Raw genomic sequence first — 49,451 nt, forward strand, 5'->3', positions numbered from 1 at the left:
AAGATGAAATCCCAGATCAAAGGTCTGGACACCGCTTCGCTCAACGCGCAGGACGGTATCTCGCTGGTACAGACCGCTGAAGGCGCGCTGACCGAGGTTCACAACATGCTCAACCGTATGACCGAGCTGGCAACCCGTTCGGCGAACGGTATCAACGCCGACCTCAACCGCGAAGCGCTTCAGAAAGAGGTTGATAAGCTCCAGAGCGAAATCGACCGTATCTCCGAGTCCACCAACTTCAACGGCATCAAACTTCTGGATGGTTCGCTGGGCGGCGGCAGCTCTTCGGCAGTTAAGAACGCAAAAATTGATGGCATCACCCTGACCGATGTGGATGCGACCAAACACAGTGCCGATGTTGCAGCTCCTGCTAAAAAGAACTTTACTGCAAGTGCAGTAGTTGGAGATTTTATCGACCTGACTATCACCTATACTGAAAATGGACAGGAAAAAGCTACCACGCTAAAAGTTTCGGTTGCGAAAAATGACGAGGGGAAATTTGTCCTTCGCGGCGATTCTGGCAAAGAGTATGCGGTTGCCGGACTGAATGCCACGACAGCAGCAGCTCCGACCACTCAGGAGATCAATGACGCATTCGCAGGAGAGCTGAAGGAATCCGGCCTGCAGGATAAATTCAAAGTAACCGGTGACATTACGAATGGGTTTACGTTCGAAGCGAAAGAAGCAGGGGCGAATGGTGCAGCTCTTGTGGGTGTATCTTCGGAAAACCAGATCGATGGAACAGCTTCCACTGCTCCTGCGTCATCTGCTATCAGCAACGTCACAAAGGGCGAGGACGCTTATGTTAAGGGCATGCCTACTGCATACGATGGTACGAACGCGGATAAAGCGGTTTTCAGCGTCAATGGTAAAAAGTACGTGGTAGCAGTAGATGGCACAGACGTCAGCGGCCTGGATAAGGATGTAAAGGTCATCTTCGGTGCAGACGCAGATGCAGCAGGCGAAAATGCCGCTGCGGTTATCACCGAAGAAGTCGGCCTGAACGTCACCTATGATACAACGGATGGGCTTATTTTCAAGGCTGGAGAAGCGAGCATCTCTGGCAATGGCCTGGTTCTTCAGATCGGTGATACCGCCGATAGCTTTAACCAGATCACAGTCAATATCAATGATATGAGCTCGAAAGGCATCGGTGTTGGTAACGTGGACATTTCCTCCCGTGAAGGTGCAGCAAGTGCAATCGACACGATCCGCAACGCGATTGATGCGGTTTCGGATCAGCGCGCAGAGCTTGGTGCGACCCAGAACCGTCTGGAATATACCATCAATAACCTCGACACCGCGTCGGAGAACCTCCAGTCGGCAAACAGCCGTATCCGTGATACCGATATGGCCAAGATGATGATGGAGTACACCAAAGTCAACGTGCTGACCCAGTCCGCACAGGCAATGCTCGCGCAGGCCAACCAGCAGCCTCAGAGCGTGCTCCAGCTCCTCCAGTAAGGATTGTTATACGCGTTTTCCGCAGCTTCTTTCGCTGCAAAAACAGCCGGACGGTAAAAACCGTCCGGCTGTTGGCGTTTCCTCTTTCTGTCGTTTCTGTCGCCAAAGGGTGCTTTTTCACTTGCAAAAAGCACCCTCTTGCCGCCCTTTGGGCGGCAATTCACCCGAAAAATGCGCTTCACAGGATAAGGCGTTCCGCGCTCATCTCGCGCCAAGAGCCCGCCTTCGGCGGGTTGCGCTCGAAACACTTCGCTGCGGCTCGCAGTGCGGAGCGCGTCGGGGGCTCTGCCCCTCGACCCCGCAATTTTTTGAAAAAAATCGAGTAAAACTTTAAGTTTTAGAGGGGAGGGGACGGCGGATCTCTTTATCCGAGCGTATATGCGTCTGAACCGTCGCAGGAAATGACAGTCTGATAAAAGGCGGTCAATGCGCGCAGGAGATACCAGGTATCCTTCACACCGCCAGTCTCATACGGGGAATGCATAGCGAGCTGTGCCAGGCCGATGTCCACCGTGTTCAGCGAAACATGTTTGTTCGAGAGATTCCCCAATGTGGACCCTCCCGCTACATCCGACCGGTTGGTGAACACTTGAACCGGAACCTCCGCCTTCTGGCAGATCGTCTGGAACAGGCCGGAGGAGATGCTGTCGGTGGTATATTTCTGGTTGGCGCTGTGTTTGATGACCACCCCGCCGTTGAGATGGGGATGATTGGTTTTGTCCGCCTTTTCCGGGTGGTTCGGGTGGATGGCGTGGCCGTTGTCCGCCGAAGCCATCATGCTGGATGCCAGCGCGATCTGGTGCGCTTCTGCCGTACGCCCGATTCCTGTACTGATCCGCAGCAGCGTATCCTGCAGCAGGCTCGAATCTGCACCCTGTTTGGTCGCACTGCCCACCTCCTCATTGTCAAACACCGCACATACCGGGATCGACCGGGACTCTCTGCAGTCCAGCAGCCCTCTGGCGCACGCCCATGCGCATTGAAGGTCGTCCAGGCGGGGGCTGGAAAGGAACTCGCGCTCCGCACCCCAGATGCGGCTGGCCTCCCGGAGATAAAGGAACAGGTCCGCCGACAGAATCTGTTCGGGGGATGCCCCGGCAGCCTGCGCGACCAGCGGCCAAAACAGGTCGCGCGCGTTCTCCTGACCGAACAGCGGGAGCATATCCACCTGCGGATTCAGCGCCACCCCTTCATTGATCTTCCGGTTCATGTGGATTGCCAGATTTGGGATCAGGAGCAGGTCGCGGTCTAGATTGACCAGACGGGAAACCACCCGGTCTCCCTCCAGCAGGGTGACCCTTCCTGCCGTCGAAAGCGGGCGGTCAAGCCATGCCGAGCAGATCGCCCCGCCGTATTGCTCCACATTCAGCTGGACGTAATGTTCTCCCGCTAGTTCGGGAATCGGTTTGACCTTGAATGCAGGTGCGTCGCTGTGTGCGGCTGCAATCATGAAGCCTGCCGGATCACCCTCTGGAATCCGAAAGGCGATCAGGGCAGAACCGCTGCGGGTGAAAAAGTACCCGTTTCCGGGCCGCAGTTCCCACGGGCGGCTCTCATGCAGACGGGTGAACCCCGCTGATTCAAACTGCCCCGCCAGATTGGAAACTGCGTGGTAACAGCTGGGCGAGCGTTGGATGAAATCAGCCATTTCGAGTGAGGTGGTCTCAAACATGGGAAACACCTTCCTCCCCAAAACTGCACACGAGTTTGGTCAGCACATCCACCATGCATTCCATCGACTCCACAGGGATACATTCGAACCGGCTGTGGAAGTTATACCCCCCGGTGGAAAGGTTGGGGCAGGGGAGCCCGGCAAGGCTCAGGCGTGCGCCGTCTGTGCCGCCCCGCACCGGCTGGATATGCGGCTCGATCCCGCAGGCGCGGAATGCAGACACCGCCTGATCCACCACCTCCATGTGTTTTTCGATCACCGGGCGCATGTTATAATACTGGTCCCGGATGGTCATGGAGACAGTCCCTTCCCCCCAGCGGCCGTTGAGTGTCTGTGCGATTCCGTTCAGGCGGTCCTTCTGGGCCTGGAATTTTTCCCCGTCATGCTCCCGCAGCGCAATCTTCATGGTGCAGTGCTCCACCTCACCATGGACCGACAGCAGATGATAGAACCCCTGGTGCCCCTCGGTGAAAACCGGCTGTTCCTCTGGCGGCAGTATGGATTGCAGTTCGCAGGCCACCGCGGCGGCGTTGACCATCTTCCCTTTGGCGGCTCCGGGGTGGATGCTGCGTCCGGAAATCTCAATGGTGGCGGTGGCAGCATTGAAGGTCTCGTATTCCAGCTCCCCGATCGGCCCGCCGTCCACCGTGTAGGCGAAATCCGCCCCAAAACCCGGGATGTCAAAATAGCGGGTGCCGCCGCTGATCTCCTCGTCAGGGGTAAACGCGATGCGGACTTCTCCATGCGGCGGGGCATCGGGCGCCATCAGACGTTCGGCCAGTGTCACGACCTCCGCTACACCCGCTTTGTCATCTGCGCCAAGCAGGGTGGTCCCATCGGTCACGACCAGCGTTTTCCCGATGCAGTCGGCGAGGAAGGGGAAATCCTCGCTGCGCATCACAATCTGTTTGGTCTCGTTGAGCAGGATGCTCCCACCCATATATTCTACCAGTCTGGCCTGGATCTGTTCCCCGGAAACCGCGCTGCTGGTGTCCATATGGGTCAGCAGCCCCAACACCGGGCCGCCTTCCCGGGTCGCGGGGATGATGGCGGTCACATAGCCGTGTTCGTCCTGCCGGACCTGGTTCAGCCCCAGCCCTTGCAGCTCCTGAACCAGCCGCCGGCCAAATTCCAGTTGGTTGGGGCTGGAGGGATAGGTTTCGCTCTCCTCCCTTGAGGTGGTGTCCAGTTGAATATAGTCCAGAAAACGGTCCAATACAGCACTCATCGTCAGTCCCTCATTTCATGATGATTCTTTTCTCGTTGAAACCGGCGGCCCGGAGGCACATCCCCGAAAGGTGTACCCCCGGGCCACAAAAGGTGCGTTCCGGTTATGAATTGACAGCGCTTGGCTGTGCAGATTTTGGTGTTCGGTACAGAACCCGCCCAATCGCAACCACGATGTAACAGCCTACCGCATACAGGATGCCGAAAATCAGCATCTGGAACGAGGTGCCCCGCACCAGCAGCCCGTACATGATAGGGGTTGTAATCAGCTCGATGGCCTGCCGGATGGCGTAGGACAGCGAGTAATCGCTCATGACAGGGGTTTCAAATTTGGGGTCGCAGATCTTCAGCAGGGTAACGCCGGTCATCATAACGCCGGTATTGATACCGAAGCTGAGGATGCCGCGCTCGAAAGGATAGCTGTCCGGCAGCAGAAGCTGGAACATCTTGACGGTGGTGAAGTAGACCACCACAAACCCGACAGCGCTGATGAGTACGATCGGCAGCATATAGAGCATGACAGCGCGGATGGGCATACTCGCGATCGCAGCAGTGATTGAAAGGTCCGCCAGAACGCCGCTGATGTGGCTTTTTACCTTGGCGTCGATCATCCACTGAAGCCCCAGGATATCGATGATATAGTTGACGCCGTACATCAGGATCAGTGCATAGGGCCAGACCGGGATGTCCTGCAAACCGATCACATGGTATTTGACTGCAAGGCCATGCAGCCAGTAGGCGAGGCCGCAGTCCACCAGAATGACCGCCAGATGGACGGTGATCGTCTCGATCGAAGAACTGGTTGTGGTTTCCCGTCCCAGGCTGTTCTGGCTGGAAATATCAGGGGTAAATCCATAGGTGCTCTCGGCCGGCAGGGTTGCGGAATCCTTCAGAATCGCGGTCTGCCCTTTGCGGGAAGCGCGGTTGATGATCCACACACCCAGCAGAATGCCGCCCAACAGGCCGATCGTGGCGAAGGTGGTTACAACGCCCTGTGCCAGCTCCCAATGGGATACGCCGCCTTCCATCAGGATGTTTCCGATCGCACCGGCCATGCTGTGCCCGCCGTTGAAGCCCTGGCAGATCTCATAGCCGAAGTTGTTATAGAAATTCAGGTTGGGCAGGAACTGGAGCAGGAGCAGAGGGATGCCGACGCCGATGATGACCTGGAATCCGAACGCCCCGCTGGCGATGCCGCTGATGATGGTGATTTTACCAACCTCCCGGCGGCCGCTTGCACGTTTTTTATTGCGGTCGCGGAAGTTGCCGAGGGGGGTGCCTGCGAACATGGGGACCACCAGGATGCTGGCCAGCAGGGACCAGGTGGCTGACCAGTCCTCCGAGATAACCTCTACACCAGTCTGCCCCAGAATCTCGGGACCGAGCATCAGCCCCAGAAACCCGCCGATGACCGAGGCGGGAACCAGGAATTTGCGGAACAGAGGCACCTTGGCTCGCAGGAACATGCCCGCCAGCAGCAGGGCGCTCAGGCCAGCTGTGCTTTTCAGCAGGGATTGCAGTAATGCGCTTGTCACGGAACTCTACCTCCATCTTTTTGTTCATTTGGAACGGCCTGCACAGTGCGTTCGCAGCGGACGGGCCCACCCCGCAGGAACGCTGTGCATTTTGTCTAAAATTATTTTAACGTCAAAGCTGGCTATTGTCTAATACCAATACGCAAATAATAGTTATAACCTTTTGGTGATGTAGTCCGCCCAAATGGCTTGTCCGCAGTCCTTTTGGCTGAAAATCCAGCCCGAATCTGTTGTGCAGCGGAAGTTATAATACATATCATGATTTTGAAATTGGATTTTTCCGCAAAAGACCTCTATAATAGGGTGGAAACGCAACAGGAGGTTTTTGATATGGCTGTTTCTTCCAACCGCAATGTATTGTTGGATTATATCCTGATTACCTTGTGCTGTGTCGGCACAGCGGTGGTGATCCATCTGTTCCAGCTTCCCAACCATTTTGTCTTTGGCGGCGTCACCGGTATGGCGGTCCTGTTGTCCACTGCCACCGGTATCTCGTTTTCCACACTGAATATCGCCATCAACCTGCTCCTGCTGGTTGCGGCGTTCCTCTGCCTGGGCAGGTCGTTTGGGGTTCGTACGGTATACGTGACTATCTGCACCGCGCTCTGTTATAAGGTGCTGGAGCAGACCCTTCCGATCTCAGGCCCGCTGACTTCCGAACCTGCACTGGAGGCACTGGTGGTCACGGTGGCAGTCGCCGCCATGGCCGCAGAATTGTTCCAGCTGGGGGCGTGCAGCGGCGGTACCGACATCGCTGCCATGATCCTGCGCAAATACATCCGGATGGACATTGGACGGGCGCTTCTGATCGTGGATTTCACCACGGTTGTCTTTTCCTTCCTGCTCTATGACCTGACCATCGGGCTGTTTTCGCTGGTGGGCCTGCTCGCCAAGGCGTTCGTGATCGACAATGTGCTCGACAGCATCAACCTCTGCAAATATTTCACCATCGTCTCCTCCGACCCGGCGCCAATCTGCCAGTTCATCCACAAAAGCCTCAACCGGGGCGCGACCGTCTGTCAGGCACAGGGCAACTACACAGGGGAAACCAGAACGGTCATTTTGACTGCGGTGCGTCGGGGACAGGCAATCCAGCTGCGCGATTTTATCCATGCCAACAGTCCGGATGCCTTTATGGTGATCACCAACAGCAGTGAAATCGTTGGGCGTGGATTCCTGCTGGAATGAGAAAGGATATTCCAAGTTGGCAAACAAGCTGTCAATGGGCATTTTAACCCTTCCTTTGAATGATGGGTATTCGTTTAATGTCTATCTGATGAAGAAAAAACACACAAATCCGAACCCATTTCTGAGTTCGGATTTGTGTGTTTTGGTGGAGTACCGGGGGCGTTGCACGAACACCCCGGCCCCGCAAAAGACTCGGCCTCAGTTTCCATTATTATATCCATGTCAACGGCGGAACCCTTGCCGGAATAGTTGAACGCAATCCGAATGTGATCGTCCCAGAGATAGACGGCATTCACAAAGGAATCAATGACCTTTCGCCGGAACTCGGCACTTTCCACATTTCCGCCTCTAAACTGCTCCATCCAGTAAACAATGAAATCCCGTTCAATATGGGTAAGGGAGGCTTCTTCCAAACAGATGGCGTCCCGTATTCGGCTGGCCTCGGCCTCCAATTCCATCAGCCGCCCCTTTGTGGTGACGGTGATGATTCCGGCCTCGATGGCCTTCATAACATTCTCGGTGGCCTTTTGGTTTTCGGAGAGATCGTCCCGCAAACCAGCAAGCACCGAGGAATTCCCAGCCCTCTCCTGGTAGGCCATGACCGAGTCCGCAACCCACTGGATCACCTCCGGCTGGAGTATGTGATCCAGCGCAGCCTGAACCACCAGGCGCTCAATCCAGTCCCGCCGCACATGGCGCTTTTTACACGCCCGCTCCACCCGGCGCTTATTGCAGGAGTAGTAGAAATAAAGCTCCCCGCTCCGGCTCGTTCCGGCCACCCCAATCATTGGGCTGCCGCAAAGGCCACAGAACAGCTTCCCGGTCAGCATATAGTCCCCGTTTTCCCGGTGCCGCCCCTGGGGATTTTTCTTTGTTTTCAAGCGCTGCTCCACCTCCAAGAAAAGGGCTTTGTCGATGATGGCTGGCATTCCACCCTCCACCCGCACATCCGAATAATGATAGACCCCGATATAAGCCTCATTGTGTAGGATGGCATGGAAGCTGTTTTTCCCCCAAAGACCGCCCCTCTTTGTATGGATGCCCCGGCCATTTAAGCTGTTGGCGATGTCCACAAACGGGGTACCCTTGCTCACCTTTCGGAAAATCTCCCGGACAACCTCGGCCTCCGGCTCATAGATGGCAAACCGGCCATCCGGCCCCTTGCAGTACCCAAAGGGCATGGAACCGTTATTCACCTTGCACGCCAGCGCATTGTAGCGCATTCCCCGCTTGATATTTTGGGAGAGGTTCGCAGAGTAATACTCGGCAGAACCCTCCAGCACGGATTCCAGCAGGATGCCCTCCGGGCCGTCCGGTATGGATTCCTTTGCATAGATCACGCGAATTCCGTGCTTTTTCAGCCTATATTTATAGGTGGCACTGTCGTACCGGTTCCGGGCAAAGCGGTCAAGTTTCCAGCATAGCACATAGGACCAATGACCATGGGCCGCGTCCTTCAGCATCTGCTGGAATTGGGGGCGCTTGTCATTTTTTCCTGTTAGATGCCGATCAGCGTAAATTTTCACCACACGGAGGCCGTTCCTCTGGGCGTATTCCTCACAGTCGGCCACCTGCTGTTCGATAGATGCGTCCCGCTGTGCATGAGAGGAATACCGGGCATAGATCACGCAAGGCTGGGCCTGGGATTCATCAAAAGGCCCTTGTTTTTTTACCCCCATCATACACCTCCTTCGCCGCTCCGGTCAACACCGGGGCGGCTTTTTTATTTTAGCCGGTAGCCCTGCCGGATTTTCCATGTCCAAAGCCCGATGCATTTTCCGCCGCTTCTTTTTCCTCATCCAGTTGGCGATCCAACTCGGCGTGGATTTCCTCCCGCGACATTTCTCGTGGAGATTGAAGAACAGGTGTTGGCGCCGTGCTGTGTTTTTCGAGGCCTAATGCATCGGCTGTGTTTCGGAAAAGCCGCTCCAAATAGGCACTAAATTCAATTCGATCATGTTCTGGTAGGAATAGGTACTCCCTGAGAAACGCCCGCTCAAATTCAGAGCAATTGAAACGATGAAATATTTCTTCCAAAACATCGCCGTCATCTGGTTCAAACGGCTCACCGTTTCCTTCCACGAGCCAGCCCTCATCAACTCGAAATTCACGGGCGATATGCTTTAACACGCTATCTGTAGGAATCCTTCTTCCTGTTTCATAACCAGAGATAGCTGATTTAGTCATTCCCAGTCTTTTTGCAAATTCCTCTTGGCTTAGATCGCCGCAGTTTTCGCGAACAAAGAGAATACGCTCCCCCATGTTCATACCAGCGTAAACGGACACGATGAATCACCTCCACGACATATTCTAACAGAGCAAGTACGCATTGTCAACATTCTTTTCAAAATTTTCACGAAAATCCATTGACAAAGTACGCTAAGCGCACTATAATAGACGCATAGCGTACATAAGGGTACGCACAGCACATGAAAGGAGGCAATGAAATGGCAGTGGCAAAGCGCACACACGGGAGTGTACAGGACACCAAAACAGAGGGGGCGAAAATGCTTCAGTTTTTGCGAGCGCTCGGAACTGAAGATCAGAGAATCGCATATGCGGTTCTTGAGGGGATGCAACTTCAGAGGAAGCTGGATCAGCAGCGAGAGCTGAATCTCCCTGCGAAAGCCCGATCCCAAGTTACCATATGAGGGCGGCGGTGCCGCCCTCACCCCGCACCTTGAAAACGGCAAAAGAGAGGGTGATAGCAGAATGAGCGAACCCCGCACGGTGCGAGTCGGCACCTGCACCCCCATCAACCCGGCAGAAATTCCGGCAACGGTGGGGATGATCCTCGCCCAAACGCTGCTGCCCGACCTGCAACGGGCCTATGCAGACCCCATCATCCAGGCCGACTACCAGCGCTGGAAAGCAGAGCGGGCAGCGAAGGGAGGTGAGAAAAATGCAAAACGGTAAGCGCAAAAGCGCCGCTATCGCTTCCGCCGCCATTATCATGGGCGTGGCTATTTTGATAAGTGGCCATGCAGAGGTGAAGGGAGAAAGCCCGAATGTACCCCCGGCGGATGCTCCGGCCCTGACGATTATCCAAACGCCCCCTGCTCCGCCACCCACAGCTGACCCGCTGCCGATGGACAACGCAAGGGAGCTTTGGAGCGTAGAACGGGATAAGCAGGACACGCCGCTTCTCAGCGCCGACCTTGATGCCACAACACAATGGGCCATTTACGATGTCTGCGACCGGGATAACCAGCTTTTCTGCACGGTGATGGCCATCGCCTGGAAAGAAAGCCTCTACCAGACCGACATCATCGGTGACGGCGGTGACAGCATCGGCATGATGCAGATCAATACTCGCTGGAACACAGACCGAATGGAGCGCCTCGGCGTGACCGACCTGACTGACCCGGTGCAAAGCGCCATGGTGGCCGTTGACCTTCTGCGGGAACTGGCAGAAACCTTTGATTCCGGTATCTCCGACACGACAACGCTGATGGCCTATAACATGGGGCCGACCGGCGCAAAGAGGGCGATGGACGCAGGTACATACGAAACAACCTACACCCAGGAAGTGATTGCCATGCTCCAGACCTACCTGCAGGAGATGGAGGGCAGCCATGATTAAAAAAGCCACCCCCGGTGACGCAACCACCGAGGATGGCAAAGCGGTGCCACAGCACCAATGATAACACCCTCATTATAGAGGGAGAAAGAGAGGATGTCAAGCCATGAAAATGGCCCTTCAGGGCAACACCTTAATCATCGCAGATGCGGACAATGTCCAATTCGGAACCATCAAGAGCTGGGGCAAAATGCGGTGGGACAAAAAGACGCAGCGCCTCATCGGCACGGCGGACATCGAACTGCTGGACAAGCTGGCCAGCATCGTCCGGCTCCCACCCGCTCCGGCGCAGCGGCGGCAATCCCTCCATGCTGTGCAGGATGCGGTAGACCGTGAGAGAACCAACGACACCCCCGTGCCTCTTGCAAACTACCCGGTAAAAATGCCGCTCTACTCCCATCAAACCAGGGGGGCGAACATGGCCCTGCTGACCTTCGGATGGGTGCGGCCAACAGGAGGTGCGGCACAGTGAAAAAGAAGAAAGCAGAGCGACAGCCTAAAGGCTATGGAGCAGCCTCCCCCGATTCAATGGGCGCACGGTTCATGCCTGTGGATGCCATTCTGGCCCAGCTTTCCAGTCTGAAGGACAACTCCAAATCCTTCATAGACGGTTCGGACGCAGAAGCCGATGAAATCTGGGCGGCGGATGTGGCCGCTTGTGAGGCCGCAACGGCCATCATTATCGCCCTGCAGGATGAGGGGATCAGCGGCCCTGAACAGGTGCGGGATCTGGTGCAGGACTACAACGCCCAGGCGAAGCAGTACCAGGCCATGCACCAAAAATACGAGGTGCCGGTCAGGCCGAAAAACCTCGGCGGTGTTTGGCTTTGCCCTGACTGCAACCGCCAAATGCGCCCCGGAAACAACTACTGCTGGAACTGCGGCAAAAGGTTGGGATGGTGATCGGGATGGAACTGGCAGAGGTCAAACGAGCCATGAACCGGAAGGTTTTATACTGGCCAGCCGGCAGCGAAAGCGGCACACCGTACATCTTGACCGGATGCATTCTGCGCCGCCGGAAAGACGGATCGTTTTTCTACCAAGCTGAAATTCTGGACATCGCCTCAAGGAACTCGGTGATTATTTGCAGCCTGGACGATGTCCAAAAGATACCCATAACGGATGAAAGAAGGGATAAAGAATGCTGGAATTTTTGAACAGCCTGAACTGGACAGCCATCATCATCGCAGCCATGGCTTGCCTTAGCGCAATGGCCATCGCAAACAATCTGAACCAGAGCGCCAAAAAGTGGCGGGACATCGAGTGGGCGCGTAACGAGCGGACGAAAAAGAAAGCCTCCGCCGCTGTCAGCCTTATTCTGCAGGAAGGGGCGAAGGTGCATGAAACAGGCGAAAACCAGTGAAAGCGCTCCGTGTGGAAAGGGCTTCGGCTTTCTTTTCGAGATGGGCTGTGGCAAAACTCTCACCGCAATAGCGGTGACCGGGGCCGGGTACCAGATGGGCAAGATCAAGCGGGTGCTGATTGTGGCCCCCACAAGCGTCTGCGCCGTATGGCCGAAAGAGTTTCAGGACTATGCCGCTTTTCCGTACACCATCCGCACGATGCTGGGGACAAAGGCGCAGCGCCTGAAGGAACTGCATGATCTGGTGCGCTTCCCCTACCCCCACCTGAAGGTGGCCGTGATCAACTACGAATCCACATGGCGGGAGGGAATCTTCGAGGCCCTGCTGGACTACGATGCCGACCTCATCATAGCTGATGAGAGCCAGCGCATCAAGACACACAACGCCTCCCAAAGCAAGGCCATGCACGAGCTGGGGGACAAAGCCCGGTACAAGCTCATCCTTTCGGGAACGCCGGTGCAAAATGAGGCCATCGACATCTTCAGTCAGTACCGATTCCTCGACCCCTCGGTTTTTGGCCTGAACTTCTACTCCTTCAAAAACCGGTACTGCGTGATGGGCGGCTTTGAACAGCGGCAGATCATCCGGTATCGGGACCTGGACCAGCTGATCAAGAAAGAACACAGCATCGCCTACAGGGTGACCAAAGAGGAAGCCCTCGACCTGCCGGAACAGACCTTCGAGAGCCGCTATGTTTCCCTGAGCGCAAAAGAGCGCAGCCTGTACGACCGGCTCCGGCGGGACAGCTATGCAGAGCTGGACAGCGGCGGCACTATCACGGCCACAACCGTCCTGACCCGGCTCCTGCGCCTCCAGCAATTCACCGGCGGCTTTCTGGTGGAGGATGAAGCCACCAAGCCCCAGTTGGTGAGCCGGGGGAAGCTGGATGCACTGGCGGACATCCTGCAGGATTATGTGGTCGAGGGTGGCAAGAAGCTGGTGATCTTCGCTCGGTTCCTCCCGGAAATCCATGAGATCGAGGCGCTGTGCGAAAAGGTGTTCAAAGCCTCGACGCACAAAGGGCAGCCGCCCAAAAGGGCGGTGGCGATTTACGGGGAAATCAAAAAAGAGGAACGCGGCGGCATCGTCCAGCAATTCCAGACCGACCCCGGCACGATGGTATTCATCGGGCAGATCGATACCGCCGGGACCGGCATCACCCTGACCGCCGCCGACACCTGCGTTTATTACAGCGTGAATTTCAACTACGCCACCTATGAGCAAAGCCTTTCCCGGATTCACCGAATCGGACAGTGGCACCCCTGCACCTACATACACCTGCAGGTGGAAAACAGCATAGACGGCATGGTGCTGGCGGCTCTTTCCAAAAAGGAGGACCTGGCAAAAACGGTGGTGGACAGCTGGAAGCAATTCTTCTGAGGGGAGGCAGGCCATGGAAAGCCTGACGCACCTATCACTGTTCACGGGGATCGGCGGATTGGATCTCGCCGCGGAAACCGCCGGTTTTCAGACGGTGGGCCAGTGCGAATGGGCCGACTACCCCACAAAGATTCTGGAACGCCACTGGCCGGAGGTTCCCCGCTGGCGGGACATCCGGACACTGACAAGGGAGAGCTTCTATGAGCGAACAGGTCTACGAACAGTTGACATTATTTCCGGTGGATTCCCGTGCCAGCCCTTCAGCACTGCCGGGAAGCGCCGAGGCCGTGAGGATGACCGTTACCTCTGGCCAGAGATGCTCCGAGTTATTACGGAAATCAAGCCCACTTGGATTATTGGCGAAAATGTTGCTGGAATCATCAACATGGCACTCGACACTGTGCTGGCTGACTTGGAACTTCAAGGCTACGAAGCAAGGGCGATTGTACTTCCAGCTTGCGGCGTCAATGCCCCGCATAAGAGATACCGATGCGCCATTGTGGCCCACACCGGCGGCAAGGGACTGCAAGGGGGCCAACAGCATGGAGTATCTGCAGAGGGAGGGCAAGCGCAACCACGCCGATCAACTGGCCAATGCGGTGAGGCTGTGGCCCACGGTGACAGCCTCGGATTACAGGGCCAGAGGGCCGAACAGCCATCAGCAGGGACTGCCAGAGGCAGTGCGGATGTGGCCCACACCTACCAGCCGCAGCGGGACAGGCCCCTCGCAGACGGAAACCCGTCAGGGCGGCATGGATCTGCAGACAGCGGCGGCGCTTTGGCCTACCCCCACGGTGACTGGGAACTACAACCATCCGGGGAGCGGCCCAAAGGCAGGGATGGGGCTGGCCACAGCGGCAAAACTCTACCCGACCCCAACCCAATTCGATGCGACCTGTGGGGACATCAAGGGCAAGGAATACAATGGCCAGACCCAACACGCTATGAAGCTGATCCAGGCGGCAAAGCTGTATCCGACACCTACGACCGGGGCGGGCCTCTGCGGCGGGACGGGCAATTACCAACAGCTCAAGGCGCTGGAGGCAGACGGCACGATCTCGACAGAGGAACGCCGCAGCATGGCGGCGGGGAACGGTGGACAACTGAATCCAGAGTGGGTGGAGGCCATGATGGGCTTCCCCATTGGATGGACAGCGTCCGGGCCGGATGGGCAGATGGAAGCTGGGAACTCGGAATCCCCCGCGTGACTGGCAAGATTCCAGACCGGGCGAACCGGCTGAAATGCCTCGGCAATGCGGTAGTCCCTGCTCAGTTTTACCCTATCTTCAAGGCGATTTTTGACATAGAGAAAGGAGTGATCCAAGAATGATGGAACACAAGCAGAAACCCCTCTGCCCGTTCAAAAAGGTGGTCGAAAAAGACTACAGTCACACCACCGGCAAGACCACCATCATGGAGCGCTTCGATGTTTGCGCCGGGGAGCGGTGCATGGCATACCGGGGCAGCCGCTGCCTCCGGGTGGAATCGGAAAAGCAGAAAAAGTGAAGGGAGAGATAACCACATGGGGATCATGGATGTTTTCAACCCGGAGGATCGGGTAAGCGTTAAGTTTTCGGATTTCTACGCTTTGATGCGTGACAGCACAAAGGTGGAATTCATGGAGAACGCCATCAACTGCAATGTCCCTCACCGCTATATTCGGGAAACCGTGACCGGAAAGGCAGAGGTGGAACCCGAAACGGAGGAAAGCCAGAATGGGGACTGAAGAACAAGCGCCGGTCAATTTTGAGATTTGGATGGGCGATGAGCGGGTGGCTGTGTGCCGTAAAAACCTGGATGCACTGGAAATCACACCGGAACACGAGGCGGATGAACCACTGCTTATAGGCACTGTCGCTCCAATGGCTGTGTCCATGAACATCGCCCTTCCGAAAGCATGGCGCTGCACCAACAGGAAGCGGTTTATCAGGCTTCTCATGAGCTATGGATGTGATCGCAACATCGCCGCCGAAATGGCAAAGGTCGTACCGATGATGCGGGGAAGGAAATCCTACCAAGGGCTTTGGTTTGAGGTGATGTTCCTTTTCAGCATGGAGCAAATACAAAGGAAAGGATGAACAGCATGACACTGACAGAGATGGGCCAGCGGCTTCTGGAACTCCGGGCTATCAAGGATGCGCTCGAAGCCCAGACCAAAGAGAACAACGCCGCCATCGAGGCCCTGAAGAAAGAGATGGCTCAGCAGATGGTGGACGATGACACCCCGAAATTCGTCCATGCCGGCCACAGCTTCAGCCTGCTCCCCAAGACCTCCTACACTAAAAAGGGGGATGCGGAACTGGCCGAATCCGGCCTCGATTACGATGACTACCTCAGCGCCCTCCGGGGCGAGGGGCTGGGCGGCATCATCAAGGAAACGGTGAACGCCAAAACCCTCCAGTCCGCCATAACCGCCTATGTGGAGGAACACGGCGAACTGTCCGAGGAACTGGCGGCGGTGATCCGCACCTATGAGTTTAACGACATCGGCTGCCGGAGGGCGGCGGTGAAGAAACCGAAAGGAGCCTGACCCATGCGAGAAGAATACGAACAGATGGAACTCGATACCCGCACGGCGCTGGATGCCGCCATCGAGGCGGTGGCGAAGGATTCCATCCAGACCGTCCTGGAGATGATCCAGAAACACCACCAGCAGGTCGCACGGGAAGCCCAGACCGCCCCGCCTTTTGTCCGCAACCGGCACGAAGCCTATGGCATCGCCGCCGAACAGCTGGTGAAGATCAATGCCGCGGTCAAGGCCATCAAGAGCGACACCGACAGGCTTCTCGGTACCCTTGCTGATCCCAATTTCAATGCGGTGGATGCCACAAGCTCCATCGTGAACAGCGCCACCGCGGCAGCCCAAATCCTGATCAATGCCGCCGCCGAAATGCGGCGTACCCTCGACAACCTCTACACTGCGGAATTAACTGCAGAGGACATCATCACACCGCTGGAAGCCGCTCTGGCAGAGGCGGAATTTCAGGAAGCCGAACCCGCTGATGCGGATTCCATAGAAGAAACAGAAACGGAGGATAACTGACTATGGCCACCACAAAAAAGACCACCGCCCTCGCTGTCATTGACAGCTTCCAGATCGTCAACCGCTATGAGGGGATCGACCCGGAACTGATGGCAGAGCTTCAGGATGAGCTGTCCGACCTCGACCCGGAAAGCGGGATTACCTGCCGCCAGATCAAGGTCCCCAGCGGCGGGGGCCTCGCCTTCGAGGTGCAGGGGGAGGATGAGAACGATGCCGAACCCATGAAGCAGATCGATACCGTGATCGTGTTCACCCACCGGGTGAGCGCCTACTGGCCCGGCACCTATGGGAGCGGGGACGATGCCGCCAAGATTCCGGCCTGCTCCAGCATGGACGGAAAGACAGGATTCAACCCCAGCACCGGGGAAATCACTCAGTGCGAAAGCTGCCCCTTCAATCAGTATGGGAGTGGCGTGGACGAAAACGGCAATCCCAAAAAGGGAAAGGCTTGCAAGAATATGCGCCGGATTTACATGATGATGGACGGTGATCCGAACCTTTACCTGCTGACGGTTCCGCCCACTTCCATCAAGGACATCAATAAGCAGTTGGCGAAGATCCTGGCCAGCGGCACCCCCTACACCGGCATGATCGTGTCCTTCACACTGGAAAAGACCAAAAACAGCACCGGTACCCCGTACAGCAAGGTGCTGGTGAAAAAGAGCGGCCTTCTTCCCCCTGCCGTTGCCGCCCAGGTGGTGCAGCTTCGGGGCCAGATCAAGCAGCAGTACCAGAGTCTGGCCATCACCCTGGACGATTACACCGCCGCCCCGGATCGTGGCAAAGCGCCGGACATCTATCCGGATGCAGATGAGGCCGCATTCGAGGAAGCGCCCCCTCCCAGTGATGATGATCTCCCCTTTGCGTAAAATTTCAGGAATCCCCAGCGAGGCGGGTGCTGCTTTCGGGCGGCATCCGCCCAAATATACAGAATGGAATGGCGGTGGTGAAACATGGCGGCATGGGACAGTGTGGACCTCGACAGGATCGTAGATTACAGGGCGGAGTACACCGCTGCCGTTGCAAAATACAAAATCACAGGTGACAACCTGATCGGCCTCTGCCCCTTCCACGATGACAGGAACAACAGCTTTTCGGTGGATCTGAAAACAGGAAAATGGCATTGCTTCTCGGAGGATGAGGGAGGAAACTTCATATCCTTCTGGGCAAAGATTCATGGATACGGCGATGATACCACCAGGGCCTACAAAGAAATTCTGGAGAAGTATGGCGTAAGCCGTGAAAAGCCGAAACCCGCCAAAAAGGAAAGCCCTGCCGCCAGCCGGGATGTCCTATCGTACACCTTGGAGCAGTACAGCGAAGATAAAAGGCTCCCTGCGGCCTTCCTAAAAGAAACCTGCGGCCTGTCAACAGGGCGGGATCGTGACGGCACGACCTACCTCAAGATTCCCTATTTCGGAGCAGATGGACAAGAGGTGCTGTGCCGGAAACGGTATGCAAAAAAGGACTTCCGCTGGGGCTACGGCTCCAAGGGAAAGATTTTCCCCTATGGCGTGTGGCGGCTCCCGGAATTCCAAAAGCCCGGTTACTGCGTTCTGGTTGAGGGCGAGAGCGACACCCAAAGCCTCTGGCACATGGGCATCCCGGCCATAGGCATAGCGGGCGCTACCCTGTTCAAAACGGACCAGACCGAATATTTCAAGGGGCTGAGGCTTTACATCCATCAAGAACCGGATACCGGGGGCCAGACCTTCACGGACAAGCTGTTCCGCTGCCTTCACGATGGAGGATTCACCGGGGAGGTCTACCGCTGGGACTGCAAGGCGCTGGGCGAAAAAGACCCATCGGACATCTACATCAAAAATGGGCGGGACAACGGCGCAAAGCTGATCCATCAGGCACTGGGCGGGGCGGAAAAAATCAGCCTCGATGAGTATGTGATCCCGGAGGCCATAGCCGGAGCGCCCATCACCCTGCGGCAGCCGGAGGGCTTCATCTACTCGGACAAAGGCATCAGCATCATCGACCAAAAGACCCTGCGCCCCGTTTCCGTCTGCCGGACACCCATCATCCTGACCAAGCGCCTCAAGAGCCTCGAAACCGGCGATGAGAAGATGGAGATTGCCTTCAAGCGGGATGATAAATGGCACACGGCCATCTTTCCCCGCTCCACCATTTTCTCCAGCAGGAAGATCACCGACCTGTCAGACCTTGGCTGCACGATTACCAGCGAAAACGCCAAGCAGGTGGTGAAGTTTCTCGGAGCCTTGGAGGCGGAAAACATAGACCTGATACCCATGAACGATGCAACCTCCACCTTCGGCTGGCAGCCGGGGCGGCGGTTCCTTCCCGGCCATGACAAGGGGATCACGCTGGACATCGACCCGTCCCAAAGAAGCATGGCGGCGGCATACTGCCAAAACGGCAGCTTCGAGCGCTGGATCGAGCGGATGGCCCCGCACCGGGCAAGGAACAAATTCCGGTTCATTCTGGCCGCTTCCTTTGCCGCCCCGCTTTTGCGAATTCTGAAGCAAAGGATATTCTTCGTGTACAACTGGGGCGGTTCCAAGGGCGGCAAAACCGCCGCCCTCAAAGCGGCGCTCTCGGCCTGGGGCGATCCTGAGCGGCTCATGGCCAGCTTCAACGCCACCCAGGTCGGCCTCGAACGGATGGCCTCGTTTTACTGCGATCTGCCCCTTGGCATTGATGAGCGGCAGCTGGCAGGGACACAGCAGGGGGCGCTGGAGAAGATCGTCTACATGATTTCCAGCGGCACCGGCAAAATCAGAGGCAGCAAGACCGGGGGCCTTCAGACCTTGTACCAATGGCGGACAGTGGCGCTGGCCACCGGCGAGGAACCCCTCAGCACCGAAACCACGCAGACCGGCGTCAGCACCCGTGTCCTCGAAATTTACGGCGGACCGTTTGACAACGAAACCGATGCCTCACTCATGCACCAACAGGCCGTGCTGGACTGTGGCTGGGCGGGACCGGCCTTCATTGAACAGATACTGGCTATGGATGAGCGCCAGATCGTGAAGGATTACGAGCGGATGCTGGCCTATGTCCGGGACATAAGCGAGGGGAAAAACGGCTCCCACATCGCCGGGATCTCGGCGGTGGCACTGGCCGATTCCATGATTGACAAGTGGTTTTTCGGGGGCGGCGAGGCCACCTCGTGGGCCATGGCCCAGCAGATGGCGGCTGACATTCTGCTCAACCAGGTGGAGAGCAACACCATGGATGTCAATGAGAACGCCACCCAATTCATCGTGGACTGGGTGCTGTCAAACAAGGCATATTTCGGCCCCAATGCGGTCGGCACCTGCCTCGGCTTTACCAGCGACACTGGAAACACCGCCTACATCTTCCCGTCAATGCTGAATCAAGCCCTGAGCAAAGCGGGATACAGCCCCCGGAAAACCATGAAGTATTTGGCAGAGCGGGGCCTCATCGCCGTGGATGTGGACAAGCGCACAGGGAAAAAGCAATATTCTGTTTTGAAGTGGTTTGACAATCGGAATGCCCGATTTGTTGAATTTAGAATCGGACAAATCTCTGAGCAAAAAGACCCCATAGATGATGCAGATGAGATGGAGGATACTGGCCAATACCCGCCAGCAGCCAAAGGCTATGAATACCAGCAAGAGCAATTTCGTGAGATGAGCGATGACGAATGCGGAGATTTGCCATTTTAATGAACAGTGCCGCACTACTGAAAACAGGAGTGCAGTTAGTAGTTAGGTTAGGAGTGCGGCGAAAAATCAAGCAGCCATGCGGATTTGTAGGCTTTCCTAACTCCTATTACTCCTAAAAACACCTATTACATCGGTTTATTGCAATTTTGCATTTCAACATTCAGATCGTGCAGAATTGCGAAAAACTCAAAAACGAGGTTAGTTTTTCAGAATTAGGAGTGCGGTGACAAAGCAGCCGGTAAACCCCGATAAATCAAGGATTTTCCCCCGCACTACTATTTTTGAAAACAGTAGTGCGGACAGGTAAAAAACACCTGCAGAAAGGAATGATGCACCATGGCGAAATGCAGAGGATGCGGCAAGGAAATCATCTGGATCAAGACGGCCACCGGGAAAGCGATGCCCTGCGATCCAGAGCCGGTGACCTACTGGCAGACAGCTGGCGGCAAGCGCCGGATCGTCACCCCCAATGGGGAGGTGATTGCCTGTGAGCTGGACGGCAGCCCAGACAGGGCCACCGGCATCGGGTACATACCGCACTGGGCCACCTGCCCGGCGGCGGGGCGGTTTCACAAAGGAGGTTCACATGGAATGCGTCCTTAGCCTTTCATACGGAAAAGACAGTCTCGCTTGCCTCGGAGCCATCGAGCAGCTCGGATGGCCGCTTGACAGGATTATCCATGCAGAGGTATGGGCCACCGACACCATCCCAGCAGACCTTCCTCCCATGGTTGAATTCAAGAAAAAAGCCGATGCCATCATTGAGAAGCGCTGGGGAATCAGGGTGGAACATATCACTTCAGGAAGCACTTACCATGAGCTGTTCTACAAGAAAATCACCAAGCGAAAAAGTGGAAATGGCGACTGGACAGGAAAAAACAGAGGCTTCCCCTTTATCAAAGGCCCTTGGTGCAATCGAGATTTAAAAGTAGCAGCATTACGAAAAGCCCAAAAAGGTGCAGATTGTATCTACATAGGGATAGCGGCGGATGAACCATCAAGGTTTCATAACTTGATAGGAAACAAGAAAAGCCCTCTGGTAGAAGCGGGATGGACGGAGCGGCAATGTTGGGAGTGGTGCGAAGCTAACGGGCTTCTCTCTCCGATATACACCTATAGCGCCAGAGGTGGATGCTGGTTTTGTCATAATCAAGGAATTCAGCAACTCCGCCTTTTGCGCCAACATTATCCTGAATACTGGGCGCTCATGCTCAAGTGGGACAATGACAGCCCCGTCACTTTCACATCAAGCGGACATACGGTCCATGATTATGACAAGCGGTTTCAGATGGAAGATGAGCATTTCATCATCCCAGATGATCCCAAGTTTCGATGGGATATGTTGGATCAGAGCTTAAACCTGCGCCTTTTTTAGAAACTGGAAAGAATGGAGGTACACCATGCAGAGAATGACAATCCGAACCCCAACCGGGGCAGCACTGGAAATGGCTGACGCATACCAGAGCGAAGATGCAGCACGGTCAGATTTGATGAAGCGGTTCCGCCTTGCCATTGACCGCCTCGCCGCCTACGAAGATACCGGCCTGAGCGTCAGCGATGTAGCAGCACTGGCCGGGAAACACACCCCCAAAAAGCCCATAAAGGCCAGCGGTGGCGGAATCCGATATACCAGCGATTACAGATGCCCCTCCTGCGGCGGCACATTTACTGGAACAGGGATAGCTGATTATTGCTACCACTGCGGCCAAAGGCTGGATTGGAAAAATCATTGATGATGGAGGTAGCGAACTCATGAACAACGAAAAGAATATCTCTCGCTTTGAAGCGGAACTGGCAAAGATTCAGCGCCCCGGTATGGACAAGCTCATGGAGTACATCAAAAAGAGCGACTTCTACACGGCCCCGGCCAGCACCAAGTATCACCTCTCCACCCCCGGCGGCTTGCTTCAGCACAGCCTCAATGTTCTGGATGCCCTGCGGGGCCTCCTGCTTTGGAACCAGAATGAAAGCCGCTGGGAATACCTCGCCGCCGGGAAAGTAGTGGACACCATCCCGGATGAGAGCGTGACTATCATGGCCCTGCTCCACGACATCTGCAAGACCTACTTCTACGGAACCAGTACCCGGAATGTGAAGAACGAACAGACCGGCAGATGGGAGAAGATGCCCTTCTATACCGTGAACGACCGAATGCCGCTGGGCCACGGCCCCAAGAGCGCCATGATCATCAAACAGTACACCTCCCTCACCAATCAGGAAATGTACGCCATCTGGCACCATATGGGCTTCAACGGGGACAGGGACAACGATGCGGCGGTCGGCCAAAGCATAGAGCAGTATCCCGCCGTCCTTGCCCTTCAGACAGCGGATATGATGGCCAGCCGGTTCATGGAGAGCGAACAGGAAAACCGGGAGCTGTTCACCGACCACCCTGCACCGGATACCGCCGGGGAGTGGGCCGATGCACCGGTCACCGGGGAGCCGGATTTTCAGGAAGCCCCCTCGCTGATGGAGGGCGCATGATGAGAAAGGCCATAGCAATCGACTTTGACGGGTGCATCTGCACCGATGCCTTCCCGTTCATCGGGAAGCCAAACTGGCCAGTCATTGAACTGGCAAAGCGGGAACAGGAAAGCGGCGCTGGCCTTATTCTTTGGACCTGCCGGGAAGGGCCGCTCCTTCAGATAGCTGTGGAGGCTTGCCGGAAATGGGGCCTCGAATTCGATGCCATCAACGAAAGCCTCCCGGACTGGATCGAGGAATTCGGGAACCGGCCCAGAAAGGTCGGAGCCTCGGAGTATTGGGATGATAAAGCGATTCGGATACCAGTCTTCACAGCTTTCAAGATAGGAGTACAGGCTCTGGATTGCACCATGAGGGGCCTCTTGGAAATTGTGAGCCATATCCGGGAATTCGTCCATGCGTCTATTAAAAAGAGCGGAGGCGAGAAAGTGACACCTGCTACATCCCACAAAGAGAGCTTCTATCAGGCCAAAATCATTAAATGGCTGAAGGATACCTACCCCAGCGCTTTCGTCTGGAAAGCCGCTGCCGGTCCATACAGCCGGGGCGGCATCCCGGATATCTGCGCCATCATTGACGGTCGCTTTTTCGGATTCGAGGTCAAGCGGCCCGGAATCGGGAAGCTGACCAAGCTGCAGGAACAGACCATCAAGCAGATCAACGCCGCCGGGGGCTTTGCCGCTGTGGTTTCTTTTCCAGAAGATGCACGAATGATCATCATAAAGCAAAAAATATCCGAACATACCAAAACCGCGATTCATGTAGGACAGGTTCACAGAGATCTGCTACAGCGATTGAACTCTGCGGAAGAAACACTCTTGATATTAGAAAAAGTGACTGGCCTCACAGGTCAGGAACTCATAGAAAAGTTTCTGGCAGGATTTGAACTTACACGAGAGGTGCAGCGATGAAAAAACAAAAACCGGGCGGCTTCAGGCAGCGGATGGATGAAGCGGCGGCAATGGCAAACGCGGCGATGGCCAAGCTGCCCACTACCGCCATTGTGGCCACCATTGACACGATGATCGGCGTCTTGAACAGCCAGGGGATTAAAATCCGGGACTGGGATGACAAGGACAAGGTCGTGCAGAAAATCAGGTGCATCGGCGGCAAGGTCTACATTCTGGCCCCAAGCGAAAAAACCCGGCAATAGCAGCCGGGGAATGCCCAAGGAGGATGCCATGACACTGAAAGAACTATCCCAGCTTTACTACCTCCAGCGTGAAATCGCTATGGATGAGTGCCGCCTGGAGGAACTGGAGGCAAAACTCCAGCCCGGAGGGATGAACCTTTCCGGGATGCCGCACGGCACCGGCGTGGCGGACAAGGTGAGCCTTTACGCAGCGGAAATCGTTGATCTCAAGGACATCATAGCGGAAAAGCGAAAGCGGTGCATCTTCGAGCGAATCCGCCTGGAACGGTACATCAGCGAAATCAGCGACAGCCTTATGCGGCAGATTTTCACCTATCGCTTTGTCAATGGCCTTTCTTGGGATCAAGTAGCGGCAAAAATCGGAGGCAACACAGGAGGCAGCGTAAAAAAGATGTGCTACCGTTACCTGAAAAAATCATGAAACCGGAAAAGTTGTCCCCAATGTCCCGCGCATCTGTGCTATTCTATATCCTGAAAGATTCAGGGAAAGCGATAGACGAAAATCAGAATTGACACCGGGGGCCAGTTTTTGGGAACTGGCTCCCGAATCTTATGCCCCGTTTCCACCAAGGATTCAACGCCGAATTTTTTCGGAGATAAAATCCCCCGGCATAGCCACAGCTGGCGAAGCCCCGGAAATCTCGGCTCCCATGGATACACCATATCAGCAAGGCTGATTTTCAGTCCCGCTTTTTTCAGAAATCCATGCGCCTGAAAAAAGAGGCCACAGAAAGCACCCCCATATAAGCGCCCCGGTAAAGGCCCTGTTTTGCAAGGGCTGGATTTATAGGGAGTTTATACGGCCCGCCTTCGCATAGCGTCTCATTTTTCCTGTGGAAAAAACAGCCCACAGCAGAGGCATAGCCGGGAAAGTGTACCCCCTTAGAACAGGGGGCCACCGTGCAGGCTGTGTGCGGCGCACAGAGGGGGCCGTGTACAGAGAGGCCATGCAGCATAGCACATAGGACAAAGACCAGAGCCTGTGTTCAATAGGCTTTGGCCTTTGCTTTATAAGAGCATAAGCACAAGGCAAACATTCACAGCGACAAGCAGCGACAGCGCTCCCTCATGCACAGAGGGCAGCAGACAGAGCGCGAAAGGAAAGGGGCCTCACCCCGCATGGCCATAGGTACTACTGACCCCCAGGACGGGCTGCGGGGCGAGGAAGGCCCGACGGTTTTTCCCCTGAAATCAAAAAATTTCCCGGCGTTTCGTTACGCAGGCCCCATACCGGGGCCAAAAAAGGAGGGCTGGCCGTGAAATTTGAACGGCGGAAGCTGGCTGATTTGCGGCCGGCAGAGTACAATCCCCGCAAGAAACTGACCCCGGATGACCCGGAATATATCCAAATTCGCAACAGCCTGAACGAATTCGGGTACGCCGATCCCATCGTGATCAACAGCGATGGCACCATCATCAAGGGCCACCAGCGCCGCAATGTGATGATGGACCTGGGCTATACCGAGGCAGAGGTTATCATTCTCGACATTCAGGACAAGGCAAAGGAAAAAGCCCTGAACATTGCCCTGAACAAAATCACCGGCAAGTGGGACAACGCCATCCTGAAAGACCTGCTGGTGGAGCTTGACCTCGAAGGGTATGACTTCTCGGTGACTGGCTTTCAGCGCCCCGACCTGGAAGATTTGATTCAGGAACTGGACATTCCGCCAGAGGCCACAGAGGATGACTTCGACCCGGAAGAAGCCGCAAAGAACATTGATGTCCCTACCACCCGCAAGGGGGACATCTGGCAGTTAGGCCGGCACCGCCTCATGTGTGGCGATTCCACCGATGCCGCCGATGTGGAGCGGCTGATGGGCGGCGCAAAGCTCGACCTCATCATCACCGACCCGCCCTACAATGTGGACTACGGCGCAAAGACGGAATTTCTGGAAAGCTATCTCGGTCAAGAGGGCAGCAGGGCGAACAGCACCATCGAAAACGACCACATGGATGCCTTGAGCTTTTACAAATTCCTGCTGGCATCTTTCCAGAATATGAACCAAGCCATGCGGCCCGGTGCCGCGATCTATGTTTTTCACGCCGAAAGCACCGGCCTCCAATTCCGGCAAGCCTATGCCGATGCAGGGCTGAAAATGGCACAATGCCTGATCTGGGAGAAAAACGCCTTCGTTCTGGGCCGTCAGGATTACCAATGGCGGCATGAGCCGATTCTCTACGGCTGGAAAGAGGGGGCGGCGCATTATTTCATCAATGACCGCACCCAGGACACCGTACTGCTGGAAGATGAGCTGGACTTCAAAGCTATGAAGAAGCAGGAACTTCTGGCTTTCATCGAAAATTACATCCGGCAGTACAAAGACCTGACCACCGTCCACTTTGAAAACAAACCGGCCCGGAATGCCCTGCACCCCACCATGAAGCCCATCCCGCTGGTCGGGCGGCTGATGAACAACTCCAGCAAACCGGGATGGATGGTCGGTGACTTCTTCGGAGGGAGCGGCACCACCCTCATGGCGGCGGAACAGCTGGGCCGGACAGCCTATCTCATGGAGTACGATGAGCGCAATGTGGATGTGATCGTCCAGCGCTGGGAAGCCTACACCGGAAAAAAGGCGGTGCTGCTGAATGAATGAGCTGGACAACCTGACGCTTGACGGTTTCGACCTCGGCGCAGCGCTCGGAATTCCCGAACAGGAAAAAGCGGCCCCGGCCACCCTGCCCGATCAGGGCGGGATCAAGGTTTCCCACCGGATGGGCGCTCGGCAGCTTTGGAGAAAGGCCGCATCCGAAAAGGCGCTGGAGGATGCCATCGACTGGCATTTCAGGGAGGGCGATTGCTACCACTGCTTCAGCTCCGGGGATGTGGACAGCTTCTCCTTTTTCAAGATGGTTCTCCGGCAGCAGCACATCAAATATGCCGCCATTTCCACCTGGTGCATGGCCGGTGAGGATGTGAAGGATCTCCGCAAGTGGCATGAGCGGGGAATGATTGACCGGGTGGACTTTTTCGTGGGTGAGATTTTCAAAGGGAGCTATCCGGATGTTTACGCCGCCGTTCTGGATTTCATAGCAGCCTGCGGCGGTCGGCTGGTGATCTTCCGCAACCACTCCAAAGTGATGGCTATCGAGGGGGAACGGTTCGACTGCCTCATCGAATCCAGCGCCAATGTGAACACCAATCCACGGAGTGAAAACACGGTAGTCACGGTAGACCGGGAACTGGTCGGACAGTACATACAGCTCTTTTCCGAGATTATCCCGTTCAACAAAAAACCCGGCGCAGAGCCATACAGGAAAGCCGCCCTTCAGGGAGAGGGGCGGTGAGCCATGACCATAGAACAGCTTCAGCGTGAAATTCTACGAGGGGAGGTCCTTTATTTGGACAACAACAGAAATGTGGCCGGGGGCGGACTTTACAGGGTGGAGATCATCGCCCAGCTTTTCGGCGTCACCGTCCGCCGCATCCAGCAGCTGACGCAGGAGGGTGTCCTGCCCACAACCGAAACGGTGGACGGACGGCGCTATGACCTCGTGCCGACCATTCAGCAGTATGTCAAATACCTGTCGGACAAGGCATACGGCAAAGACCGCTCCGAAAAAGAGCTTGAACTTCGGGAGCAAAAGATGAAAGCGGACATCGCCCTGAAGGAATCCCAGGGTGAACTGCACCGCCTGAAAACCGACATCGCCGCCGGGAAGTACATAGCGGTGGAGGAAGTCACGATGGACTATGAGCGGTTCTTCGTGACCTTCAAGAATTTTGCCATGAGCCTCCCGGCCCGGCTGACGGATGAAATCAGCGGATACATCGACCCGCTGGAAGCCCGGCGGATCGAAAAAGAACTGCACCAAAAAATCCGCAACCTGCTGGTCGCTTTCGTAGTGGCGGGAGTATCGAAGCAGGATGGCGGCAAGAAGTAGAAGCCCCCGGTTCCGCAAATACCCGGTAGCGCCCTATCAAAAAGCGGCCCTCGAATCCCTGAAGCCCCCGGAGAACATCACGGTCTCGGAATGGGCCGAAAAATACCGGGTGCTGGATTCCAAATCATCGGCCATGCCGGGGCCATGGCGGAATGACAAGACCCCATACCTCGCCGGGATCATGGATGAACTCTGCAACTACGAAACAGAGGAAATCATCTTCGTCAAACCCTCGCAGGTCGGCGGCACGGAGGCCCTGCTCAATATGCTGGGCTGGGCCATTCAGCAGGACCCATCGCCCACCATGTGCGTGTACCCTTCGGATGTTCTGGCAGAGAGCTTGGTGGTCAACCGGTTCCGCCCCATGATCTACGCAGCGCCCACACTCCGGCGGCGGTACCGGGAAAGCGAATCCTCAAAATCAGAGCTTCAATTCGATGGGATGTACCTGAGCATGGTCGGCTCCAACAGCCCCTCCCAGCTGGCCAGCAAGGCGATCCGATTTCTCTTTCTGGATGAGGTGGACAAATACCCCGGCGCATCCAAAAAAGAGGCAGACCCAATCTCGCTGGCCAAAGAGCGGACAAAGACCTTCCACAACCGGAAAATATTCATGACCTCCACCCCTACCCTGAAAACCGGCCACATCTGGAAAGCTATGGAAGGGGCGGATGTCGTAAAGCACTACTTTGTCCCCTGTCCCCACTGCGGGAAATTTATAGAGCTGAAGTGGAAGCAGGTGAAATTTCCCGATGAAGGGATGGGCTACTCGGAGCGGGCAGAGCTGGCCGCATACATCTGCCAGGAATGCGGGGCCATCATTACAGACCAGCACAAGCCGCAGATGCTCCGCTATGGGGAATGGCGGGTAGTGGAGGAACGAGCGAAACCGGCACGGAGGGTGGCCTATTGGATCAATACCCTTTATTCCCCCTTCGTTCGGTTTTCCGAGATGGCAAAGGCATTCCTTACCAGCAAGGATGACCCAGATGCCTTCCAGAACTTCACCAACAGCTGGTTTGCAGAACCGTGGGAGGACACCAAATTGAAAACCAATGCAGACCTTGTGCTGGAGCGCCAAACAGCGCTGCCGGAACTCACGGTCCCGAAGTGGGCAAAGCTCCTGACCGCCGGCGTGGATGTGCAGGAATCCAGCGTCTACTGGTCTATCCGGGCATGGGGAAACCACCTGACCAGCCAGAATATCGCCCACGGCCAAGCGGACAGCTTCGCAGAGGTGGAACACATCATGAACCTGCAGTACCCCCGTGAGGATGGCGGCGATTCGATGGTGGTAGCGCTGGCCCTCATCGACAGCGGTGACAACACCGACCTGGTCTATGATTTCTGTTCAGTGAATGCGGACTGGGCGCTCCCCAGCAAGGGATCGTCCCACCCTATGGATACCCACTTCCGGCTCTCCAAGGTGAACCGCACCGATAGCAAAGCCTACGGCATGAATCTGGTGATGATCGACACCGGGAAGTACAAGGACATGATCGCCGGGCGAATGCGGAAAGAAAACGGGACCGGCAGCTGGATGGTTTACCTCGGATGCGACCGGGAATATGCGGAACAGGTGACAGCGGAACACAAGGTCAGCGTCAAAAGCGGCGAGCGCACCATCCAGAAATGGGTGCTGAAATCGTCCCATGCGGATAACCACTACCTCGATACAGAGGTCTATGCCATGTGCGCCGCCGATGTGCTGGGCGCTCGGTATTTCCATCTGGACGATGCAGAGGTTCAGCCTCGCAAAGAGGCGGAGAAAAAGCCTGATCCAGTCTACGCCCCGGAAGAAAGCTGGATTGGGCAGCATGAATCGTGGATTTAGGAGGCGAGTAATTGTGAACGACTATACAGCGGAACAGCGGCTGGCAGAGGTAAACAAGGCCATTCAGGCCGTCCTGCTCGGCGGTCAGAGCTACAAGCTCGGCAGCCGGAGCGTGACAAGGGCAGATCTCGCCCTTTTGAGGGCCATGCGGAATGAACTGGAAGCAGAGCTGGCAAGCGGCGAATCTTCCATGCTGCTCTCGGATACCTTTGTCGCTGTTTTCGATTCGAGGTGAGCGCATGAACATCATCGACAAAATCATCGGCTGGTTCAATCCGGAGGCCGGGGCAACACGGGAAGCATGGCGGCAGATTATGGAGGAACAGCGCCGCAACTATGATGCCGGGAACGGGAGCCGGCTGAACGCCAACTGGCGGGTATTTAACCAGAGCGCCGAATACACCGACCGGTACAGCCGGGACACCGTCAGGGCCAGAGCCAGGGATCTGGAAAGAAACAGCGATATAGCGAATTCGCTAATTGGCCCATTCGTCCGCAATGTAGTGGGCAAGGGCCTCATCCTTCAGGCCGATACGCCAAGTGAAAAACTGAACGGCGAAATCGAAAAGCTCTGGAAAACATGGTGCAAGAAGCGCAACTGCGATGTGACCGGCACCCAGAGCCTGAATCAGATGCTCCGCATGGCCGTCCGCCGGAAAAAAGTGGACGGCGGTGTCCTTTTTGCGAAGCGCTACACCAAGGGCGGCGTTCTCCCCTTCAAGCTGCAGCTTTTCGAGGTGGATGAACTGGATGCATCGCAGATGGCCCCAAAGCACAAGGGCAACCGGGTGATTGGCGGCATTGAGTACGACCAATACAATGCCCCGGCAGGATATTGGATTCGGCAGTATTCCCTGGACGGGATGAGCATCACGGAGCCGGTATTCCTCCCGGCGGCAGATGTCATTTTTTATTTCAGCAAGCGCCGACCCTCCCAGCTTCGGGAAATGTCGGACATGGCCCAGACCATCACCCGCATCCGGGATGCCAACGAATTCATGACAGCCTTCTCGGTCAAGCAGCGGATAGAGGCGTGCTTCGGCATCGCCATCAAACGCGCTCTGCCGACCGCCGGAATCGGCAGGCCCGGTACCACAACCGTGGGCGGAAAGCAGACCTATGACGGGAAAACCCTTTCCCCCGGCATGATGCTGGAAATGAACCCCGGCGATGAAATCCAAAACATCAACCCGCAAGGGCAATCCACCGATGCATCCGCTTATGTCAAGCTCATGCTCCGCATGATTGGAGCCGGGCAGGGCCTCAGCTATGAGGCCACATCCAGGGATATGAGCCAATGCACCTACTCCAGCGCCAGGCAGGGGCTGATCGAGGACGGGATGACCTACGCAGAGGAAGATGAACTGCTGGCGGAAATTCTGGATGAGATCTATGAAACCTTCATCATTTCGGCGGTTTTGGCCGGGGCGGTTTCCATCCCGGACTTCTGGAATCGAAAGGATGAGTATTTCCGTCATTCCTTCGAGAAACCGCCAAAGGACTGGATCGACCCCAGCAAAGAGGCCACCGCCACCAAGATCGCGCTGATGACCGGCCAAAAGACATTCAAACAGATCGCCGCAGAAAATGGTGCGGATTGGAGAAAGCAGATTGATGACATCTGCGAAGTTTTAGACTACGCCAGAGAGGAACACGGCGTGGATTTAGGAGGTGTAATCCTTGGACAAAAGAAATCGGACGGTCTCTACGAGGACGAACCCGCCGAATCCGCCCCGCCCCCCGGTGGTGGGCAGATTCCCGCCGTTCCCCCAGATGGAGGCCAGAACCCGGAGCCTGACGGCGATGGGGACACGGACGGAGAAGCCGGGGAGGAATGACCGGCGGACGCTGATGGCCGCAACCCTCCAGCGCATGGAGGGAGAAGGAAACGAGCGGAAATTCACCCTTTCCTTCTCTTCGGAGGAACCCTACGAGCGGTGGTTCGGCGTGGAAATCCTGGACCACGGCCCCGGCGCTGTTGATCTGGCGCGGCTGAATGAAATCGGCTGTCTGCTGTTCAATCACAACCGGGATGCCGTGATCGGGAAGGTCAACCGGGCATGGGTAGATGGGAACCGGGGATATGCAGAGGTGGAATTCGACACCGATGAGCAATCCGAAATCATCTACCAGAAGGTACGCAGCGGGACGCTGAAAGGCGTGTCGGTCGGGTACCGGATCGATTCACTTGAGGAAGTAATGGCCGGAAAGACAAGCGCCGATGGCCGCTTTACCGGGCCGTGTGAAATCGCAAGGAAATGGTGGCCCTTTGAGATTTCCATCGTGTCGGTGCCAGCGGATGCCACGGTCGGCGTGGGCCGCGAGGCGGAACAGCCCAGAGCAACCCCTCTGAGTGTCTACGAGAGCCAACTTCAAATCAACAAAAACATCATAGGAGGTTAGAAACTATGGACAAAAAGCAGAAACGCGCAGCGGCCCTGAAGCGCCAGCAGGAACTTGTCAATGCTGCAAAGGCCGCAAGCAGGGAGATGACCGCCGAGGAAACGGCGGAATTCAATACCCTGCAAGGCCAGATCGACCAGCTGAATCGGGAAATCGCTGATGAGGAACGCCAGCAGGGCGGGAATCCTCCCGCACCTCCGGCCCCTTCGGCCGGTGCGCCCACCACGCCCCCGGATCAGCAGCGGGAAATCGAGGAACGCGCCCGGACAGCCGAACGCAACCGGGTGAAGGAAATCTCTGCCATCTGCCGGGATTTCGGGTACGACCCCGGTAAGTACATTGATGACGGCCTCAGCGTGGAGCAGGTCAGGGCCGCAGTGCTGGACGAACTCCGGCGGGACAAAGCCCCTATCGGCACCGGCATTCATGTCACCGACAGCGGCGAGGATGAATTCAGGCGGGATGCCGTGGACGGCCTCCTGCTTCGCGGCGGCGTCCAGGTGGAGAAGCCCAGCAATGGCTCGGCGCAGTTTGCCGCCATGTCCCTGCGGGATCTGGCAATTACCTGCCTGGAGCGCTCCGGCGTTTCCGGCGCTCGTTACATGAGCAGCGATGAGATTCTGCGGGAGATTTGCACCCGGCAGTATTACAACCCCACCGCCGCATTCCCCACCATCCTCGACAACGCCATCAACAAGGCGTATGTGGAGGGCCACCGCACCGCCGCCGTGACCTTTGACCTTTGGACCCGCAAGGGCAGCCTGAAGGACTTCAAGATTCATGACAACAACTATCTGGCCGGTCCTATCGGGGATTTTCTGGAAGTGCCGGAGGGCGGCGAACTGAAAGGCGATAAGCCCACCGATGCCAAACTGCCCACCCGTCAGATCAGGACCTACGGGAAACAGTTTACTTTGAGCCGCCAGGCATTCATCAATGATGACATTGATCTGGTAACCCGCATCCCGGCCAGACACGCCGCCGCTGCCCGGAGAACCATCAACACCCAGTGCTATCGGATTCTCCTGAACAATCCCAACATCTACGATGGCACCCCGCTCTTCAGCGCAGCCCACAAGAACCTGTTGAAAACCGGGACCGGCATCACCCAAGAGGCGGTGCAGGCCATGATCATGGCGCTGTCCACCCAAAAGGATGAATTCGATCAGCCCATCATCGTGCGCCCCGGCAAGATCATTGTTCCCGCCGGTCTGACCTTTGACATCTACACCCTGTTCAACAGCCCCACCATCCACACCGAGGGCAACACCCAAGCGGTGAATCCCCTCTACGCCTACAAGGATATGCAGATCGTGGAGGACCCCACCATCAACGCCCTGTGCGGCGGCTTCGGGAATGTGATGCCTTGGTTCATGACCGCAAACAGCGCCGACACCGCCTTCATTGAGGTGGACTACCTCAACGGGCAGGAGGTGCCGACCATCCGCCGGATGGAAACCCCCAGCCAGCTGGGCTTTGTCTGGGACATCTACCTCGACTGGGGCATCAATGTGATGGACTTCCGCGGGGCCATCAAGAATCCCGGCAAAATCATCAACAGCCCTCTGGGGCAGTGAGAAAGGAGTAAAGAGCAATGGCTGAATATCTGCAGAGAGGGGAAGCGCTGGACTACACCAACGCAACCGACAATCTCATCCCGCACGACACGGTCGTAGCCCTGAAGGATCGCATCGGCGTGACCGGCTGCCCCATCCCTCCCGGCAAAACCGGCAGCCTTCATATGATCGGCGTTTTCGAGATCAAAAAGACTGGCACCGCCGCCATTGCCATGGGCCAGACCGTCTACTTTGACGGGACCGGCATCACCGATGTGGTTGGGGAAGGCTCGATCAAGGCCGGGTATGCTGCCGCCCCCGCCGATGCCGCCGGGGCCTCGGTGCTGGTAAGCATCAATGGCTGATCTGGTCGCTCTCGATTTCATCCAGGTCGGATTCCACCGCTTCGGGCCGGGGGACATTCTCCCCTCGGACAACCCGATGCTGGTATCTGCCTGGGTGGAGAGCGGCTCGGCCATATGGCGTGACGGCGATCCCCCCGCATGGGTACCGGCCAAAAGAGCAGCGGCGGAACCCGGACTTCCCGGTATTGCCGTAGGCGGTGAGCTGACCGGGGACGATCTGGCCGGTAAAATTCCGATGACAGAGCAAAGGAGGCGGCCGCTTTGGAAACCCCAACCTTCAAAGAACTCCTGAAAGCGGATGTCCACAACATCTTCCTCAACCCGGCGGAATTCGGGGAGAGGCACCGGGTAAACGGCAAGATCATGGTGATTGTGCTGGATGACATGGAGAACATCGAGCGGGAAAAGAAGATGAAATCCAACATGGACGGCATCTACACCCGCCAGCTGCTCTTTTATGTCGCAGCGGATGATTTCGGAGAGCCGCTCCCCGGACAGGATACCTACCTGCAACTGGACGGCGGCACTTATAAGGTGGTGGATGCCACCGATGAGTGCGGCATTTATGCCATTACACTGGAGGCGAACCGCAGCCGATGATTGCCATCACAGCAGACCCCCAAGACCTGGAACTCGTTCTCTCAAAACTGGAGGGCGCAAAGAAGCAGGCTCCCAAAGCCATACGCACTGCCCTAAACGATACGGCGGTCACGGCCCGGAAACTGCTGGCCCAGCACGCGCAAAAGAGATATACCGTCAAGGATGCCGGTTTCAATAAGCATACCAGAGTCAGGAAAGCAACCCTTTCTAAACTTGAGGCGGCAATCAGTGTGCAGGGCGCACCAATGACACAGCCCCGGTATCACACAACCGCTCCCAAGAGCGGCGTGAAAACAGAGGTGCTGAAAGGATCTGGCCTTCAGGAATTGGTGAACCAAGCCGGAAACAAAGCATTCCTTCAGACCGGGAACAACGGGAACCGGCTCGTGCTTCAGCGAACCGGGAAAGGAAGAACGCCGCTTCACTCGGCGCATGGCCCGTCTGTTTCCAAAATGCTGGAAAAGGTCTATCAGGGCGGCAAGATCACCGATGAAGGGCTGAGGGAGGATATCCTCAAAATTTACCAGGACAACCTGAGAAAACAAATTGAACGGATGGTGACGGCATGAACGCGAGAGAACTCCAAACCGTTGTCAAGGATGACCTGCAGGCGCTTTTTGAGGGGCGCACCTACAAAGCGCCGCCCCCTAAAATCCAGGGAACCCCGGAATTCAATCTGGAGGAATACGACCCGGAAAAGCCCCCGGAGGAACCGGCAGCCGACCCCATCATGGAAAAGCTGGGTGTTTATGAGCAAGACCTTCCCATCCGGGAAAAGGGGGCGGATGATCCGTTCCCGTACATCATCGTCCGGCTTTCCAAGGGCGGCATCGCTACCCCGGTAGCCCCGCACAAGGTAGATATTTTTCTCCTGATCGGCATCTATGACAACGACAAGCGCAACATCGGCCACAAAACCGTCCTGGAAATCATCGAGGACATCCAAAAGCACTACGAGAAACACCCCACCCTCTGCGGCGGGGCGTTTCAGTTTACGGACCCGTTCACATGGGTGCTGCAGGATGAGCCAAGCTACCCGTACTTTTACGGCGGGTGTAATCTCTCCTTTAACCTTGCCGCACCCCGGACAGAAAGCAGGTTCACATGAAAACCATGTATGTCGGCCCCACGATTCCGAGTGTGGCCACCCGCAACACCGTCTACGAGGAAATGCCGGAACCGCTGAAAAAGGCCGCAAAGGCATTCCCGTATTTGGCCGGCCTGTGCGTCCCCATTTCAGAGCTTAGGAAAGCGCTGGATGGAATCCGCAAACGGGACGGCCATATTTACCGACTTTATACCAAAGCGCTGGCAGACAGCGCAGAAATTCAGAAAGGAGCGAATGAGTAATGCCTTACCAGCACGGCGTAAGGGTGCTTGAACAGGCCACAAGCATCGTGGCCCCTATCTTGGGGACCGCAGGGCTTCAGGTAGTTTTCGGCACCGCACCCATCAATCTGGCGGATGATCCCTACAAGGTCACCAACACCCCCCTCATTGCCTACTCGTGGGCAGAGGCGGTCAAGCAGCTGGGATACTCGGCGGACTACAAAAACTATACGCTTTGCGAGGCCATGTACGCCAGTTTTCAGCTGATCGGCGTGGCCCCTGTTATTTTCATCAATGTCCTCGACCCCAAAAAGCACAAGAAGAAAAACGAGGCCGCAACCGTCCCGGTAGAGGAAATGGAGGCCGTGGTTCCCATCACCGGCATTCTGAAGGATACCGTGACCGTCAAGATGAAAGGTGCGGACGAAGAATCCGAGGATACCCCGCTGGGCTTTGAAACCGACTATCTCCTGAGCTTTGACGATGACGGCAATCTGCTGGTTACCCTGATCGCCGGGGGCGCAGGGGCAGCCGCCAAAGCACTGGTGGTGGAATCCACCTCCATCGACCCGACCGCGGTAAAGCCCAGCGACATCATCGGCGCAAGTGCGACCGGCGGCGCAAAGGGCTTCGAGGTTCTCCAGCAGATCTATCCCAAATTCGGCATGACCCCCGGCCTTCTGCTGGCCCCCGGCTGGAGCCATATCCCGGATGTGGGCATCGTCCTCGCTGCGAAATGCGAGGAAATCAACGGCTACTTCACCTGCGAATGCCTCATCGACATTGACAGCACCGCCGATGGATGCACCGCATACAGCGACATCAAGGTGGCCAAAGAGGCGGCTGGGTGCGTTTCCGCCCATGCCATGGCCCTCTGGCCCTGCATCGCCGTAGGCTCCCATTGGTTCTGGTACAGCGCCATCATGGGGGCGCTGATCGCAAAGGTCGATGCGGAAAACGATGATGTGCCGAACCTTTCCCCCTCCAACAAGCTCATCGGAGCGACCGGCACCGTGCTGGCCACCGGAGAGGAAGTGCTGCTGGATCAGGTGCAGGGCAACGCCGTGAACAGCTTCGGCGTAACCACTGCCATCAATGTCAACGGCTGGCGGACCTGGGGCAACAACAGCGCCGTCTACCCGGCCAGCACTGACCCCAAGGATCGCTGGTTCTGCTGCCGCCGGTTCTTCAGCTGGTGGGGGAACAGCTTCATCCTGACCTACTTCCAGAAGGTCGATAACCCGATGAACCCCCGCCTCATCGAAACCATCGTGGATTCCGAGAATATCCGTGGTGCGTCCTATGTTTCCCAGGGGAAATGCGCCAGAGCGGAAATCGTCTACAACGCAGACGAAAATCCGGTGACGGATCTGCTGAACGGAAAAATCACTTTCCATCAGTACCTGACCCCCTATCCCCCGGCGGAGGACATCCTGAACATTCTGGAATTCGACCCGAACGCCCTGAGCGATGCATTAGGAGGTTGATGAGAAATGGCAATCGCAGGAATTCCCGAAGTAATTCGGGACTTTAACCTGTACCTGACCGGCAACAGGCTGGGCGGTACCACCGGGGAAGTGGCGATCCCTGACTTTGAATCCACCACGGCCACCACCTCCGGGAACGGAATCCTCGGTGAGTACGAGGCCATCGTGGTCGGCCATTACGGCAGCATGGAACTGGAAATCCCCTTCCGGTGTATCTGCGAGGATTACTTCGCCGGAATCAATCCCTCCAGCGCCGTGGAGCTTATGCTCCGGGGCAGCATCCAGTACACGGTCAAAGCCACTCAGGACGCAGACGAAATGGGGATGCGTGTGGTGGTTCGAGGCCGGTGCAAGAAAATCGCCATCGGCACGGTGAAGCAGCGTGAGGGCATGGACAGCGCCATCACCCTCGAACTGACCTACATCATGATCGAGATGGACGGGCAAAAGCGCCTGGAGCTTGACAAGCTCAACGGCGTTTTCAAGGTCAACAATGTGGATATGCTGGCGAAAACCCGCCAGCTCACCTGATAGGAGGAAAGCACTATGAGCAACGCAACAGAAAAAACCACCGTCACAGCAACCCCGGAAACCCCCGCCGCCGAGAGCGACACGCTGATCAAATTCAGCAAGCCCTATGTTTTCGAGGGCCAGACCTACACAGAAATCGATCTGGCCGGTTTGGAAAATCTGACCGCAAGGGACATGATCGATGCCGAAAAGTACCTGTTCAAAAGCGGCATCATCTCCCCGCTGCCGGACCAGACCTCGGAGTATATCTGCTTCATCGCCGGTCGGGTGGCCGGTCAGCCGGTGGAGTTTTTCAAGGGGCTTCCCCCGAAAGACATCACACGGGTGAAAAACAAAGTGTCCAGTTTTTTCTACGGCGAGGATTAAGGCCGGGTGACGGGGAGGCGCTCCGGGACATCTGTATGCATCTGGCCATTTCCCTCCATTCGGATTACATCCAGTTTCAGCGGATGCCAATCCATGAACTTCTGGAAACGGTCAATGCATTCAAAAGGGCGGTGACAGCAGCGAATGGCAAGCGCAAAAAGTAAAGAATACCAGCTCGCAATCAAAATCGCCGGTCAGGTGTCCTCCTCGTTCAACAGCGCCATCGGAGAAGCAGAGGGCAAGCTGACAAACCTCGGCACTGTAGCGAAACAGGCGGCGGCGGTAGCAGCCGCCGCCTGGGGCGCTCTGCAGGTCGGACAGTTTATCTCGGACGCGGTCGGTACATACGGAGAGTTTGAACAGGCAATGGCCAATACCTCCGCCATCGCCGGCGCCACGGGGGAACAGTACGATGCCCTCCGGGCGGCGGCTTTGGAGATGGGAAAGGCAACGACCAAATCTGCCTCCGAATGCGCCGATGCCCTCGGCTACATGAGCCTCGCCGGATGGAGTGTGAATGATTCCATCGCCAGTCTGGAACCCATCCTCCGGCTCTCGGAGGCAACACAGATGGATCTGGCCCGCTGCTCCGATCTTGTAACGGACAGCATGAGCGCCCTCGGACTGGGGGTCCAGGACCTGCCCAAATACCTCGATGTGGCCGCACAGGCCAACAACAAATCGAACCAGACAGCAGAGATGCTGATGGAGGCTTACATCGGCGTGGGCGGCACCCTCAAAAATCTCCGGGTGCCGATTCAGGAGTCCGGCGCAGCGCTCGGTGTTCTGGCCAACCGGGGTATCAAAGGCTCCGAGGCAGGAAATGCTTTGAACGCCGTCCTTGTGAATCTTACTACCGGCACTGGACAGGCCGGGAAGATGATGGAACAACTCGGCATATCCGCATTTGACAGCGCCGGAAACTTCATCGGTTTGCAGGAAACCATCCAGCGGGTGTACGAGGCCACAAAGGATATGACAGAGGCAGAGCGCAACGCCGCCCTCGCCGCAATCGGCGGGAAGCAGCACACCGATGCGCTAAACGCTCTCATGTCCGGCCTGACCACCACCACGGCAGAGGGTGTCACCGAATGGAATGCGCTCACACAGGCCCTCTACAATTCGGACGGCGCACTCGGCACCATGGCCGACACGGTCACCAACACATGGCAGGGCGCAACAGAACGCCTGAAATCCGCCATGGATGACCTGAAAATCAATCTGGTTTCCACCTTCGCCCCATACGCAACAGCCGCCATCAATCAGGTGGCGGAATACATCCCGCATATCACGACAGCGGTCACGGCAGCGGCGCAGAGTTTCACAGAAAAAGCCCTGCCGCACATCATCGCATTCAAGGATCGGGCGGTGGAGCTTTTCGGCATGGCTTCCAGCGGCATCGGTCAGGTGGTCAGTGAACACAGCGCCACCTTTGATAAGCTGGGGGAATTGGCCTCCAGAATTGGCGCATTTTTCGCAGACCTGAAGGTCAATGGAGAGCCGGTTCTCGACTTCATCGCAGGGACAGCGCTTCCGGCCATTGTGGACGGCGCTCTGAATCTGGTGGACCGGCTGGCAGACCTCGGTATTTTCCTCACAGAGCATAAGACCCTCGTGCTGGCCATCATCGCGGCCTACGCAGGATTCAAGGGCTTGACTGCCCTCTCCAACCTCGGCGGCAAGATCACAGCAGCGACAAAGACGCTTGAAGCCTTCCAGCAGGTGACGAAAGGCACCAGTCTGGTGACTTCCGTCCTGAACGGGAAGCTCCCGGCAACCTCGGCGGCTTTTGGGGTACTGACAGGGAAAATCAAGCTGACAGAGCTGGCCACAGAGGCTGTAAAGGGAAAGCTGTCCGCTTTCACGGGCGGCTTTAAGGCAATCGGTTCCTTGGGAAAAACGGCTTTTTCCGGCTTGAAAAGCGGTGTCCTTGCCTTTGGCGGTGTGCTCAAGAGTATCGGGGCCAGCATTATGTCCTTCATGGCCACCAACCCGGTCGGCTGGGTGATTTTAGCCATTGCCGCCGTGATCGGCATTGTGGTTCTGCTCTACAACAAATGCGAGTGGTTCCGCGAAAAAGTGGATGCCATCATCGCAGCGGTCAAGGTTTACCTTCAGGCATTCTGGGAAAAGGCAAAAGTGGTTTTCCAAAATATCTGGGAAACGGTCAAAGAGGTTTGGGCAAAGATAGCCCCCTACCTGCAGGCGGCATGGAATACGATTGTAAGCGCCGTTTCGGCGGTTATTTCCTTTTTCCAGACCAATGTCCTGCCGGGAATCCGGGCGGTCTTGACCTCCATTGGCAAGGCGTTCTCCGCCGCTTGGGAACTGATCAAAACCATCTGGGATTTTGTAAAGCCCTATTTTCTCGCCATCTGGGAAGCCATCAAGGCTATTTTCGGCGTAGCGGTCAAGGTTCTCGGCGGCTTTTTCAAGGCGGCGTGGGAGAGAATCAAGCTGGTCTGGGCTGTGGTTTCCCCGTGGTTCTCTACCATCTGGGAATACATCAAGGCTGTCTTTTCGGTGGTCGGAGCCGTGCTGGGCGGATTTTTCAAGACCGCATGGGAAACCATCAAGGGCATCTGGAACACAGCTGTCGCGTTTTTCCAAGCGGTATTTGACACCATCGCCGGGATTTTCAGTGCGGTAAAAGCCGTGCTGCATGGCGATTTTGCAGGGGCATGGGAGGCCATCAAGGGCGTTTTCTCCAGCTGGGGCAATTACTTCCAGACCCTCTGGGACAGCATCAAGAATATTTTCGGAGCTGTGGGCGAATGGCTCGGCGGCGTGTTCTCAGCAGCATGGAGCGGCATCGGGAATATAACAAGCACAGCGCTGGAATCCCTGAAAGGCTCCATCAACGCAATCGGTACCTTCCTCCAGGAAAAGGTGCCATTCCTGGGGGCCATTTTCACCGGCTGGGCCTCCAGCATTACCGCTGCCATTGACAACATCAAGGCAGTCTTCGGCGGGATCATCGAGTTTATCCAGAATGTGTTCTCCGGCAACTGGAGTGCCGCATGGCAAAACATCGTGGATATTTTCAGCAACATCTTCGGGGCCATCGCCAATCTGGTAAAAGCCCCGATAAACGGTGTGATTTCCGCCATCAACTTCATCCTGGAAAAAATCAACAGCATTTCCGTCACAATCCCGGACTGGGTGCCGGGCGTGGGCGGGAAACAACTCGGCTTTAATCTTCCGACTATTCCGCAGCTGGCAGAGGGCGGTGTTGTAAACCAGCCCACCCTGCTGGAAGCCGGGGAGGCCGGGACAGAGGCCATCATCCCGCTGTCGGAGCTTTGGGGCCAGATGCACGGCCTCATGGAAGATGCCATGAGAAGCAGCAATGTGATCCCAATCACAGACCTGCTGGCCGAACTTCGCGGAAACAGGGACAATCCGCCGCCGCAGGACGGCGGGAACGGCCAGCCTCCCATCGTGATCCACTACCAGCCGCAATACCATTTTGAGGGTGAAGCCCCCAGCCGTGAGGATTTGGAGGCGGCGGAAAGAATGTCCCAGGAAGAATTCAACCGTATGGCAAAACAATGGTTGAAAGACATCGACCGGACAAAACTCGCATAGGAGGGGCAGCCATGAAAACCACAAGCACCATCATGGGGGATACCTGGGACACCATCGCCCTGCGGATTTATGGCAATGTACTGAGGGCGCAGGATTTGATGGAGGCCAGAGAAAACCGTCCCCTCCTCGATTATCAGGTATTCCCCGCCGGGGTGACGGTGGCCATCCCGGAAATAGAGGAAACAACCGCCACCGATGACCTGCCAGAATGGAGGAAATAGTATGCTCCCGCGACAGGCAAATGTATCCCTGCTTTACAACGGCGCAAACGCCTCCGGGCAGATTGCCCCCTATCTGGCTTCATTCCAGTACACGGATGTGGCCTCCGGCTCCAGCGATAAAATCAGCATCCAGATAAACGACCGGGATCACCGATGGATTGGCGCATGGTTCCCCCAAAAGGGGGACCTGCTACAGCCCACCATCCAGACCTTCAACTGGTGGGGGGACGGGCAGAATTCCAGATTCCCGTGCGGTACCTTCCGGGTGGATGATTTCAGCTTTGCCGGAGGCCCTATCCGCCTGAGCCTGGATGCCGTGGCAGTCCCCGCTGACAACAGCGGATTCAAGGCCACCAAGCGGACGGAAACCTACGAAAAGACCACCCTGCAGGAAATCGGGCAGGCCATCGCAGACCGGTCCGGCATCTCCCTGTTTTTCGATGCCAGCGACATCGCCATTCAAAAGGTCGAGCAAAATAACCAGAATGACTGTGAATTTTACTGCGGCCTGGTGGAGAAATTCGGCCTCGCCCTGAAGATTTACAACAGCAGGATAGTGGTCTTTTCAGAGGGGACCTATGAGGCCAAAAAGGCAAAGGCCATCCTTACCCCGGCGGACTTTGAACCGGGCTGGTCGTGGAATACCCAGACCACCGGCACCTATACCGGGGTAAAGTACCAGTACACCAACAGCGACAAAAACAAGACCTTCACCGTGACCGCTGGGGGCGGTGACAGAATCCTCGAATGCAACGAACCGGCGGATAACCTGACTGAAGCGACCGCAATAGCGCTGGCCGCTTTGAACAAGGCGAACCGGGGGATGACCACCATGAGCATCACCATGATGGCCATGCCGGGGCTGATTGCTTCGGACTGCGTGGAAATCCGCGGCCTGAAAAGACTTTCCGGTAAATACTTCATCGAGCAGATCACCCACAGTCTGGGGAGCGGTTATAAGATGGCCCTGGAACTTCGGCTGGTGGAGCCGCTCATCACAGAGGCGTCCTCCATTTCCTGCGACTTTGAGAAAGAGAAGCAGGGCAGCCAAAGCGGCGGGTCCTCCGGCGGTGGTTCAGGCTCAACTCCCGGCACACCTGCAGGGCTACCCCAAAAGGGGGAACTGTACACGGTTACCAGCGATAAGAAGGGCTACTACACAGCCGCAGAGGCGGCGGCAGGATCGCCGCTGCCTGGACATCCGACCGGGATGTGCCATCCCGGCACCTACTGGGTGTTCAATGTTTCAGGGGGAATGCTGAACCTCAGCACAGTAAAGACGGTTCCGGGCAACTGGATCAATCCCGGATAGGAGGCGGCGCATGGAAAAGGACTACCTGAGAATCGGGAAAATCTCCAGCATTAACTACCCAAACGGCACCGCCAGAATCACCTACGAGGATAAGGATGACAGCACCACCTCGGAGATGCCCTTCCTGGTGCTGGGGCGGCAATACTGGCATCCAGAGGTAGGCGAACAGGTGCTGGTGGCCCACCTTTCCAACGGCACCTGCGCCGCCGTTATTTTGGGGACGGTATGGCACGATGGCCATAGGCCCATAGAGGGCTTCGAGGGCCTGGACCGCCGGGATTACTGCAACACCCCAGGAAAAGCGGTGGAACGATACGATGAGAAATCGGAGGATTACACCCTGCGAATTGCCGGGGATATGACACTCGGCTCCACCAAGAGCATGACCTTCATGGTGGGCGAAAATGCCGCCATCCAAATCAGCGAGAGCGGCGCGGTCACGGTGATCACTTCGGACACGATCACGGTCACCGCACCCAAAATAAAAGCCACTGTCCCGGAAATCGAAATCAAGGCGGAAACCGGGATCAACATAGACACCCCGGCCATCAAGGTGACTGGGGATGTGATAGCCGGGACGATCAGCCTGCAGAAACACATCCACGATGGGGACAGCGGCGGTGAAACCTCAAAACCAAAGGAATAGGAGGCGGCTCATGGCTATCGGAAACTGGGGAACGGATGTGGTGTTCAGTGTGAGCGACCAGCGGGTGCTGACCTTCAGCGACATGAACCACACGGTCGGCTCCAGCTGGGCAATGCACAGCCGCATGGGCCTGAAAGACCAGACAGAATACCTCCGGCCAAACCTCCAAAAGCTGACCTTCACCATTACCCTCGACTGCAACTACGGCGTGAGGCCGAGAGCCATCCTTGATATGCTGGCCAGACACGCCGAGAGGGGCGATGTTTATGCCTTTGTGGTCGGCGGCAAGCGGGTAGGCCGATACCGGTGGCGGATCACCGATCTAAGCGAGGCATGGGAGGTGGTCTACAACCGGGGAGAACTGGCACGGGCAAAGGTCAATGTGACCATGGAAGAATACATCTGAGGGGAGGAAAAGCCGCATGGATTTGTCAGGAATCGAAATCTCGTTCAATTACGGGGACAGCAGCGAAGCAGAGCGCAAAGAGATCATCCGCAATGTGCAGACCCTCCTGACAACGCCGGTAGGCACCTGCCCCCTTTACCGCGATTTCGGCCTTGATGTCACCTACCTGGACTACCCGATGGATCTGGCGCAAAACCTCTTTGCCGTAGCGGCCATGGAGGCGGTAGAGCGCTGGGAGCCGCGGGTAATCGTCACAGAGGTCACCTTCGAGGCGGACGCAAACGGACATCTGAAAGCAAAGGTGGTGATCGCAAATGCCAGATAGCCTTTTAAGGTCGGTCTTTGACCTGCCGGATGTTTCCTTCATTGACGGGGACAGGCTGGATGCAATGATGCAGAGGCTGGTGACCAACTATGAGCAGAAATATAAAGAGGTCACCGGAAAGACGGTCAGCCTTGGAGCGGCAGACCCGGCCCGGATTCAGCTGTACGCCATCGCCCTCGACCTTTACCAGATCGAGCAGTATGTGGACAGGGCCGGGAAGCAGGACCTGCTGAAATACAGCTACGGCGAATTTCTGGACAACCTCGCCGGGAACCGGCGTGTCATCCGCCAGCGGCCGGCAGCGGCCAGAACCACGATCCGCTTCACCCTCTCGGAAACCAGGGATCACGCCATCGGTATCCCGGCAGGTACCCGGCTGACCAATGGCAATGGCGTGTACTTCCAAACAGAGGAATATGCCGAAGCCGCCGCCGGTTCCAAGTATGTGGATGCAGAGGCTGTCTGCACCACTCAGGGCATAGGGGGCAACGACTTCCTCAAAGGGCAGATCAACATTCTGGTAGACCCGCTGCCCTATGTCGAGAGCATCGAAAATATCACCGATACCGCCGGGGGGACAGACCTCGAAGATGACCTGAGCCTCGCAGAGCGGACATACCTCGCCCCCTCCGGGTACAGCACGGCGGGGCCGCAGGACGCTTATACATTCTGGGCAAAGACCTACAACACCGACATCGGCTCCGTGCTTCCCACAAGCCCTGAACCAGGGGAGGCGGTGATTTACATCCTGATGCGGGACGGCTCCATGCCGGGTGAAGAAGTAATCCGCGGCTTGGAGAACTTCTACCAGGACGAAAGTATTCGCCCCATGACAGACCTTGTGAGCGTTTCCGCACCGGATGAAAAGCCCTTCGACATAGAACTGACCTATTACATCGCCCGCTCCAATCAGGCATCCGCAACTGCCATACAGGCAAGAGTGGATGCCGCCATTCAGGACTTCATCTCTTGGCAAACGACCGAAATCGGCAGGGACATCAATCCGACTGAATTGATCCGCCGGGTGCGGGAAGCAGGGGCCAAACGGGTGCTGCTCACCTCCCCGGTCTTTGCCACAGTGCAGGAAACAGAGGTAGCAAGGCTGGGCAGCAAAAAGGTGACATACGGGGGGCTGGAAGATGACTGACCTCCGCAACGGCCAAATCACTGACCTGCTGAGCAACAGCATGAGGTACAACCCGGAAACCATCTCCATCGGATATGCCATCCGGCAGGAGAAACAGCGCATCATGGCGCTGGCAGACCGCACCCGCCTTATGTCGGCCATTGACAGCCTGGACGAAAGGATTCTGGACTATCTCGCCGTGGAGCTGCGCTCCCCTTTTTACCGGGACAACTACTCCATCGAATCCAAAAGAGCGCTCATCAAAGGGACGCTGGCTTTTTACGGCATCATGGGAACCCCCAAGGCAGTCAACGAGATGCTGAGTACCGTGTTCCCCGGCAGCTACATCGAGGAATGGTACACCTATGGCGGGGAGCCGTACCATTTCCAGGTAATCCTCGAAACCTCACGCTTTAGGGAACGAGCCAACGCATCGGAAATCCGCAGGGCGGTAAACCAGTGCAAGCGCCTGACCGCTCACATGGACGGCCTCATTTACCAGTGCAATATCGGAATCACCATTAAGACCAAAGGCCACGGCTACCAATACCGCAGCGCCTGGACCGGCAAGCCCTATGCAGGTACCGTCCCGTGGCGCAGCACCCGTGGAGGGCTGGAACACAGCGACCTGGAAATCGATACTGCCGCCGAGGGGTATGCTTACGATGCCCCGATGAATGGCACACAGCCCTATCGCAACACCCGCGGGGGATTGGATCACAGCGACCTGCAGGTGGATAGTGCCGCCAAAGGATGGAACTACACATCGGCCTCTGCCGGACAGGCAGAGGCCGGTACCATTCCATGGCGCAGTACCAGCGGCGGTGTGGCGCAAAGCGGGGTGGAAATTGCTCCACAGGCAGATGGGTACCCTTACGATTCTGCACCTGCAGGAACACAGCCAAACCGATCCACCCGTCCCGCTTTCGGGGATGGCGGCGTAGAGGTTGACACGGTGACTGACGGTTTCAGATATACTTCCGAGGCAGCAGGGCGCATAGAGGCCGGGACGGCCCCTCAGCGCTCCACAGGGGGCGGCATAGGTGATGGAGGGATAACCGTCACGCCGGACACCAAAGGCTGGCCCTACGCCGCCACAGCGGCTGGGACAGAGCCTCGGCGCTCTACCTCCGCCGAGCTTCGGGAACACGGCCTCCTTCTGGATGCAGAGGGCAAGGGTCACCCGTACACATCCGTCCCAGCTGGACAAGCAGAGGCGGGAACTGTGCCGCAAAGGTCGATGTCCCTCACCCCAGAGGATGAGGGCATCAAAATCTCCGCAACGGCAAAGGGCTGGCCCTACACCACCCCGGCCAGTGGCCAAATGGAGGCTGGGACAACCCCGGATCGTTCGACCGGCGGCGTGGAAATGGCCGGCGCATTTTTCACAGAGGCAGATGGGGAAGGCTTTCATTACCGGGTGCCGGTATGCGGGACTTCCTACTGTAAATCCAAATCTCGGAAAGGAGGCAAAGCAAAATGCTGACCGAAAAGGCAATCGAAGGGTACAAGGTGTACACGGAGCGAACCATCTCCTATGCCCGGTACCGCCTCGGCTCCACCTGGCATACGGCGCAGATCAGCCGCAAAGAACGGATGAAGGATGGCAGGGTGGCGGTCTACTTCCCCATCATCCCGCAAACCACAGAGGAAGTGACCATCACCACCGTCCAGCTTTACGACAAAAGCGGTGCGCTCTGGGCGGAAAAGGCAGAGGACATCAAAATCGAAAGTGTGCAGGAGGGCGTCCTCTACCGCTTCACATTCGACCTGCACGAAGATGAGGAGGGAACTTAAACCATGTACAGGCAAACCAGATGGGAGGATCGGGTGACGGAATACGAGGACCGCTACCGCGAAACCTCAAATCCGGATGGTACCTTCACCCACACAGAGGTGCCGGGGGAAATCATCCAGGAAGGAACTCCGCAAAACCAGACCAACTTCAACAACATGGAGAATGGCATCCAGGATGCCACCATGGCGGCGCAGATTCTCGCATGGGCGAACTTCCACCAGCAGCGCCACAACGATGAGCATGAGGCCAGCGTGGATGCTGAAATCAAAGGGGAACTGCATGAGATCACCCTGACCAATACCCAGCGGTACCCCTTTAACTCCAGCGTGGACAGCCCCCGCACCGTTGCCATGATCCAGACCCGCCGAAACCTGTTTTACAGCGTAGAGGCTGAGGTCTTGGAGAGCGATGGGCAGGTGGGCGAAATTATCGTCAGCGACAAAGCCCTGAACGGCTTTAAAATCGCATACACAGGTAGCGGTTCCAGCGTAACGCTGGCCGTCAGAATCAAAGGAGGAATGACCTAATGGCAACCGCAAAGAAAAATGTGCAGGTGGTCGAGAAGAACACCGGCACCAAAATCGACTGGAAGCAGAGCGGGAACAAGCTCATCTTCGGGGACGATGACCTCTCCATCAGGTGCGACACCCGCCAGCGGGACTGGCCCGTGCAGGTGGACATCTGCGCCGATGAGGATAGGAATCTGGTGATCGGCGTGGGCAAGGGCCGCTATTATGTGGCTCAGGTGGAAATCCCGCCCATCGCCTATGTCGAAACTGAGATCGAGGCCGCAGAGGGTGAGGATGCCGCTGGCGGCACGATGGACGGCGAGAACCGCAGCAGCGTCAAGCGTGAGGCACTGCCGCTGGATATGAGCGAGGTCACCCTGATTCTTTGGAGCGTGGATGATCTGCCGCTGGCAAAACAGTAAGGGAGGAATTACATCATGGCTAATTTTGATTTGACAGGTCTGGCCCTTTCCATGGTCTGCCCGACCAATAAGCTGATCACCGATGACCGGGGGCTTCCCGGCGTTTATGTGGAACGCGCTGCTCAGCCGCTGAGTGCGCTTCTGGCAGGCGGGGATAGCAGCATCCACCCCGCATTCCTGATCAACGGCATCCAGCATGACAAGATCGCCATCGGCAAATTCCAGGCAAAGACTCACAGCAACCGTGCATACAGCCTCCCCGGCGAGGACCCGACCACTTACATCACCTTCGATGCCTCGGTGCAGGCTTGCAAAAACAAAGGGGACGGCCACCATCTCATCACGGCGGCGGAGTGGGCGTTCCTTGCCCTGCTGGCGAAGAAGAATGGAACGATGCCCAAAGGCAACAACAACTATGGGAAAGATGCGTCCGAAACGCTGAAAATCGCTATCCCCACATCGAAGGATAACAACGGCGCAACCTGCCGGGTAGCCACAGGCACCGGACCGGCCACATGGAGCGATACCGGGGACATTTCCGGCATTTATGATTTGAACGGCAACATCTGGGAATGGGTATCCGGGATGCGGCTGGTCAAAGGCGAACTGCAGGTGATTCCTTACAACAATGCCGCCGATCCGGAATGCGATACCAGCGCCGCTTCTACCCAGTGGAGGGCCATCAACGCCGCCGCCACCAATTACAATGACCTCTTCATTGCGCCGAACGGCCAGGGTACCACAGCTGGTAGCGTGAAACTGGACTTTGTTTCCAACCACTGGCAGTGGGCGGTGACAATCACCAGTCAGAGCGACAGCAGCCGGAATGCCCTCTTTGCCAGCACAACAGCCCTGGGGCTTTCGGATTTCACCAAGAAGTATATGCAGGCGATGGCCCTTCTCCCGGAGGATGGCGCAACAGCGGATGACTACGCTGGGGATAACTTCTGGGGTAATAACGGTGCTGACGAACGGCTTCCTTTGCGCGGCGGC

At 56.7% G+C, this 49,451-nt stretch carries 60 protein-coding genes and 1 pseudogene; 54 read left to right on the forward strand and 7 right to left on the reverse strand.

Features of this window, described 5'->3' with window-relative positions:
• Positions 1-1,464: flagellin (locus C814_RS13240; protein ID WP_016315838.1), on the forward strand; the 1,464-nt coding region annotated here is incomplete at its 5' end.
• A gap of 364 nt (positions 1,465-1,828) precedes the next feature.
• Here C814_RS13240 and C814_RS13245 read toward each other — a convergent pair.
• The 3 genes from C814_RS13245 to C814_RS13255 all read right to left on the reverse strand — a co-directional run bounded on the left by C814_RS13245 (position 1,829) and on the right by C814_RS13255 (position 5,898).
• Complete coding sequence (locus C814_RS13245; protein WP_016315839.1) at positions 1,829-3,136, reverse strand: M18 family aminopeptidase; 1,308 nt, start codon at positions 3,134-3,136, stop codon at positions 1,829-1,831.
• Entirely contained in the window at positions 3,129-4,364 is a 1,236-nt protein-coding gene (gene pepT, locus C814_RS13250; protein ID WP_016315840.1) for a peptidase T, read from the reverse strand. The genes C814_RS13245 and pepT overlap by 8 nt, the downstream gene beginning before the upstream one ends.
• A 103-nt stretch (positions 4,365-4,467) precedes the next feature.
• Complete coding sequence (locus tag C814_RS13255) at positions 4,468-5,898, reverse strand: sodium/glutamate symporter family protein (RefSeq protein ID WP_016315841.1); 1,431 nt, start codon at positions 5,896-5,898, stop codon at positions 4,468-4,470.
• Between the two features lie 330 nt (positions 5,899-6,228).
• Here C814_RS13255 and C814_RS13260 point away from each other — a divergent pair, with 330 nt between their 5' ends.
• On the forward strand, positions 6,229-7,086 hold the full coding sequence (locus C814_RS13260) for a YitT family protein (RefSeq protein WP_016315842.1): 858 nt from the start codon (positions 6,229-6,231) through the stop codon (positions 7,084-7,086).
• Positions 7,087-7,160: 74 nt separating this feature from the next.
• Here C814_RS13260 and C814_RS13265 read toward each other — a convergent pair whose 3' ends face one another.
• Positions 7,161-8,768, reverse strand: coding sequence for a recombinase family protein (locus C814_RS13265; RefSeq protein ID WP_081644976.1), 1,608 nt, complete (start codon positions 8,766-8,768; stop codon positions 7,161-7,163).
• 46 nt (positions 8,769-8,814) lie between these two features.
• Positions 8,815-9,372, reverse strand: coding sequence for a helix-turn-helix domain-containing protein (locus C814_RS22305; RefSeq protein ID WP_016315844.1), 558 nt, complete (start codon positions 9,370-9,372; stop codon positions 8,815-8,817).
• 426 nt (positions 9,373-9,798) lie between these two features.
• Between C814_RS22305 and C814_RS23635 the strand changes: the two genes are divergently transcribed.
• From C814_RS23635 to C814_RS13345, 20 genes and pseudogenes are all read left to right on the forward strand, one after another.
• Positions 9,799-10,002, forward strand: coding sequence for a hypothetical protein (locus tag C814_RS23635; RefSeq protein ID WP_016315846.1), 204 nt, complete (start codon positions 9,799-9,801; stop codon positions 10,000-10,002).
• Positions 9,989-10,669, forward strand: a complete 681-nt coding sequence (locus C814_RS22310; protein ID WP_016315847.1) for a transglycosylase SLT domain-containing protein — start codon at positions 9,989-9,991, stop codon at positions 10,667-10,669. The genes C814_RS23635 and C814_RS22310 overlap by 14 nt, the downstream gene beginning before the upstream one ends.
• Before the next feature lie 103 nt (positions 10,670-10,772).
• Positions 10,773-11,138, forward strand: a complete 366-nt coding sequence (locus tag C814_RS13280) for a hypothetical protein (protein WP_016315848.1) — start codon at positions 10,773-10,775, stop codon at positions 11,136-11,138.
• Entirely contained in the window at positions 11,135-11,569 is a 435-nt protein-coding gene (locus C814_RS13285) for a hypothetical protein (protein WP_016315849.1), read from the forward strand. The genes C814_RS13280 and C814_RS13285 overlap by 4 nt, the downstream gene beginning before the upstream one ends.
• Before the next feature lie 5 nt (positions 11,570-11,574).
• Entirely contained in the window at positions 11,575-11,823 is a 249-nt protein-coding gene (locus C814_RS13290; protein ID WP_196809920.1) for a hypothetical protein, read from the forward strand.
• A complete protein-coding gene (locus C814_RS13295) occupies positions 11,808-12,029 on the forward strand; it encodes a hypothetical protein (RefSeq protein WP_016315851.1) in 222 nt (73 codons plus the stop codon). Before C814_RS13290 ends, C814_RS13295 begins: the two co-directional genes overlap by 16 nt.
• Positions 12,007-13,410 carry a DEAD/DEAH box helicase gene (locus tag C814_RS13300; protein WP_016315852.1) on the forward strand — a complete coding sequence of 468 codons (1,404 nt, stop codon included), beginning with the start codon at positions 12,007-12,009 and terminating at the stop codon, positions 13,408-13,410. The genes C814_RS13295 and C814_RS13300 overlap by 23 nt, the downstream gene beginning before the upstream one ends.
• A gap of 13 nt (positions 13,411-13,423) precedes the next feature.
• A pseudogene (locus C814_RS23640) lies at positions 13,424-13,918 on the forward strand (DNA cytosine methyltransferase); the annotation flags it as partial.
• Positions 13,919-13,952: 34 nt separating this feature from the next.
• On the forward strand, positions 13,953-14,618 hold the full coding sequence (locus C814_RS24150; RefSeq protein ID WP_051142446.1) for a hypothetical protein: 666 nt from the start codon (positions 13,953-13,955) through the stop codon (positions 14,616-14,618).
• A 118-nt stretch (positions 14,619-14,736) separates the two neighbouring features.
• Positions 14,737-14,916, forward strand: coding sequence for a hypothetical protein (locus C814_RS13315; protein ID WP_016315854.1), 180 nt, complete (start codon positions 14,737-14,739; stop codon positions 14,914-14,916).
• A gap of 16 nt (positions 14,917-14,932) precedes the next feature.
• On the forward strand, positions 14,933-15,136 hold the full coding sequence (locus C814_RS13320) for a hypothetical protein (RefSeq protein WP_016315855.1): 204 nt from the start codon (positions 14,933-14,935) through the stop codon (positions 15,134-15,136).
• Complete coding sequence (locus C814_RS13325) at positions 15,126-15,488, forward strand: hypothetical protein (protein WP_016315856.1); 363 nt, start codon at positions 15,126-15,128, stop codon at positions 15,486-15,488. The genes C814_RS13320 and C814_RS13325 overlap by 11 nt, the downstream gene beginning before the upstream one ends.
• Positions 15,489-15,493: 5 nt before the next feature.
• Positions 15,494-15,940, forward strand: a complete 447-nt coding sequence (locus C814_RS22325) for a gp33 family protein (RefSeq protein ID WP_016315857.1) — start codon at positions 15,494-15,496, stop codon at positions 15,938-15,940.
• Between the two features lie 3 nt (positions 15,941-15,943).
• On the forward strand, positions 15,944-16,453 hold the full coding sequence (locus C814_RS13330; RefSeq protein ID WP_016315858.1) for a hypothetical protein: 510 nt from the start codon (positions 15,944-15,946) through the stop codon (positions 16,451-16,453).
• A 2-nt stretch (positions 16,454-16,455) separates the two neighbouring features.
• Positions 16,456-17,322, forward strand: coding sequence for a hypothetical protein (locus tag C814_RS22330; protein ID WP_016315859.1), 867 nt, complete (start codon positions 16,456-16,458; stop codon positions 17,320-17,322).
• 84 nt (positions 17,323-17,406) lie between these two features.
• A complete protein-coding gene (locus tag C814_RS13335; RefSeq protein ID WP_016315860.1) occupies positions 17,407-20,112 on the forward strand; it encodes a DUF927 domain-containing protein in 2,706 nt (901 codons plus the stop codon).
• 336 nt (positions 20,113-20,448) lie between these two features.
• Positions 20,449-20,715 (forward strand): hypothetical protein, encoded by a 267-nt coding sequence (locus tag C814_RS13340; protein ID WP_016315861.1) that lies wholly within the window; start codon positions 20,449-20,451, stop codon positions 20,713-20,715.
• Positions 20,699-21,487 carry an adenine nucleotide alpha hydrolase family protein gene (locus tag C814_RS0104730; RefSeq protein ID WP_016315862.1) on the forward strand — a complete coding sequence of 263 codons (789 nt, stop codon included), beginning with the start codon at positions 20,699-20,701 and terminating at the stop codon, positions 21,485-21,487. The genes C814_RS13340 and C814_RS0104730 overlap by 17 nt, the downstream gene beginning before the upstream one ends.
• Positions 21,488-21,512: 25 nt before the next feature.
• A complete protein-coding gene (locus C814_RS0104735) occupies positions 21,513-21,845 on the forward strand; it encodes a hypothetical protein (protein ID WP_016315863.1) in 333 nt (110 codons plus the stop codon).
• Between the two features lie 19 nt (positions 21,846-21,864).
• Entirely contained in the window at positions 21,865-22,596 is a 732-nt protein-coding gene (locus C814_RS13345; RefSeq protein ID WP_016315864.1) for a hypothetical protein, read from the forward strand.
• Here C814_RS13345 and C814_RS23645 read toward each other — a convergent pair.
• A complete protein-coding gene (locus tag C814_RS23645) occupies positions 22,563-22,976 on the reverse strand; it encodes a hypothetical protein (protein ID WP_155846380.1) in 414 nt (137 codons plus the stop codon). The genes C814_RS13345 and C814_RS23645 overlap by 34 nt on opposite strands.
• On the opposite strand from C814_RS23645, the gene C814_RS24555 reads away from it, so the two are divergent.
• From C814_RS24555 to C814_RS13395, 12 genes are all read left to right on the forward strand, one after another.
• Positions 22,959-23,507 (forward strand): VRR-NUC domain-containing protein, encoded by a 549-nt coding sequence (locus C814_RS24555; RefSeq protein ID WP_242829008.1) that lies wholly within the window; start codon positions 22,959-22,961, stop codon positions 23,505-23,507. The genes C814_RS23645 and C814_RS24555 overlap by 18 nt on opposite strands.
• Complete coding sequence (locus tag C814_RS13350) at positions 23,504-23,749, forward strand: hypothetical protein (RefSeq protein WP_016315866.1); 246 nt, start codon at positions 23,504-23,506, stop codon at positions 23,747-23,749. Before C814_RS24555 ends, C814_RS13350 begins: the two co-directional genes overlap by 4 nt.
• Positions 23,750-23,777: 28 nt before the next feature.
• Positions 23,778-24,170 carry a hypothetical protein gene (locus C814_RS13355; RefSeq protein ID WP_016315867.1) on the forward strand — a complete coding sequence of 131 codons (393 nt, stop codon included), beginning with the start codon at positions 23,778-23,780 and terminating at the stop codon, positions 24,168-24,170.
• Between the two features lie 835 nt (positions 24,171-25,005).
• Entirely contained in the window at positions 25,006-26,346 is a 1,341-nt protein-coding gene (locus C814_RS13360; RefSeq protein ID WP_016315868.1) for a site-specific DNA-methyltransferase, read from the forward strand.
• Entirely contained in the window at positions 26,339-27,037 is a 699-nt protein-coding gene (locus tag C814_RS0104755; RefSeq protein WP_016315869.1) for a hypothetical protein, read from the forward strand. The genes C814_RS13360 and C814_RS0104755 overlap by 8 nt, the downstream gene beginning before the upstream one ends.
• Positions 27,038-27,091: 54 nt before the next feature.
• Complete coding sequence (locus C814_RS13365) at positions 27,092-27,634, forward strand: hypothetical protein (RefSeq protein WP_016315870.1); 543 nt, start codon at positions 27,092-27,094, stop codon at positions 27,632-27,634.
• Positions 27,618-29,468, forward strand: coding sequence for a phage terminase large subunit family protein (locus C814_RS13370; RefSeq protein ID WP_016315871.1), 1,851 nt, complete (start codon positions 27,618-27,620; stop codon positions 29,466-29,468). The genes C814_RS13365 and C814_RS13370 overlap by 17 nt, the downstream gene beginning before the upstream one ends.
• 13 nt (positions 29,469-29,481) lie before the next feature.
• Positions 29,482-29,703 carry a hypothetical protein gene (locus C814_RS13375; protein WP_016315872.1) on the forward strand — a complete coding sequence of 74 codons (222 nt, stop codon included), beginning with the start codon at positions 29,482-29,484 and terminating at the stop codon, positions 29,701-29,703.
• A gap of 4 nt (positions 29,704-29,707) precedes the next feature.
• Complete coding sequence (locus tag C814_RS13380; RefSeq protein ID WP_016315873.1) at positions 29,708-31,306, forward strand: phage portal protein; 1,599 nt, start codon at positions 29,708-29,710, stop codon at positions 31,304-31,306.
• Complete coding sequence (locus C814_RS13385; RefSeq protein WP_016315874.1) at positions 31,272-31,871, forward strand: HK97 family phage prohead protease; 600 nt, start codon at positions 31,272-31,274, stop codon at positions 31,869-31,871. The genes C814_RS13380 and C814_RS13385 overlap by 35 nt, the downstream gene beginning before the upstream one ends.
• 5 nt (positions 31,872-31,876) lie before the next feature.
• Positions 31,877-33,448, forward strand: coding sequence for a phage major capsid protein (locus C814_RS13390; protein WP_016315875.1), 1,572 nt, complete (start codon positions 31,877-31,879; stop codon positions 33,446-33,448).
• A 17-nt stretch (positions 33,449-33,465) separates the two neighbouring features.
• Positions 33,466-33,792, forward strand: a complete 327-nt coding sequence (locus C814_RS13395; RefSeq protein ID WP_016315876.1) for a DUF2190 family protein — start codon at positions 33,466-33,468, stop codon at positions 33,790-33,792.
• On the opposite strand, the gene C814_RS0104760 is transcribed toward C814_RS13395, so the two are convergent.
• Entirely contained in the window at positions 33,782-34,039 is a 258-nt protein-coding gene (locus C814_RS0104760; protein WP_022788401.1) for a hypothetical protein, read from the reverse strand. The two genes, C814_RS13395 and C814_RS0104760, sit on opposite strands and share 11 nt — an antisense overlap.
• A gap of 14 nt (positions 34,040-34,053) precedes the next feature.
• Between C814_RS0104760 and C814_RS13400 the strand changes: the two genes are divergently transcribed.
• From C814_RS13400 to C814_RS13480, 20 genes are all read left to right on the forward strand, one after another.
• The gene (locus C814_RS13400; RefSeq protein WP_016315877.1) at positions 34,054-34,392 is read left to right on the forward strand and encodes a hypothetical protein; all 339 of its coding nucleotides are present in this window, start codon (positions 34,054-34,056) and stop codon (positions 34,390-34,392) included.
• Positions 34,389-34,961, forward strand: a complete 573-nt coding sequence (locus C814_RS13405) for a phage tail protein (RefSeq protein WP_016315878.1) — start codon at positions 34,389-34,391, stop codon at positions 34,959-34,961. Before C814_RS13400 ends, C814_RS13405 begins: the two co-directional genes overlap by 4 nt.
• Positions 34,958-35,500, forward strand: coding sequence for a hypothetical protein (locus C814_RS0104765; protein WP_016315879.1), 543 nt, complete (start codon positions 34,958-34,960; stop codon positions 35,498-35,500). Before C814_RS13405 ends, C814_RS0104765 begins: the two co-directional genes overlap by 4 nt.
• Positions 35,497-35,742 (forward strand): hypothetical protein, encoded by a 246-nt coding sequence (locus C814_RS13410; protein WP_016315880.1) that lies wholly within the window; start codon positions 35,497-35,499, stop codon positions 35,740-35,742. The genes C814_RS0104765 and C814_RS13410 overlap by 4 nt, the downstream gene beginning before the upstream one ends.
• Positions 35,742-37,208 carry a phage tail sheath family protein gene (locus C814_RS13415; RefSeq protein WP_016315881.1) on the forward strand — a complete coding sequence of 489 codons (1,467 nt, stop codon included), beginning with the start codon at positions 35,742-35,744 and terminating at the stop codon, positions 37,206-37,208. The genes C814_RS13410 and C814_RS13415 overlap by 1 nt, the downstream gene beginning before the upstream one ends.
• A 6-nt stretch (positions 37,209-37,214) precedes the next feature.
• Complete coding sequence (locus C814_RS13420) at positions 37,215-37,739, forward strand: phage major tail tube protein (protein WP_016315882.1); 525 nt, start codon at positions 37,215-37,217, stop codon at positions 37,737-37,739.
• A 15-nt stretch (positions 37,740-37,754) separates the two neighbouring features.
• Entirely contained in the window at positions 37,755-38,105 is a 351-nt protein-coding gene (locus C814_RS13425) for a phage tail assembly protein (RefSeq protein WP_016315883.1), read from the forward strand.
• A gap of 35 nt (positions 38,106-38,140) precedes the next feature.
• Complete coding sequence (locus C814_RS24795) at positions 38,141-38,269, forward strand: hypothetical protein (RefSeq protein ID WP_022788402.1); 129 nt, start codon at positions 38,141-38,143, stop codon at positions 38,267-38,269.
• Positions 38,250-41,693 carry a phage tail tape measure protein gene (locus C814_RS22335; protein WP_016315884.1) on the forward strand — a complete coding sequence of 1,148 codons (3,444 nt, stop codon included), beginning with the start codon at positions 38,250-38,252 and terminating at the stop codon, positions 41,691-41,693. Before C814_RS24795 ends, C814_RS22335 begins: the two co-directional genes overlap by 20 nt.
• Before the next feature lie 11 nt (positions 41,694-41,704).
• Positions 41,705-41,914: a tail protein X gene (locus tag C814_RS13435; protein WP_016315885.1), complete on the forward strand. Its 210-nt coding sequence runs from the start codon at positions 41,705-41,707 to the stop codon at positions 41,912-41,914.
• Position 41,915: 1 nt separating this feature from the next.
• Positions 41,916-43,226: a phage late control D family protein gene (locus tag C814_RS13440; RefSeq protein WP_016315886.1), complete on the forward strand. Its 1,311-nt coding sequence runs from the start codon at positions 41,916-41,918 to the stop codon at positions 43,224-43,226.
• 10 nt (positions 43,227-43,236) lie between these two features.
• Complete coding sequence (locus C814_RS22340; RefSeq protein WP_016315887.1) at positions 43,237-43,872, forward strand: phage baseplate assembly protein V; 636 nt, start codon at positions 43,237-43,239, stop codon at positions 43,870-43,872.
• Positions 43,873-43,882: 10 nt separating this feature from the next.
• Complete coding sequence (locus C814_RS13445) at positions 43,883-44,278, forward strand: phage tail protein (RefSeq protein ID WP_016315888.1); 396 nt, start codon at positions 43,883-43,885, stop codon at positions 44,276-44,278.
• A gap of 16 nt (positions 44,279-44,294) precedes the next feature.
• On the forward strand, positions 44,295-44,603 hold the full coding sequence (locus C814_RS13450; RefSeq protein ID WP_016315889.1) for a GPW/gp25 family protein: 309 nt from the start codon (positions 44,295-44,297) through the stop codon (positions 44,601-44,603).
• Positions 44,593-45,750, forward strand: a complete 1,158-nt coding sequence (locus C814_RS13455) for a baseplate assembly protein (RefSeq protein WP_016315890.1) — start codon at positions 44,593-44,595, stop codon at positions 45,748-45,750. Before C814_RS13450 ends, C814_RS13455 begins: the two co-directional genes overlap by 11 nt.
• The gene (locus C814_RS13460; protein ID WP_016315891.1) at positions 45,743-47,215 is read left to right on the forward strand and encodes a phage tail protein; all 1,473 of its coding nucleotides are present in this window, start codon (positions 45,743-45,745) and stop codon (positions 47,213-47,215) included. The genes C814_RS13455 and C814_RS13460 overlap by 8 nt, the downstream gene beginning before the upstream one ends.
• Positions 47,209-47,526 carry a hypothetical protein gene (locus tag C814_RS13465; RefSeq protein ID WP_016315892.1) on the forward strand — a complete coding sequence of 106 codons (318 nt, stop codon included), beginning with the start codon at positions 47,209-47,211 and terminating at the stop codon, positions 47,524-47,526. Before C814_RS13460 ends, C814_RS13465 begins: the two co-directional genes overlap by 7 nt.
• 3 nt (positions 47,527-47,529) lie before the next feature.
• A complete protein-coding gene (locus C814_RS13470) occupies positions 47,530-48,054 on the forward strand; it encodes a hypothetical protein (protein WP_016315893.1) in 525 nt (174 codons plus the stop codon).
• On the forward strand, positions 48,054-48,458 hold the full coding sequence (locus C814_RS13475; RefSeq protein WP_016315894.1) for a hypothetical protein: 405 nt from the start codon (positions 48,054-48,056) through the stop codon (positions 48,456-48,458). Before C814_RS13470 ends, C814_RS13475 begins: the two co-directional genes overlap by 1 nt.
• A 15-nt stretch (positions 48,459-48,473) precedes the next feature.
• A partial coding sequence (locus C814_RS13480) for an SUMF1/EgtB/PvdO family nonheme iron enzyme (RefSeq protein ID WP_016315895.1) occupies positions 48,474-49,451 on the forward strand: 978 nt, incomplete at its 3' end.

The sequence above is a fragment of the Anaerotruncus sp. G3(2012) genome (assembly GCF_000403395.2).
Lineage (GTDB): Bacteria > Bacillota > Clostridia > Oscillospirales > Ruminococcaceae > Anaerotruncus.

Excerpts from the sequence above, each read along its gene's own strand:
- C814_RS13245 (WP_016315839.1), bottom strand. The coding sequence starts at position 3,136 with ATGTTTGAGACCACCTCACTCGAAATGGCTGATTTCATCCAACGCTCG.
- pepT (WP_016315840.1), bottom strand. The coding sequence starts at position 4,364 with ATGAGTGCTGTATTGGACCGTTTTCTGGACTATATTCAACTGGACACC.
- C814_RS13260 (WP_016315842.1), top strand. The coding sequence starts at position 6,229 with ATGGCTGTTTCTTCCAACCGCAATGTATTGTTGGATTATATCCTGATT.
- C814_RS13265 (WP_081644976.1), bottom strand. The coding sequence starts at position 8,768 with ATGATGGGGGTAAAAAAACAAGGGCCTTTTGATGAATCCCAGGCCCAG.
- C814_RS23635 (WP_016315846.1), top strand. The coding sequence starts at position 9,799 with ATGAGCGAACCCCGCACGGTGCGAGTCGGCACCTGCACCCCCATCAAC.
- C814_RS22310 (WP_016315847.1), top strand. The coding sequence starts at position 9,989 with ATGCAAAACGGTAAGCGCAAAAGCGCCGCTATCGCTTCCGCCGCCATT.
- C814_RS13280 (WP_016315848.1), top strand. The coding sequence starts at position 10,773 with ATGAAAATGGCCCTTCAGGGCAACACCTTAATCATCGCAGATGCGGAC.
- C814_RS13290 (WP_196809920.1), top strand. The coding sequence starts at position 11,575 with ATGGAACTGGCAGAGGTCAAACGAGCCATGAACCGGAAGGTTTTATAC.
- C814_RS13295 (WP_016315851.1), top strand. The coding sequence starts at position 11,808 with ATGCTGGAATTTTTGAACAGCCTGAACTGGACAGCCATCATCATCGCA.
- C814_RS13300 (WP_016315852.1), top strand. The coding sequence starts at position 12,007 with ATGAAACAGGCGAAAACCAGTGAAAGCGCTCCGTGTGGAAAGGGCTTC.
- C814_RS24150 (WP_051142446.1), top strand. The coding sequence starts at position 13,953 with ATGGAGTATCTGCAGAGGGAGGGCAAGCGCAACCACGCCGATCAACTG.
- C814_RS13315 (WP_016315854.1), top strand. The coding sequence starts at position 14,737 with ATGATGGAACACAAGCAGAAACCCCTCTGCCCGTTCAAAAAGGTGGTC.
- C814_RS13320 (WP_016315855.1), top strand. The coding sequence starts at position 14,933 with ATGGGGATCATGGATGTTTTCAACCCGGAGGATCGGGTAAGCGTTAAG.
- C814_RS13325 (WP_016315856.1), top strand. The coding sequence starts at position 15,126 with ATGGGGACTGAAGAACAAGCGCCGGTCAATTTTGAGATTTGGATGGGC.
- C814_RS22325 (WP_016315857.1), top strand. The coding sequence starts at position 15,494 with ATGACACTGACAGAGATGGGCCAGCGGCTTCTGGAACTCCGGGCTATC.
- C814_RS13330 (WP_016315858.1), top strand. The coding sequence starts at position 15,944 with ATGCGAGAAGAATACGAACAGATGGAACTCGATACCCGCACGGCGCTG.
- C814_RS22330 (WP_016315859.1), top strand. The coding sequence starts at position 16,456 with ATGGCCACCACAAAAAAGACCACCGCCCTCGCTGTCATTGACAGCTTC.
- C814_RS13335 (WP_016315860.1), top strand. The coding sequence starts at position 17,407 with ATGGCGGCATGGGACAGTGTGGACCTCGACAGGATCGTAGATTACAGG.
- C814_RS13340 (WP_016315861.1), top strand. The coding sequence starts at position 20,449 with ATGGCGAAATGCAGAGGATGCGGCAAGGAAATCATCTGGATCAAGACG.
- C814_RS0104730 (WP_016315862.1), top strand. The coding sequence starts at position 20,699 with ATGGAATGCGTCCTTAGCCTTTCATACGGAAAAGACAGTCTCGCTTGC.
- C814_RS0104735 (WP_016315863.1), top strand. The coding sequence starts at position 21,513 with ATGCAGAGAATGACAATCCGAACCCCAACCGGGGCAGCACTGGAAATG.
- C814_RS13345 (WP_016315864.1), top strand. The coding sequence starts at position 21,865 with ATGAACAACGAAAAGAATATCTCTCGCTTTGAAGCGGAACTGGCAAAG.
- C814_RS23645 (WP_155846380.1), bottom strand. The coding sequence starts at position 22,976 with ATGGCTCACAATTTCCAAGAGGCCCCTCATGGTGCAATCCAGAGCCTG.
- C814_RS13350 (WP_016315866.1), top strand. The coding sequence starts at position 23,504 with ATGAAAAAACAAAAACCGGGCGGCTTCAGGCAGCGGATGGATGAAGCG.
- C814_RS13355 (WP_016315867.1), top strand. The coding sequence starts at position 23,778 with ATGACACTGAAAGAACTATCCCAGCTTTACTACCTCCAGCGTGAAATC.
- C814_RS0104755 (WP_016315869.1), top strand. The coding sequence starts at position 26,339 with ATGAATGAGCTGGACAACCTGACGCTTGACGGTTTCGACCTCGGCGCA.
- C814_RS13370 (WP_016315871.1), top strand. The coding sequence starts at position 27,618 with ATGGCGGCAAGAAGTAGAAGCCCCCGGTTCCGCAAATACCCGGTAGCG.
- C814_RS13380 (WP_016315873.1), top strand. The coding sequence starts at position 29,708 with ATGAACATCATCGACAAAATCATCGGCTGGTTCAATCCGGAGGCCGGG.
- C814_RS13385 (WP_016315874.1), top strand. The coding sequence starts at position 31,272 with ATGGGGACACGGACGGAGAAGCCGGGGAGGAATGACCGGCGGACGCTG.
- C814_RS13390 (WP_016315875.1), top strand. The coding sequence starts at position 31,877 with ATGGACAAAAAGCAGAAACGCGCAGCGGCCCTGAAGCGCCAGCAGGAA.
- C814_RS13395 (WP_016315876.1), top strand. The coding sequence starts at position 33,466 with ATGGCTGAATATCTGCAGAGAGGGGAAGCGCTGGACTACACCAACGCA.
- C814_RS13405 (WP_016315878.1), top strand. The coding sequence starts at position 34,389 with ATGATTGCCATCACAGCAGACCCCCAAGACCTGGAACTCGTTCTCTCA.
- C814_RS0104765 (WP_016315879.1), top strand. The coding sequence starts at position 34,958 with ATGAACGCGAGAGAACTCCAAACCGTTGTCAAGGATGACCTGCAGGCG.
- C814_RS13410 (WP_016315880.1), top strand. The coding sequence starts at position 35,497 with ATGAAAACCATGTATGTCGGCCCCACGATTCCGAGTGTGGCCACCCGC.
- C814_RS13415 (WP_016315881.1), top strand. The coding sequence starts at position 35,742 with ATGCCTTACCAGCACGGCGTAAGGGTGCTTGAACAGGCCACAAGCATC.
- C814_RS13420 (WP_016315882.1), top strand. The coding sequence starts at position 37,215 with ATGGCAATCGCAGGAATTCCCGAAGTAATTCGGGACTTTAACCTGTAC.
- C814_RS13425 (WP_016315883.1), top strand. The coding sequence starts at position 37,755 with ATGAGCAACGCAACAGAAAAAACCACCGTCACAGCAACCCCGGAAACC.
- C814_RS24795 (WP_022788402.1), top strand. The coding sequence starts at position 38,141 with ATGCATCTGGCCATTTCCCTCCATTCGGATTACATCCAGTTTCAGCGG.
- C814_RS22335 (WP_016315884.1), top strand. The coding sequence starts at position 38,250 with ATGGCAAGCGCAAAAAGTAAAGAATACCAGCTCGCAATCAAAATCGCC.
- C814_RS13435 (WP_016315885.1), top strand. The coding sequence starts at position 41,705 with ATGAAAACCACAAGCACCATCATGGGGGATACCTGGGACACCATCGCC.
- C814_RS13440 (WP_016315886.1), top strand. The coding sequence starts at position 41,916 with ATGCTCCCGCGACAGGCAAATGTATCCCTGCTTTACAACGGCGCAAAC.
- C814_RS22340 (WP_016315887.1), top strand. The coding sequence starts at position 43,237 with ATGGAAAAGGACTACCTGAGAATCGGGAAAATCTCCAGCATTAACTAC.
- C814_RS13445 (WP_016315888.1), top strand. The coding sequence starts at position 43,883 with ATGGCTATCGGAAACTGGGGAACGGATGTGGTGTTCAGTGTGAGCGAC.
- C814_RS13450 (WP_016315889.1), top strand. The coding sequence starts at position 44,295 with ATGGATTTGTCAGGAATCGAAATCTCGTTCAATTACGGGGACAGCAGC.
- C814_RS13455 (WP_016315890.1), top strand. The coding sequence starts at position 44,593 with ATGCCAGATAGCCTTTTAAGGTCGGTCTTTGACCTGCCGGATGTTTCC.
- C814_RS13460 (WP_016315891.1), top strand. The coding sequence starts at position 45,743 with ATGACTGACCTCCGCAACGGCCAAATCACTGACCTGCTGAGCAACAGC.
- C814_RS13465 (WP_016315892.1), top strand. The coding sequence starts at position 47,209 with ATGCTGACCGAAAAGGCAATCGAAGGGTACAAGGTGTACACGGAGCGA.
- C814_RS13470 (WP_016315893.1), top strand. The coding sequence starts at position 47,530 with ATGTACAGGCAAACCAGATGGGAGGATCGGGTGACGGAATACGAGGAC.
- C814_RS13475 (WP_016315894.1), top strand. The coding sequence starts at position 48,054 with ATGGCAACCGCAAAGAAAAATGTGCAGGTGGTCGAGAAGAACACCGGC.